General features: G+C 47.3%; 53 protein-coding genes and 2 tRNA genes. 45 read left to right on the top strand and 10 right to left on the bottom strand.

What is annotated here, in order from left to right; translation table 11 throughout:
- The first annotated feature begins 71 nt into the window (after window positions 1-71).
- The 31 genes from pheA to H5336_RS22805 all read left to right on the top strand — a co-directional run bounded on the left by pheA (window position 72) and on the right by H5336_RS22805 (window position 35492).
- Window positions 72-1157 carry a prephenate dehydratase gene (gene pheA / locus H5336_RS02710; RefSeq protein ID WP_185235603.1) on the top strand — a complete coding sequence of 362 codons (1086 nt, stop codon included), beginning with the start codon at window positions 72-74 and terminating at the stop codon, window positions 1155-1157.
- A gap of 26 nt (window positions 1158-1183) precedes the next feature.
- The gene (gene cysC / locus H5336_RS02705) at window positions 1184-1777 is read left to right on the top strand and encodes an adenylyl-sulfate kinase (protein ID WP_185231193.1); all 594 of its coding nucleotides are present in this window, start codon (window positions 1184-1186) and stop codon (window positions 1775-1777) included.
- Window positions 1761-3989 carry a bifunctional prephenate dehydrogenase/3-phosphoshikimate 1-carboxyvinyltransferase gene (locus H5336_RS02700; RefSeq protein WP_185231191.1) on the top strand — a complete coding sequence of 743 codons (2229 nt, stop codon included), beginning with the start codon at window positions 1761-1763 and terminating at the stop codon, window positions 3987-3989. The genes cysC and H5336_RS02700 overlap by 17 nt, the downstream gene beginning before the upstream one ends.
- Before the next feature lie 76 nt (window positions 3990-4065).
- Window positions 4066-4977 carry a sulfate adenylyltransferase subunit CysD gene (cysD, locus tag H5336_RS02695; protein ID WP_185231189.1) on the top strand — a complete coding sequence of 304 codons (912 nt, stop codon included), beginning with the start codon at window positions 4066-4068 and terminating at the stop codon, window positions 4975-4977.
- A 172-nt stretch (window positions 4978-5149) separates the two neighbouring features.
- Window positions 5150-6553 carry a sulfate adenylyltransferase subunit CysN gene (cysN, locus tag H5336_RS02690; protein ID WP_185231187.1) on the top strand — a complete coding sequence of 468 codons (1404 nt, stop codon included), beginning with the start codon at window positions 5150-5152 and terminating at the stop codon, window positions 6551-6553.
- A gap of 320 nt (window positions 6554-6873) precedes the next feature.
- On the top strand, window positions 6874-7233 hold the full coding sequence (locus H5336_RS02685; RefSeq protein ID WP_221627971.1) for a ComEA family DNA-binding protein: 360 nt from the start codon (window positions 6874-6876) through the stop codon (window positions 7231-7233).
- A gap of 661 nt (window positions 7234-7894) precedes the next feature.
- The gene (pyrF, locus tag H5336_RS02680; RefSeq protein WP_185231185.1) at window positions 7895-8596 is read left to right on the top strand and encodes an orotidine-5'-phosphate decarboxylase; all 702 of its coding nucleotides are present in this window, start codon (window positions 7895-7897) and stop codon (window positions 8594-8596) included.
- A 16-nt stretch (window positions 8597-8612) separates the two neighbouring features.
- Window positions 8613-9311 carry a (d)CMP kinase gene (gene cmk, locus H5336_RS02675; RefSeq protein ID WP_185231183.1) on the top strand — a complete coding sequence of 233 codons (699 nt, stop codon included), beginning with the start codon at window positions 8613-8615 and terminating at the stop codon, window positions 9309-9311.
- On the top strand, window positions 9311-9619 hold the full coding sequence (locus tag H5336_RS02670; RefSeq protein WP_185231181.1) for a LapA family protein: 309 nt from the start codon (window positions 9311-9313) through the stop codon (window positions 9617-9619). Before cmk ends, H5336_RS02670 begins: the two co-directional genes overlap by 1 nt.
- Before the next feature lie 3 nt (window positions 9620-9622).
- Entirely contained in the window at window positions 9623-10807 is a 1185-nt protein-coding gene (lapB, locus tag H5336_RS02665; protein WP_185231179.1) for a lipopolysaccharide assembly protein LapB, read from the top strand.
- 119 nt (window positions 10808-10926) lie between these two features.
- Window positions 10927-11070 carry a hypothetical protein gene (locus H5336_RS02660; RefSeq protein ID WP_185231177.1) on the top strand — a complete coding sequence of 48 codons (144 nt, stop codon included), beginning with the start codon at window positions 10927-10929 and terminating at the stop codon, window positions 11068-11070.
- Between the two features lie 159 nt (window positions 11071-11229).
- Complete coding sequence (rpsA, locus tag H5336_RS02655; protein WP_185231175.1) at window positions 11230-12909, top strand: 30S ribosomal protein S1; 1680 nt, start codon at window positions 11230-11232, stop codon at window positions 12907-12909.
- Between the two features lie 1478 nt (window positions 12910-14387).
- The gene (locus H5336_RS02650) at window positions 14388-14678 is read left to right on the top strand and encodes a GIY-YIG nuclease family protein (RefSeq protein WP_185231173.1); all 291 of its coding nucleotides are present in this window, start codon (window positions 14388-14390) and stop codon (window positions 14676-14678) included.
- A gap of 1530 nt (window positions 14679-16208) precedes the next feature.
- Window positions 16209-16505 (top strand): integration host factor subunit beta, encoded by a 297-nt coding sequence (gene ihfB, locus H5336_RS02645; RefSeq protein ID WP_185231171.1) that lies wholly within the window; start codon window positions 16209-16211, stop codon window positions 16503-16505.
- Between the two features lie 279 nt (window positions 16506-16784).
- Complete coding sequence (locus H5336_RS02640) at window positions 16785-18284, top strand: mannose-1-phosphate guanylyltransferase/mannose-6-phosphate isomerase (protein ID WP_246439005.1); 1500 nt, start codon at window positions 16785-16787, stop codon at window positions 18282-18284.
- A 115-nt stretch (window positions 18285-18399) separates the two neighbouring features.
- Complete coding sequence (locus tag H5336_RS02635; protein WP_185231169.1) at window positions 18400-19485, top strand: undecaprenyl/decaprenyl-phosphate alpha-N-acetylglucosaminyl 1-phosphate transferase; 1086 nt, start codon at window positions 18400-18402, stop codon at window positions 19483-19485.
- A 126-nt stretch (window positions 19486-19611) separates the two neighbouring features.
- Window positions 19612-19956 (top strand): MarR family EPS-associated transcriptional regulator, encoded by a 345-nt coding sequence (locus tag H5336_RS02630; protein WP_185231167.1) that lies wholly within the window; start codon window positions 19612-19614, stop codon window positions 19954-19956.
- Between the two features lie 124 nt (window positions 19957-20080).
- On the top strand, window positions 20081-21136 hold the full coding sequence (locus H5336_RS02625) for a Wzz/FepE/Etk N-terminal domain-containing protein (protein WP_221627970.1): 1056 nt from the start codon (window positions 20081-20083) through the stop codon (window positions 21134-21136).
- 16 nt (window positions 21137-21152) lie between these two features.
- On the top strand, window positions 21153-22166 hold the full coding sequence (gene pseB, locus H5336_RS02620) for a UDP-N-acetylglucosamine 4,6-dehydratase (inverting) (RefSeq protein WP_185231165.1): 1014 nt from the start codon (window positions 21153-21155) through the stop codon (window positions 22164-22166).
- A gap of 3 nt (window positions 22167-22169) precedes the next feature.
- Window positions 22170-23336 (top strand): UDP-4-amino-4,6-dideoxy-N-acetyl-beta-L-altrosamine transaminase, encoded by a 1167-nt coding sequence (gene pseC, locus H5336_RS02615; RefSeq protein WP_185231163.1) that lies wholly within the window; start codon window positions 22170-22172, stop codon window positions 23334-23336.
- Window positions 23333-24013 carry a pseudaminic acid cytidylyltransferase gene (pseF, locus tag H5336_RS02610; RefSeq protein ID WP_185231161.1) on the top strand — a complete coding sequence of 227 codons (681 nt, stop codon included), beginning with the start codon at window positions 23333-23335 and terminating at the stop codon, window positions 24011-24013. The genes pseC and pseF overlap by 4 nt, the downstream gene beginning before the upstream one ends.
- 7 nt (window positions 24014-24020) lie before the next feature.
- Complete coding sequence (pseG, locus tag H5336_RS02605; RefSeq protein WP_185231159.1) at window positions 24021-25538, top strand: UDP-2,4-diacetamido-2,4,6-trideoxy-beta-L-altropyranose hydrolase; 1518 nt, start codon at window positions 24021-24023, stop codon at window positions 25536-25538.
- Window positions 25539-25545: 7 nt separating this feature from the next.
- Window positions 25546-26598, top strand: coding sequence for a pseudaminic acid synthase (gene pseI / locus H5336_RS02600; protein WP_185231157.1), 1053 nt, complete (start codon window positions 25546-25548; stop codon window positions 26596-26598).
- A 5-nt stretch (window positions 26599-26603) separates the two neighbouring features.
- Complete coding sequence (locus H5336_RS02595) at window positions 26604-27620, top strand: polysialyltransferase family glycosyltransferase (protein WP_185231155.1); 1017 nt, start codon at window positions 26604-26606, stop codon at window positions 27618-27620.
- Window positions 27604-28455 (top strand): glycosyltransferase, encoded by an 852-nt coding sequence (locus H5336_RS02590; protein ID WP_185231153.1) that lies wholly within the window; start codon window positions 27604-27606, stop codon window positions 28453-28455. The genes H5336_RS02595 and H5336_RS02590 overlap by 17 nt, the downstream gene beginning before the upstream one ends.
- A 22-nt stretch (window positions 28456-28477) precedes the next feature.
- Complete coding sequence (locus H5336_RS02585; RefSeq protein WP_185231151.1) at window positions 28478-29524, top strand: polysialyltransferase family glycosyltransferase; 1047 nt, start codon at window positions 28478-28480, stop codon at window positions 29522-29524.
- A gap of 35 nt (window positions 29525-29559) precedes the next feature.
- A complete protein-coding gene (locus tag H5336_RS02580; RefSeq protein ID WP_185231149.1) occupies window positions 29560-30795 on the top strand; it encodes an oligosaccharide flippase family protein in 1236 nt (411 codons plus the stop codon).
- Window positions 30788-31921: a glycosyltransferase family protein gene (locus tag H5336_RS02575; RefSeq protein ID WP_185231147.1), complete on the top strand. Its 1134-nt coding sequence runs from the start codon at window positions 30788-30790 to the stop codon at window positions 31919-31921. Before H5336_RS02580 ends, H5336_RS02575 begins: the two co-directional genes overlap by 8 nt.
- Window positions 31914-33026: a hypothetical protein gene (locus tag H5336_RS02570; protein WP_185231145.1), complete on the top strand. Its 1113-nt coding sequence runs from the start codon at window positions 31914-31916 to the stop codon at window positions 33024-33026. The genes H5336_RS02575 and H5336_RS02570 overlap by 8 nt, the downstream gene beginning before the upstream one ends.
- 562 nt (window positions 33027-33588) lie before the next feature.
- Window positions 33589-34272 carry an acylneuraminate cytidylyltransferase family protein gene (locus H5336_RS02565; protein ID WP_185231143.1) on the top strand — a complete coding sequence of 228 codons (684 nt, stop codon included), beginning with the start codon at window positions 33589-33591 and terminating at the stop codon, window positions 34270-34272.
- A gap of 200 nt (window positions 34273-34472) precedes the next feature.
- The gene (locus H5336_RS22805) at window positions 34473-35492 is read left to right on the top strand and encodes a transposase (RefSeq protein WP_246439166.1); all 1020 of its coding nucleotides are present in this window, start codon (window positions 34473-34475) and stop codon (window positions 35490-35492) included.
- A gap of 152 nt (window positions 35493-35644) precedes the next feature.
- On the opposite strand, the gene H5336_RS02555 is transcribed toward H5336_RS22805, so the two are convergent.
- Entirely contained in the window at window positions 35645-36079 is a 435-nt protein-coding gene (locus tag H5336_RS02555; protein ID WP_185231141.1) for a hypothetical protein, read from the bottom strand.
- 402 nt (window positions 36080-36481) lie between these two features.
- Here H5336_RS02555 and H5336_RS02550 point away from each other — a divergent pair, with 402 nt between their 5' ends.
- Together H5336_RS02550 and H5336_RS02545 are read left to right on the top strand one after the other, a co-directional pair.
- Complete coding sequence (locus tag H5336_RS02550) at window positions 36482-37621, top strand: hypothetical protein (protein WP_185231138.1); 1140 nt, start codon at window positions 36482-36484, stop codon at window positions 37619-37621.
- Between the two features lie 12 nt (window positions 37622-37633).
- Window positions 37634-38506, top strand: a complete 873-nt coding sequence (locus tag H5336_RS02545; protein WP_185231136.1) for a hypothetical protein — start codon at window positions 37634-37636, stop codon at window positions 38504-38506.
- A 586-nt stretch (window positions 38507-39092) separates the two neighbouring features.
- Here the strand turns inward: H5336_RS02545 and H5336_RS02540 are convergent.
- Complete coding sequence (locus H5336_RS02540; protein WP_185231134.1) at window positions 39093-39293, bottom strand: hypothetical protein; 201 nt, start codon at window positions 39291-39293, stop codon at window positions 39093-39095.
- Window positions 39294-39424: 131 nt separating this feature from the next.
- Window positions 39425-39592, bottom strand: coding sequence for a BrnT family toxin (locus tag H5336_RS22590; RefSeq protein WP_221627969.1), 168 nt, complete (start codon window positions 39590-39592; stop codon window positions 39425-39427).
- Window positions 39593-39747: 155 nt separating this feature from the next.
- Here H5336_RS22590 and H5336_RS02530 point away from each other — a divergent pair, with 155 nt between their 5' ends.
- Together H5336_RS02530 and H5336_RS22585 are read left to right on the top strand one after the other, a co-directional pair.
- Entirely contained in the window at window positions 39748-40110 is a 363-nt protein-coding gene (locus tag H5336_RS02530; RefSeq protein WP_185231132.1) for a hypothetical protein, read from the top strand.
- Window positions 40111-40113: 3 nt separating this feature from the next.
- Window positions 40114-40341: a transposase gene (locus H5336_RS22585; RefSeq protein ID WP_221627968.1), complete on the top strand. Its 228-nt coding sequence runs from the start codon at window positions 40114-40116 to the stop codon at window positions 40339-40341.
- 351 nt (window positions 40342-40692) lie between these two features.
- Here the strand turns inward: H5336_RS22585 and H5336_RS02520 are convergent, their stop codons facing one another.
- Window positions 40693-41679 (bottom strand): Fic family protein, encoded by a 987-nt coding sequence (locus tag H5336_RS02520; RefSeq protein ID WP_185231130.1) that lies wholly within the window; start codon window positions 41677-41679, stop codon window positions 40693-40695.
- Between the two features lie 189 nt (window positions 41680-41868).
- On the opposite strand from H5336_RS02520, the gene H5336_RS02515 reads away from it, so the two are divergent.
- The 6 genes from H5336_RS02515 to H5336_RS02490 all read left to right on the top strand — a co-directional run bounded on the left by H5336_RS02515 (window position 41869) and on the right by H5336_RS02490 (window position 46771).
- On the top strand, window positions 41869-42537 hold the full coding sequence (locus tag H5336_RS02515) for a transposase (RefSeq protein WP_313555900.1): 669 nt from the start codon (window positions 41869-41871) through the stop codon (window positions 42535-42537).
- On the top strand, window positions 42500-42904 hold the full coding sequence (locus tag H5336_RS23580) for a CopG family ribbon-helix-helix protein (protein ID WP_246439004.1): 405 nt from the start codon (window positions 42500-42502) through the stop codon (window positions 42902-42904). Before H5336_RS02515 ends, H5336_RS23580 begins: the two co-directional genes overlap by 38 nt.
- Window positions 42894-43184, top strand: coding sequence for a type II toxin-antitoxin system RelE/ParE family toxin (locus H5336_RS02505; RefSeq protein WP_185231126.1), 291 nt, complete (start codon window positions 42894-42896; stop codon window positions 43182-43184). The genes H5336_RS23580 and H5336_RS02505 overlap by 11 nt, the downstream gene beginning before the upstream one ends.
- Before the next feature lie 580 nt (window positions 43185-43764).
- Window positions 43765-44832, top strand: coding sequence for a Fic family protein (locus H5336_RS02500; protein WP_313555894.1), 1068 nt, complete (start codon window positions 43765-43767; stop codon window positions 44830-44832).
- Window positions 44833-45159: 327 nt separating this feature from the next.
- The gene (locus H5336_RS02495; protein ID WP_185231124.1) at window positions 45160-46494 is read left to right on the top strand and encodes a type II toxin-antitoxin system HipA family toxin; all 1335 of its coding nucleotides are present in this window, start codon (window positions 45160-45162) and stop codon (window positions 46492-46494) included.
- Window positions 46487-46771: a helix-turn-helix transcriptional regulator gene (locus tag H5336_RS02490; protein WP_185231122.1), complete on the top strand. Its 285-nt coding sequence runs from the start codon at window positions 46487-46489 to the stop codon at window positions 46769-46771. Before H5336_RS02495 ends, H5336_RS02490 begins: the two co-directional genes overlap by 8 nt.
- Window positions 46772-46910: 139 nt before the next feature.
- Here the strand turns inward: H5336_RS02490 and H5336_RS02485 are convergent, their stop codons facing one another.
- Both H5336_RS02485 and H5336_RS02480 read right to left on the bottom strand, forming a co-directional pair.
- Window positions 46911-47213: a hypothetical protein gene (locus tag H5336_RS02485; RefSeq protein WP_185231120.1), complete on the bottom strand. Its 303-nt coding sequence runs from the start codon at window positions 47211-47213 to the stop codon at window positions 46911-46913.
- 12 nt (window positions 47214-47225) lie between these two features.
- Entirely contained in the window at window positions 47226-47585 is a 360-nt protein-coding gene (locus H5336_RS02480) for a hypothetical protein (protein ID WP_185231118.1), read from the bottom strand.
- A gap of 229 nt (window positions 47586-47814) precedes the next feature.
- Between H5336_RS02480 and H5336_RS02475 the strand changes: the two genes are divergently transcribed.
- Window positions 47815-48981 carry a nucleotide sugar dehydrogenase gene (locus H5336_RS02475; RefSeq protein WP_185231116.1) on the top strand — a complete coding sequence of 389 codons (1167 nt, stop codon included), beginning with the start codon at window positions 47815-47817 and terminating at the stop codon, window positions 48979-48981.
- 422 nt (window positions 48982-49403) lie between these two features.
- On the opposite strand, the gene H5336_RS02470 is transcribed toward H5336_RS02475, so the two are convergent.
- From H5336_RS02470 to H5336_RS02455, 4 genes are all read right to left on the bottom strand, one after another.
- Window positions 49404-49479: transfer RNA gene (locus H5336_RS02470), tRNA-Asn, on the bottom strand.
- A 107-nt stretch (window positions 49480-49586) separates the two neighbouring features.
- Window positions 49587-49663: transfer RNA gene (locus H5336_RS02465), tRNA-Val, on the bottom strand.
- 62 nt (window positions 49664-49725) lie between these two features.
- Window positions 49726-52248 (bottom strand): SLBB domain-containing protein, encoded by a 2523-nt coding sequence (locus H5336_RS02460; protein WP_185231107.1) that lies wholly within the window; start codon window positions 52246-52248, stop codon window positions 49726-49728.
- Between the two features lie 62 nt (window positions 52249-52310).
- A complete protein-coding gene (locus H5336_RS02455) occupies window positions 52311-53774 on the bottom strand; it encodes a capsule assembly Wzi family protein (protein ID WP_185231105.1) in 1464 nt (487 codons plus the stop codon).
- A gap of 140 nt (window positions 53775-53914) precedes the next feature.
- Between H5336_RS02455 and rfbB the strand changes: the two genes are divergently transcribed.
- The 3 genes from rfbB to infC all read left to right on the top strand — a co-directional run bounded on the left by rfbB (window position 53915) and on the right by infC (window position 57599).
- Window positions 53915-54928 carry a dTDP-glucose 4,6-dehydratase gene (rfbB, locus tag H5336_RS02450; RefSeq protein ID WP_185231104.1) on the top strand — a complete coding sequence of 338 codons (1014 nt, stop codon included), beginning with the start codon at window positions 53915-53917 and terminating at the stop codon, window positions 54926-54928.
- A gap of 146 nt (window positions 54929-55074) precedes the next feature.
- Window positions 55075-56988, top strand: coding sequence for a threonine--tRNA ligase (gene thrS / locus H5336_RS02445; RefSeq protein ID WP_185231102.1), 1914 nt, complete (start codon window positions 55075-55077; stop codon window positions 56986-56988).
- Window positions 56989-57056: 68 nt separating this feature from the next.
- On the top strand, window positions 57057-57599 hold the full coding sequence (gene infC / locus H5336_RS02440; RefSeq protein ID WP_185235597.1) for a translation initiation factor IF-3: 543 nt from the start codon (window positions 57057-57059) through the stop codon (window positions 57597-57599).
- Window positions 57600-57671: the final 72 nt, after the last annotated feature.

Here is a 57671-nt window from a genome sequence, read left to right as displayed (position 1 = left end):
TATGGGTTAACCGGGTTAATAGCTAACAAAATGAGTGACGAGTGAGTAACGAATCGGACCAGAGCGCAGAAATGCAAGAGCTGTTGCTACTGCGCGACAAGATAGACGCGGTTGACGAAAAGATCGGTGAGTTAATCAGCGATCGCGCTCGTTGCGCCCAGGAAGTGGCGGTAATTAAAAAACGTTATTCCGGCGAAGATGTTGCGCATTTCTACCGTCCCGAGCGGGAAGCGCAAGTATTGCGCAAGGCCATGGAACGAAACCAAGGCCCGCTTCACGACGAAGAATACGCGCGTCTGTTTCGCGAAATTATGTCGGCGTGTTTAGCGTTAGAGTGCCCGGTAAAGGTTGCGTATCTTGGCCCAGAAGGAACCTATACCCAGCAGGCTGCGCTCAAACATTTTGGCCATTCTGCCAAAACCGTATCGCTTTCCGCTATCGATGAAGTGTTTCGCGAAGTAGCTTCCGGTGCTGCTCACTACGGCGTTGTACCCGTAGAAAATTCTACCGAAGGTGTGGTTACCCATACGCTCGACAACTTTTTAAACAGTAACGTAAAAATTTGTGGTGATGTGGTTTTACGTATACACCACCATTTTTTAGTGGCCGATGTAACACGGGTAGAGAATATTTCGCGCGTGTACTCCCACGCCCAGTCGTTGTCTCAGTGCCGTAAATGGCTCGACGTACATTTCCCCGGCGCCGAAAGAATTGCCGTTAACAGCAATTCAGAAGCGGCGCGTAGAGTAAAAGGCGAGTGGAATGCTGCTGCCATAGCCGGTGAAATTGCCGCAGATTTATACGACTTAAACAGCTACGCACAAAATATTGAAGACCAGCCCGACAACTCCACACGCTTTCTTATTATTGGTTCCGAGGATGTAGGGCCCAGTGGCGACGACAAAACATCGTTGGTGGTATCCACCCGCAACGAGCCGGGCGCCCTGCACGAGCTGCTCGAGCCGTTCCATCGGCACGGCATAGACCTCACGCGCGTTGAAACGCGCCCATCACCAACAGGCACATGGAATTACGTCTTTTTTATTGATTTCTCAGGCCACGTAACAGACTCAGTGGTTCAGGCGGCGCTTGCCGAAGTAGGGCAAAGAGTGTCAGACCTGAAAATTCTGGGCTCTTACCCTAAGGGCGTTCTTTAGTCGGTTTCCTATAACCGGATAACGTTATGACTGATATCGTTTGGCAAAATCTTGCCGTTACCAAACAAATGCGCGCGGAACTGAACGAACAGAAGCCCTGTTTAATATGGTTTACGGGGCTGAGTGGTTCGGGTAAATCGACTATCGCCAATGGCTTAGAGTGTGCGTTACATAAACGTGGGCAGCGCACTTATTTGCTAGACGGCGATAATGTACGCCATGGTTTAAATAAAGACCTTGGCTTTAGCAACAAAGACAGAGAAGAAAATATACGTCGTATCGGCGAGGCGTCGCGATTATTTGTTGATGCAGGGCTTATTGTATTAAGCGCTTTTATTTCGCCTTTCCGCTCCGACAGACAAATAGCACGCGATTTGTTCCCGCAGGGGGAGTTTGTTGAAATTCACATGTCCGCGCCGCTTAATATCTGTGAAGGTCGCGACCCGAAGGGTTTATATAAGCGTGCGAGAAAAGGTGAAATAAAACACTTTACGGGCATAGATTCACCCTACGAAGCACCACAAGCACCTGAGCTAACGTTAAATACAGAAGAAAAATCCGTTGCCGAATGTGTAGCCGATATTATTGAGTACCTGATTAGCCATGACCGAATTAAATAAAGTCGTAATTGTTGGTTTAGGCCTCATTGGCGGTAGTTTAGCCGCGGCTTTGAAGCAGTCGGGTGCTTGTCAAAAAGTCATTGGCGTTGCTCGCAGAGAGGAAACCTGTGAGCAGGCTATGGCAATGGGCATTGTCGACGAAGCCGTTACCGGCGTAGAGCAAATAGCCGGGCAGTTGGGGCGTAATGATATTATTTTTATTGCCGTGCCAACGCTTACCGTTGCCAAAATTCTGAACGAGCTAAAAGCGTGTGTTGGCCCCGAGGTTATTATTACCGACGGCGCCAGTGTAAAAGGCAGTGTTTTAATCGATGTGCAAAGTATTTACGGTAAATACCCCGCAAATTTTGTATTGGGTCACCCCATTGCCGGGTCGGAACAAAGTGGTGTAGAAGCTTCTAACCCCGACTTGTATCATAATCATCGCGTCATTCTCACGCCGGTACCAGAGAATAATGCCGATGCGGTCAAAGCCGTACGTTTCATGTGGGAACTGGTTGGGGCCGAAGTGCTGGAAATGGGGGTGCAAGACCACGATATTGTCTTGGCGGCTACCAGCCATTTACCCCACGTTATCGCTTTTTCGCTTGTCGATACCCTAGCCCACGACAGTCAAAATGAAAATATTTTTCGTTATGCGGCGGGCGGGTTTAAAGATTTTACGCGTATCGCCTCCAGCGACGCGATTATGTGGCGAGATATAATGCTCGCAAATAAAAAAAGCGTATTAGACGCTATTGATCTGTTTTCTTCCAACTTGGGGCGTTTGCGCGCGGCCATTGAAGAAGAGAATGCAACTGAAATTACCGGTGTTTTTACCCGCGCAAAATTTGCACGGGACCGATTCACCAAAATGCTAGAGCACTCCGCTTACCTTAAAACTATGCAGAACTCCGAAGAAAAAAATATTGTTTACACAGTGGCTCCCGGTGGAACCGTAAAAGGTCGTATTCGTGTCCCCGGCGATAAATCCATTTCCCATCGATCCATTATGTTGGGCTCCCTCGCAGAGGGTACCACCAACATTAAAGGCTTTCTGGAGGGCGAAGATGCACTGGCTACCCTGCAGGCATTCCGTGATATGGGCGTGGTAATCGAAGGCCCAGATAACGGCAGCGTTACCGTGCATGGCGTAGGCTTAAACGGGCTACAAAAGCCAACAGGGCCGCTGTACGTCGGTAACTCGGGCACCTCTATGCGCTTGCTCTCGGGCATACTCGCGGGGCAATCGTTCGACAGCGAGCTAACCGGCGATATTTCGCTAAGCAAGCGGCCGATGAACCGCGTGGCCAAGCCGCTAGGCGAAATGGGAGCCATAATTGGCACAGCCGAAGAAGGTCGTCCACCGTTAAAAATTCACGGCGGCGCAAACCTGAAGGGTATCCAGTACGATATGCCTATGGCCAGCGCACAGGTTAAATCTTGCCTGCTATTAGCAGGGCTGTATGCTCAAGGTGAAACCCGTGTTACCGAGCCGGCGCCCACGCGCGATCATACCGAACGTATGCTTCAGGGGTTTGGTTACGGGGTTGAGCGTCAAGGTAATGCTGTATCAGTGAAACCCGGCGGTAAGCTTACCGGAACCGATATTGATATTCCGGCGGACATTTCCTCGGCCACTTTCTATATGGTGGCCGCCGCTATATCGCCGGGGTCCGATATTACCCTTACCCACGTTGGCGTAAACCCAACGCGTATTGGTGTTATCAATATTCTCAAGCTTATGGGCGCAAACCTGTCGCTGCAGAATGAGCGCGAAGTGGGTGGCGAGCCCGTGGCCGATATCCGCGTGCAATACGCACCACTGAAAGGCATTCAAGTACCAGAAGACCAAGTGCCTCTGGCCATCGACGAATTCCCCGCTCTGTTAATAGCGGCTGCCTGTGCCGAAGGTAAAACCGTGGTTACCGGTGCCGAAGAGTTACGGGTGAAAGAAACCGACCGCATTCAAGCGATGGCCGATGGCTTGGCCAACCTTGGCATTGAGTGTGAATCCACACCCGACGGCATTATTGTTACCGGCGGCCAGCTTACGGGCGGCAAGGTCGAAAGCTTCCATGACCACCGCATTGCCATGTCGTTTACCATTGCTGGCCTGCGCGCTACCGGTGCGATTGAGGTGAACAATTGTGCAAACGTATCCACATCGTTCCCCAACTTTGTGGAGCTGGCGAAAAAGGTGGGAATAAGCTTAGACGTAAAAAGTTATTAAATTTATCGACTAAGCCGCTATAATCGCCGAAATTTTCTGAACACAAACAGATTTGTATTAGTCAGGGCTAATTTTAATGTCTACAGAATACAGCATGACTCACCTCAAGCAGCTTGAGGCAGAGAGCATTCACATCATTCGAGAAGTTGCCGCCGAATTCGATAATCCGGTAATGCTTTACTCCGTGGGTAAAGACTCCGCGGTAATGATGCACCTGGCCATGAAAGCCTTCGCGCCCGGAAAGCCGCCATTCCCCTTAATGCATGTGGATACCACCTGGAAATTTAAGGAAATGATCCAGTTTCGAGAGCAACGCATTAAAGACTTGGGTTGGGACTTAATTGTTCACATAAACCAAGACGGCGTAGACATGGGCGTTGGCCCCTTTACCCACGGCAGTGCAAAGCATACCGATATAATGAAAACCCAGGGGCTTAAGCAGGCACTGGACAAGCACGGTTTTGATGCGGCATTTGGTGGTGCCAGGCGCGACGAAGAAAAGTCTCGCGCAAAAGAGCGAGTGTATTCCTTCCGTGACAAGAACCACCGCTGGGACCCAAAAAGTCAGCGTCCAGAGTTATGGAACTTGTATAACGGCAAGGTCGATAAAGGTGAAAGTATTCGGGTATTCCCGCTGTCTAACTGGACAGAATTGGATATTTGGCAATACATTCATTTAGAAGGCATACCAATCGTACCGCTTTACTTTGCCGCCAAACGCCCAGTCGTAGAAAAAGACGGTGTGCTCATAATGGTAGACGACGAGCGTATGCCAATAGGCGAAAACGATAAAATTGAAGAAAAAATGGTGCGTTTCCGTACACTGGGTTGCTACCCACTTACCGGCGCCGTTGAATCTACAGCAACAACGCTACCGGAAATTATTCAGGAAATGCTGTTGACCAAAACATCGGAGCGCCAGGGCCGGGTCATCGACCACGATTCCTCCGGTTCCATGGAAAAGAAAAAGCAAGAAGGGTATTTTTAATATAAACGCGTAGCGTTGAGCGCCGGCACACCGCTTCTGGAGTCTGAAGCGGTCGCAAGCCCTCTTCTGGAAGACAGAAAACGCCTTTCTAGCAGGGCGCAGCCCGCACCAGAAGCGAAGCGCTCTAGCAGCCGCGTAGCGGCGCACCAAATTTCGGAGAAATTTTTTACCCATGTCCCATCAATCAGATTTAATTGAAACAGATATCGACGCCTACCTCGCGCAACACGAACACAAAGAGTTAATGCGTTTTCTTACCTGTGGCAGCGTGGATGACGGCAAATCAACATTAATTGGCCGTCTGTTGCACGACTCCAAAATGATTTATGAAGATCAGCTGGCAGCCGTTACCTCGGATTCCACGAAGCACGGCACTACTGGAGAGAAGGTAGATTTGGCGTTGTTGGTTGATGGACTGCAAGCCGAGCGTGAGCAAGGTATAACCATTGATGTGGCATACCGTTATTTCTCTACCGCCAAACGCAAATTTATTATTGCCGATACCCCAGGGCACGAGCAGTACACCCGTAACATGGCAACCGGTGCATCCACCTGCGATTTAGCCATTATTCTTATCGACGCCCGTTACGGCGTGCAAACCCAAACACGTCGTCATTCTTATATCGCATCGCTGTTGGGTATTAAGCATGTGGTAGTCGCCATTAATAAAATGGACTTGGTAGATTTCGACCAGAAGAAATTCGAAGAGATTAAAGCGGACTATCTACAGCTTTCAAAATCACTGAATGCGGCAGAACTCCACTTTGTGCCTATGTCGGCCCTAGAGGGCGACAATGTTGTGAATAAAAGTGAGCGCTCGCCTTGGTATAAAGGGCAGTCGCTAATGGAAATTCTTGAAACGGTCGTTATTGCAGAAGATAAAAACACGCAAGAATTTCGTTACCCCGTGCAATACGTTAACCGCCCGAACCTAGACTTTCGAGGTTTCTGTGGAACCGTTGCATCCGGTGTGGTGAAAAAAGGCGATGAAGTAAAAGTGTACCCGTCGGAAAAAACCAGCCGTATAAAATCGATAGTAACCTATGAGCAAGAACTGGAAAAAGCCTTCGTCGGCCAGTCGGTAACACTCACGCTGGAAACTGAAATCGACATTAGCCGTGGCGATATGCTGGTTCACGCAAATACAACCCCTACATTTTCAGACCGTATGCGCGCCCATTTAGTATGGATGTCTGAAACCGCATTAAAGCCCGGTAAGCAGTACTTCTTTAAGTTTGCTGGCAAGGTAACCCCCGGCAACGTGTCCGACATTGAATACCGTATAGACGTCAACACCTTCGACAAGTCCGAAGTAGAGGCAATGGATCTCAACGATATTGCAGTGGTAGATATTCAGCTAGAGCAAAAGGTTGTGGTAGACCCCTACCAACAAAACCGCGCAACCGGTGCCTTCATTATTATTGACCGCCTAAGCAACATAACGGTCGGTGCGGGTATGGTCATAGAAGCCCTGGAAGCCAAACAGCAGAATGCAGCGCAATATTCAGAGTTTGAACTAGAACTAAACACACTAGTCCGCAAACACTTCCCCCACTGGGAAGCAAAAAAGCTGTAAAACCCGCAACCGCAGCGAAGCGCCCCCAACCAAAGGCGCTCCGCTGCAAAACAACTCCCCCCATTTTTTTCAGAAGCGGCAAAGCAGCGCACCAGTAGGCCGAAGGCCGTACCGTTGTGCAGCAACCCCCACCATACCGTTGCAAAACAACCCCCTACCTCCCCTTATCCAGAAAAAACCTACACCCGGCGCCGTTTATTTCCTACAAACTTTATGTGCCAAGTCGGCAAGACAAAAAGCCGTTATTTTTTTAAAGTTCTCTCCGTGGCCAAGGGTCGCAAAATCAAGAATGAATTACTTAACCCATTCAGGAGATCGAAATGACAAATGGAACCGTTGTAAACGCAATTCAAAACCGCATTAGCCATAAGTTGTATAACGCCATGCTGGCTGTGGCCGTTATCTGCTTGCTCGTGGGCGCACCTTTTGGCACCGCGACAGCTGCAAAAGCAGAGGCTAAAAAGCCGGTTGCAGAAATGCCAGCCGCAAAGGTGAATATAAACAAGGCCGATGCCGCCACCATTGCCGAAGTATTGAACGGTGTTGGTTTAACAAAAGCAGAGGCTATAGTGGCTTACCGAAAAGCCAATGGTAAATTCAAGTCTGCCGAAGAGTTAACCGCTGTGAAGGGCATAGGTGAATCTACTATTGCTAAAAACAAAGCTAAGATAGTGCTCTAGCCACCAAGCTTATACTTAAACCTTATGCACCAGTCAGCCGTCGGTGCATCAACTCCCCCCCCCAAAAAACATTGCTCCATTAGCTCGCAAAGTTAACAGCCGCGTTATCATGTTTACCCCTCGCTAGAGCCACGCAGCGCATGCACCACTCGCGTTCAACTCGTGCTCAACCTGACTCATCACAGCAGCGAACCGCTCTAGAGGCCTACCTAGGGTGTAAATACCCAGGCTCCTTGCTTAAACCCACAAATGGATCCCCGTATTCGCGCACGGCTACTCGGGGAGAGAGTAAAATCCTCACACACCTCCCGTTCCGTCACGCTTGCGAATGCCGAAGCTTGGTGTTTCTGAAGCCTTGGTGGGCACCCACAAATGCACACCTGCGTTTGCGGGCATGGCCAAAAATTACGGCCAATTTGCACCCATACAATGCAAGCGTCGACCGTGCATAGGGTTTAGGGTAAGCGTCTAACATTATGCCTATTACGCGTACGCAAGTTAGGGCGGCCAGTATTAAACGGGAGCTTAAGCAGCGGCGGTTGTGGAGCAGCGCAAACGCACCCACAGAAGAACCCCCAAAGTTTTCCTCGAATGTCGTGTTCATTCATCGGCAAATTTTTCGATAGCCATGTAAAATACCGGCAGAATTGGAGATTGTTATATGAAAGATACTGGGCCGCGCCTATTGGTCGCGTTGGACTACAAAGATTCCGCTCAATGCCTGAGCCTTGTTGAGCAGTTAAACCCTGCGGACTGTCGCTTAAAAATCGGTAAGGAACTGTTTACGGCCTGCGGCCCATCAATCGTTGAGTCCGTACAAAAATTGGGCTTTGACGTATTTCTCGACCTTAAATTCCACGATATACCGAATACCGTTGCCGGTGCTGTTTCCTCCGCCGCTGCCTTGGGCGTGTGGATGGTGAATGTTCACGCACTAGGCGGCCAACGTATGATGGAAGCCGCGCGCGAAGCACTCCAACAGAGTCGGCAGGCGCCCCTGCTAATAGCGGTTACCGTACTAACCAGCATGGACGACGCCGATTTGCGCGGTCTAGGCATTGAAGATTCAGCCGAGCAGCTCGTTGCAAGGTTGGCGCAGTTGGCGAAAACCTCGGGCATGGATGGCGTTGTTAGTTCGGCTATGGAAGTGGCGGGTATGAAGCAAGCTTTGGGCAGTGCATTTCTGTCTATAACCCCAGGCATACGCCCGGCGTCAGCAGAAAAGGACGACCAGCGGCGAGTGGTAACGCCCGAGCAAGCAATGGCGAACGGCAGTGACTACATTGTCGTTGGCCGGCCAATTACCCAAGCAGAAAATCCAGCGCAAGCCTGTGCGGCTATAGCCAGCAGTATACGCATTTAAACAGGGGCTAAATGTAATGAACCAGCATATACCGGTTATCACCGTGGATGGCCCCAGTGGCTCGGGCAAGGGCACAATCTGCAAATTGCTTGCAGAAGCCACAGGCTATTCACTGCTAGACAGCGGGGCGCTGTATAGGCTTACCGCACTAGCGTGTATAAAAGCGGGTGTTAATACGGCTGACGAAAGCCAGGTTACGCAGCAAGCCCAGCAGCTACAAATAGAATTCAAAGTAACGCCTGCGCAGGTTTTAGTGTTACTGGCCGGGCAAGACGTAACCCAGGCGATACGCGAAGAAGTAGTCGGCATGACAGCATCCACCGTGGCGGCCTACCCCGCAGTGCGAGAGGCCTTATTGCAGCGCCAGCGAAATTTCCAGCAGGCACCGGGGCTTGTTGCCGATGGTCGCGATATGGGCACCGTAGTATTCCCCGCGGCACCGCTTAAAATATTTCTTACCGCTAGCGCCGAAGAACGTGCACGGCGAAGAGTGAAGCAATTGGAAGAGGCGGGGGTAAAAGGCGTAAACTCAGAAAAAATCCTACAAGACATTCAAGCCCGAGACGAGCGCGACCAAAACCGAAGTGCCGCCCCCTTAATACCCGCAGCAGATGCGCTAGTGTTGGATAGCACTCAAATGTCTATAACCGAAGTGCATAACAGTATAATGGCTGAAGCTAAAAGCCGAAAACTCTTAGCCGCTGGAGAAAACTAATGTTGGCAAAGCTCGCCCGATTAATTCGAAATTTATTCGTAGTTATATGGTTAGTGGTTGTGTTAACCATTGGTGGTTGGGTAGCCTTCTACAACTCCGAATATGTAAGCATAAATTTATTTGGCTTTAACCTACCTGAATTTAGCATTGGCTTCTATCTTTGCATTACCTTTGCTACAGGTGTTGTTATTGGCTGGTTTGGTACCTGGCTTTTAGCTCGCGCCAAACTTTTTTCTCGCCAGCGAGAGCTAGGTAAAGCACGTAAAGAAATGGAAAAGTTACGCACCGCACAAATGCTGGAGCAATAACCCATGACGGGCGGTTTGGTTTTTGGTCTTTTCTTTATCGCGTTGGCCACAGGTTACGGGCTTGCCTACCTGCAATTTCGATTTAAGCATAAATCGCGCACCGGCTCGGGGGGCTTTACCCGCAAACCTTATTATCAAGGCTTAAATCACCTCCTAAACGATGACCCCGATGCCGCCATCGATTCTTTTATATCCGCGCTAGACGTTAACAGTGAAACGTTAGAAACCCACCTAGCGCTCGCCAACCTATTGCGAAAAAAAGGTGAAACCGCCCAGGCTATTCGTATTCACCAAAATTTACTGGCACGGCCTAGCCTGAGTAAACAGCAGGTACATTTAGCACAGCTAGAGTTGGCTATAGATTTTTTACGTTCCGGGTTATTAGACCGAGCCGAAACCCTCTTTAAAGAGCTGGCGGATGTTAGCGGCTTAGACAAAAATATTCGCGAGAAAGCACTATCGTATTTATTGGAAGTGTATCAAGACACCAAAGAATGGCTGCCGGCCATTGACGTAGCCGACCGGTTAACCACGCAAAAATTCAGTACCGCGCCCGACAAATGGCGCGAGACACAAGCACAGTTTAGTTGCGAGCTAGCCGAAGAAGCGTTGAATCAAAATGAACTTACCGAAGCGCGCCGATTGGTGCGCAATGCGTTGCGTTACGACAAAGGCTGCGTAAGGGCTAGCTTGCTGCAAGCAAAAATTGAGCTGCAAGACGATTCCCCAGCCGTTGCATTAGCGGTACTGAGAAAAGTACCCAGGCAAAACCCCAGGTTCGTATCGGAAGCACTGCCGCTTATCTACGACAGCTTTCACAACCTAGATAGCGCTGTTGAAATGACAGCGTTATTTCGCGATATATACAATGAAAACAAAAGTCTGCCCGCGCTTAACTACCTAGCAAAAGCCATTGCCGAAGAGCAGGGCGAAGACGTAGTTGTCGATTTCCTACTTCACGAACTACCTGACTTCCCGCAAATGGAAGCCGCAGGCGAACTGCTAGAAGTGGTATCCAACAACACCTCACAATGGGTAGGCTTCAACTACAACACCATAAAAGGCGTACTCGAAAAGCTCACCCACGACAAACTGCAATACGAATGCTCCGATTGCGGTTTTCGCGGTGAACAACTCCATTGGTTGTGCCCCAAATGCAAAACCTGGAGCACCATCGCAGCGAGATGAAGGGGGAGGGGAGTTGCTTCGCAACGGAGCGCCTTCGGCTTCTGGAGCGGCCTTCGCCCTGCTGGAACGCTTCGCTCTGGTGCGCGGCTTGGCCGCTTCTAGTAAAAGGGAGAGTTACTTTGCGATACGGCGAAGTCTCTCGCCTACCAGAAGCCGCACCAGCAGCGCAGCGCACCGCACCGTTGCGCAGCGACTCCCACAGGGCGCAGCCCGCTTCAGAAGCCGAAGGTGTTCCAGAAGCGAAGCGTACCGTTGCGCAGTGACTCTCCCCCCTAAAACCGCTTGAGATTTGTTCAATAAACTGTTACCGTCGCGCCCCTCGAAATCCGCCATAGATGCTCCGATGCCAGACGTGGAGCGCTTATGGTATTCAAAAACAGACCCGTATACTGGCAATACGGCATTCATATATAGGTAATGGAATGAGCGAAAGCTTTGCAGAACTCTTTGAAGAGAGTTTACAAACCATCGACATGGTGCCCGGCACCATCGTAACTGGCGTAGTAATCGATATTGATCAGGACTGGGTAACAGTTCACGCCGGCCTCAAGTCCGAAGGCGTTATCGCCGCCGAACAATTTTTCAACGAAAAAGGTGAACTTACACTCGTAATTGGTGATGAAGTTCAGGTAGCCCTAGAAACCGTAGAAGACGGTTTCGGTGAAACCCGCCTGTCTCGTGAAAAAGCCAAGCGTGCAGAATCTTGGAAGGTACTGGAAGCTGCTCACGAAAACGAAGAAGTTATTACCGGTATTATTAACGGCAAGGTTAAAGGTGGATTCACCGTAGACGTTGCTGGCATTCGTGCCTTCCTGCCAGGTTCATTGGTAGACGTACGCCCTGTACGCGAAACCACTCACCTGGAAGGTAAAGAGCTAGAATTTAAAGTTATCAAGCTAGACCAAAAGCGCAACAACGTGGTTGTATCTCGTCGTGCGGTTATGGAGCAAGCCAACACAGAAGAGCGTGATGAGCTGCTGGCAACCCTGCAAGAAGGTCAGTCTGTTAAAGGTATCGTTAAGAACCTTACCGATTACGGTGCCTTCGTTGACCTGGGCGGCGTAGACGGCCTGCTACACATCACCGACATGGCCTGGAAGCGTATCAAGCACCCAAGCGAAATTGTTGCCGTTGGTGACGAAATAGACGTTAAAGTGCTTAAGTTTGACCGTGAGCGCAACCGTGTATCTCTGGGCCTTAAGCAATTGGGTGAAGATCCATGGGCAGCAATTACCCAGCGTTACCCAGAAGGCGCCAAAGTTAAAGCCACCATCACCAACCTTACCGACTACGGCTGCTTTGCCGAAATTGAAGAGGGCGTTGAAGGTTTGGTACACGTTTCCGAAATGGATTGGACCAACAAAAACATCCACCCAAGCAAGGTTGTAAACCTGGGCGACGAAGTGGAAGTAATGATTCTGGATATCGACGAAGAGCGTCGTCGTATTTCCTTGGGCATCAAGCAGTGTCAAGAAAACCCATGGGATGCCTTCAGCAACCAGTTTGCCAAAGGCGACAAAATCTCCGGTAAAATCAAGTCCATCACCGACTTCGGTATCTTTATCGGCCTAGACGGCGGCATAGACGGCCTGGTTCACCTGTCCGACATCAGCTGGAACGAAGCTGGCGAAGAAGCTGTACGCAAGTACAAAAAAGGTGACGAGCTAGAAACCGTTGTACTGGCAATAGACCCAGAGCGCGAGCGTATCTCCCTAGGCATTAAGCAGCTAGACGAAGATCCGTTCTCCGTATATGTGGCCACTAACGACAAAGGCACCATCATTAACGGCGTTATTAAGTCTGTAGACGCGAAAGAAGCGATCGTCACCTTGGCCGACGATGTTGAAGCCACACTGAAAGCCTCTGAAATCAGCCGCGACAAGGTAGAAGATGCCCGAAACGTACTGAAAGAAGGCGAAGCAGTTGAAGCCAAAATCACCAACGTTGATCGTAAAAACCGCACTATCATGTTGAGTATCAAGTCCAAAGATACCGACGATGAAAAGCAAGCGATCAAAGAGCACAGCACCAAAGCCGCCGAGCAAGCTGCTCCAGCGACCATTGGTGACCTGATCAAGGCCGAAATGAAAAGTAAGGGCTAAACCGCAAAACGCGTTTTTCCTTTAGTTAAATAAAAACGGTGCTCCCGAAAGGGAGCACCGTTTTTTTATTCCAGGTGAGCAGCGTTTCGCCGTTGTATGGAAATACCCTGCCTAAAAAGTTATCGTACTCGCATCCACGCGCCGCCCCCGTAATCCTCGCGCTACCCACGTCATTCTCGCGCTAAGCGTGTCATCCCCGCGCCGCCCCGTCATCCTCGCGCCGCCCCGTCATCCTCGCGAACGCGGGGATCCATGCTTCAGTGCGGCCCCAACCTTAAAAAATACTGGATCCCCGCATTCACGAGGAAGACGACCAGCAAAAAACGTGGGTACGACAAGCATTCTCCGCACCGCACTCGGCCACCCCCGTCATCCCCGCGCCGCCCCCGTCATCCTCGCGCCGCCCCCGACACCCACGCGCCGCCCCCGTCATCCTCGCGAACGCGGGGATCCATGCTCCAGTGCGGCACCAACCTTAAAAAATACTGGATCCCCGCATTCGCGAGGAAGACGAGCAATAAAAAACGTGGGTACGACAAGCATTCCCCGCGCCGCACCCGGCCACCCCCGCGTTACCCTCGTCATCCCCGCGCCGCTCCCGGCCACCCCCGCGCCGCTCCCGACACCCACGCGCCGCTCCCGACACCCACGCGCCGCTCCCGACACCCACGCGCCGCTCCCGACACCCACGCGCCGCTCCCGACACTCACGCGCCGCCGCCGTCATCCTCGCGAACGCGGGGATCCATGCTCCAGCGTGTCACCAACCTTCGAAAATACTGGATCCCCGCATTCACGAGGAAGACGACCAGCAAAAAACGTGGGTACGACAAGTATTCCCCGCGCCGCACCCGGCCACCCCCGCGTTACCCTCGTCATCCCCGCGCCGCACCCGGCCACCCCCGCGTTACCCTCGTCATCCCCGCGCCGCACCCGGCCACCCCCGCGTTACCCTCGTCATCCCCGCGCCGCACCCGGCCACCCCCGCGTTACCCTCGTCATCCCCGCGCCGCACCCGGCCACCCCCGCGCCGCCCCCATCATCCCCGCGCCACCCCCGCAATCCCGCCATCCACGCGCCACCCCCGCCATCCCCGCGAACGCGGGGACCCATGCTTCAGTGCGGCCCCAACCTTAAAAAATACTGGATCCCCGCATTCACGAGGAAGACGACCAGCAAAAAACGTGGGTACGACAAGTATTCCCCGCGCCGCTCCCGGCCACCCCCGCAATCCACGCAATCCCGCCATCCACGCGCCACCCCCGTCATCCTCGCGAACGCGGGGATCCATGCTCCAGCGTGTCACCAACCTTCGAAAATACTGGATCCCCGCATTCGCGAGGAAGGCGACAAGAAAAAAACGTGGGTACGACAAGTATTGCCATCAGTGAAAATCGATGTAGAGTCTATACCAAAGCCAAGCAGGTCAAAAAAACGCCATGGAACGTAAAATCAATACTAAAAAAGAAAGGATGCATAATGGAAAAACACCCAACCGTCTATATCCTCACCAACAAGCGTCACGGTACGCTCTACGTGGGCGTTTCATCAAACGTGGTTAAGCGAGTATGGCAGCACAAGGAGCACCTGATTCAGGGCTTCACCAAACGGTACGGCCTATCAACACTGGTTTATATTGAGCAATTCGAGGATATGACCGGCGCTATTTCGCGAGAGAAACAATTAAAAAAGTGGAATAGAGCGTGGAAGATAGAATTGATAGAAAGTGAAAATCCCAACTGGCTGGATTTGTACCCAAATTTACTTTAGCGGTTACCCAGTAAAAAAACCAACACCCACTACACGCCCTCCTGACACCTTGCCCGGTTATTCACAATAAATTCCACCGAGGTTATACCGTCGTCCTCGCGAACGCGGGGACCCACGTTTGAGCAGGGCGAATGAACCCGTAAACACTAGATTCCCGCATACGCGAGAACGACATTCCACCGAGGTTATACCGTCGTCCTCGCGAACGCGGGGATCCATGTTTGAGCAGAGCGAATGAGCCCGTAAACACTAGATTCCCGCATGCGCGAGAACGATATTCCACCGAGGTTATACCGTCGTCCTCGCGAACGCGGGGATCCACGTTTGAGCAGAGCGAATGAACCCGTAAACACTAGATTCCCGCATACGCGAGAACGGCATTCCACCGAGGTTATACCGTCGTCCTCGCGAACGCGGGGACCCACGCTTGAGCAGAGCGAATGAACCCGTAAACACTAGATTCCCGCATACGCGAGAACGACATTCCACCGAGGTTATACCGTCGTCCTCGCGAACGCGGGGACCCATGTTTGAGCAGAGCGAATGAACCCGTAAACACTAGATTCCCGCATGCGCGAGAACGACATTCCACCGAAGTTATACCGTCGTCCTCGCGAACGCAGTGACCCATGTTTTAGCAGAGCGAATGAACCCGTAAACACTAGATCCCCGCATGCGCGAGAACGACATTCCACCGGGGTTATACCGTCGTCCTCGCGAACGCGGGGATCCATGTTTGAGCAGAGCGAATGAACCCGTAAACACTACATTCCCGCATACGCGAGAACGATATTCCACCGAGGTTATACCGTCGTCCTCGCGAACGCAGTGACCCACGTTTGAGCAGAGCGAATGAACCCGTAAACACTAGATCCCCGCATGCGCGAGAACGACATTCCACCGAGGTTATACCGTCGTCCTCGCGAACGCGGGGACCCAGTGTTTTCCGGCTCTCGCACCATATTTAAACATGGGGCCCTGCGTTGGGAAGGATGGCCCCGGTTTAAAGTGGAGGAATAACGCTATACGTCTCACCCGCCAACACCTAAGTGCCCATTCTGCTTTTTTACCGGGCACAGTAGTGCACGTACGCGGTGACCCACGCTTGAGCAGAGCGAATGAACCCGTAAACACTAGATTCCCGCATACGCGAGAACGACATTCCACCGAGGTTATACCGTCGTCCTCGCGAACGCGGGGACCCATGTTTGAGCAGAGCGAATGAACCCGTAAACACTAGATTCCCTCATACGCGAGAACGACGATAGTTGGCTGCTGGATTATTGTCAGACAGCAACTCTCCTCCAAAAGGCCAAAGGCCGCACCAGCAGGCTGAAGGCCGAACCGTTGCGAAGCAACTCCCCCCCACCACAACAAAAACTGGCGAATACCCAGTTTTTGTTGTATAAACAATAACTTGCACCCATAATTGTAATAATTGCATGCAGTTATTACCCTAACGCAATGATATAAACCGTATTTTGGATGAATATCAAAGCCAACACATTTAACACAGCTAACCTCTCGCCTATGACCAAGTCAGAGCTGATAGAGCGAATTGCAGAACGCCAAGACCAACTGTCGGCTAAAGACATAGAGTTGGCCGTTAAGCTGATCATCGAATATATGTCCCAATGCCTCGCCAACGGCGATCGCATTGAAATCCGTGGTTTCGGCAGTTTCTCCCTTCATTACCGCGCCCCACGCATTGGCCGCAACCCAAAAACCGGTGAATCTGTAGAGCTGGCAGGTAAATACGTACCCCACTTTAAACCCGGCAAAGAAATGCGCGACCGCGTAAACGAAAGCCTGCAAACCAACCCATAGTTCCAAGCAGGCCCACTAACCCCGCACCCCCGCAAAACAACTCTCTTTTTTCTAGAAGCGGCAAACCCGCGCACCAGCAGGCAAAGCCCGCACCAGAAGCCGAAGGCGCTCCAGAAGCGCACCGCACCGTCGCGTAGCGACTCATTAAAGCCCAATTTTTAAACAATTGTTTAACCCCCACTAAAAAAACCAATAAACAAAGTAAGTAATTACAATTTCCTGCAGCAATTCGGTGGTAACTTCCGATATAATCCGCCCCGTTATGTGAAACAGAACACAATGCTAGGAAGCTTAAAACCGCATATGCCAACCCAGAATGCCCAAACACAGCAAATTGTTCCTGTAATACTCTCTGGTGGTAGCGGCACAAGGCTTTGGCCCAAGTCTAGAAAAGCCTACCCAAAACAACTTCACAGGTTATACGGTGAGTTCACCATGCTTCAGCACACCGTGAAGCGTGTAAGCCAATATGAAGCGCCAATAGTCGTGTGTAATGACGACCAGCGCTTTATGGTGGCAGACCAACTCACCGAAGTGTGTAACAGCAAAGCCCATATTCTATTAGAGCCAGCCGCGCGTAACACCGCACCCGCTATAGCCGCAGCGGCACATTACGCCCTGCAACAATACGAAAACCCCATACTGGTTGTATTAGCGGCAGACCACCTGATAAAAAACATAAACGCATTCCACACCGCGCTAGAACACGCCATTAACGCTGCCCAGCAAAACAAATTGGTAGCCTTTGGCGTAGTGCCCAGCAAGCCCGAAACCGGTTACGGCTACATTCAAGCACAAGGCACTTCTGGCCCCGATGGTTGTGCAATTGCACAGTTTGTAGAAAAGCCCAACCTCGAAACCGCCGAGCAATACCTAGCGGCAGGTAACTACACCTGGAACAGCGGTATGTTTGTGTTTGGCGCCAAAAAATTTTTAGAAGAATTGGCCGCCAGCGGTGGAGCATGGATAAACCACTGCACGCAATCAGTAGAAAAAGCCGACAAAGATTTAGACTTCGTTCGCTTAGAGCAAAAAAACTTTGCCGCCTGCGAAAGTATATCGGTAGATTACGCGGTAATGGAAAAAACCAACAAAGCATGGGTAGTACCGTTGGATGCCGGTTGGAGCGATTTAGGCAGCTGGGAATCCTTATGGGAAGCCAGCGAAAAAGACGACAACGGCAATGCAATATTGGGCGACGCATTTGTAAAGAACTGTAAAAATAGTCTCATTCACTCACAAGAAAAGTTAGTGGCCGCTATAGGCCTTAATAATGTCGCTATAATAGAAAGCGATGATGCCGTACTGGTGGTTAACCGCGAAACCACGCAAGATGTTAAACATGTGGTGGACTGGCTAAAAACACAAAACCGAACAGAATTCTTGCACCATCGCCAAGTGCATCGCCCCTGGGGGGCCTTCGACTCCTTAGGCATGGGCAGCCGCTATCAAGTTAAGCGAATAGAAGTAAAACCCGGTGCGAGTATTTCATTACAAATGCATCACCACAGGGCTGAACATTGGATAGTGGTAGAGGGAACGGCACTGGTTCAAAAGGGCGAAGAAGAAGTACTGCTTACCGAGAATGAATCCATATACATCCCCTTGGGCCAAAAGCACCGCCTACATAACCCCGGCAAAGTAACGCTGCAACTAATAGAAGTGCAAAGCGGCAGCTATTTAGGCGAAGACGACATAGTACGCTTTAGCGACTCCTACGGAAGGGTTGAGCAGGTAGCACCCGCCGAAATGCAAACTAAAAACGAATTAAAAGACTAGTTAAGCGCTCAACTAAAGCTCAGCTAACAGTAACTGAAAGACTAATCCAAAGACTAATCCAAAGACTAATCCAAAGACTAACCGAAAATCTAATAAAGAGTTAAGTGAAGGAAACATGGAAAAAGGCTATATCATCCTAGCAGTGTCCTTTGTGCTCGCTTTTACCATTGTAAAAGTACTAAAGCCTATTGCCCACTGGGCCGAGCTAGTAGACAAACCCGGCGGCAGAAAAGACCACGCAGGCGTAATTCCCTTAGTAGGGGGGCTGGCTATCTATGCCAGTGTGTTGTTAACAACCTTCCTGTTTGTAGAGCAGCCCATATTTATAAGGCTATTCTTATTGGCTGGCGGCTTAATCGTATTTATGGGCATGGTAGACGACCGCTACCAACTCAGCGCCCGCTTTCGCCTAGTAGGCCAATTTTTAGTTTCTTGCATATTTGTGTATGGGTTAGACGTTCAGTTCTACGCCTTTGGCGACCTAATAGGCATTGGCGAATTAAACCCCGGCTGGCTCGGCTACCCATTGGCCGTACTCTCGCTGATGGGCGCGGTAAATGCCATGAACATGCTAGACGGTATGGACGGCCTCGTAGGCTCCATTTCCATGGTGAGCTTTATAGGCTTAGTGGCCTTATTTGGCGCCAGTGGCGATAGCACCTTTCAATACCTGTGTATGACCTTTATTGGCTCCACAGCAGCCTTCCTTATTTTTAACTTATGGGGCATTCCAACCCATAAGGCCATTGGCAAAGTATTTATGGGTGATGCCGGTAGTATGTTCCTAGGGCTTTCACTTGGGGTGCTACTTATATACGGCTCGCAACCACAGGCAGCGAAGGCAGCAGCCTTCTCGCCAGTAGTCGCCTTGTGGTTTGTACTGCTGCCCATGACAGATATGTTCACCATTATGTACCGCCGCGTTAAGCGCGGCCGTTCGCCCATGGCGCCAGACAGAACCCACATACACCACATTATTATGCGGGCGGGTTTTTCGGCTAAGCAAACGCTGTATATTATGCTGCTGGTGCAGGGGGCGTTTGTTGTGGTTGGGGTGAGCTTTTATGTATCCCAATTGCCGGAATGGCTTTCGTTTATAGCGGCTCTTGTGCTTGTTGTGGTTTATCAGTTGTTAATGCAGCGTTCTTGGCGATTTATTCGTTGGAGTAAGCGGCATTTGTTTGCACCAGAAGCAACTTAATGTTTGAAGTAAAAACGGCATCTAGTGCCGTTTTTAATATGCAGTGCGTTCAATGGTTGAACGCACTGCATATTAGGGTGTATATTCCAGAATCCAGAATCCAGAATCCAGAATCCAGATTCGTTTATGACCGAAACACAATTACCCGATGAGCTTCGCTACCAGCTGTTAAAGCAACTGGAGAGGAACCCAGAAATCAGCCAGCGAGAGCTGGCAAAAGCTGTAGGCATTAGCTTGGGTAAAACGAATTATTGTTTAAAGGCATTGGTAGAGGCAGGCTGGGTGAAAGCGGGTAACTTTGCGCGGTCAGAACAGAAGCTCAATTACGTTTATCTGCTAACGCCAAAAGGTTTAAGTGAGAAGGCTGAAGTCACTGTGCGGTTTTTAAAGCGAAAGCAAGTGCAGTATCAGCAGCTGGAGCATGAGATAGCTTCCCTTAAAAAAGAAGCGTTTGCGCAAAGAAAAAACTAACCTAGCAGAGTAAGCTAGATAATCTAGAAAAATAGTGAAGCTTGTTGGGGAGGAGTACTCTCAGTACAAGTTCATTGGTGCAATAAGCAAAGTTGATGTGTAAATAAAAGCAGAAAAAATCGTTATGGCAACAACATCAGAAGATTCGGGTAGTAGTACTGTGGGAATAGAAAAGCGGCTTGGCCGAATAGAGCAGCAGCTAGAGGGGGTTGCTGCAATGGCTGCTGTACAGCGGTCTAATGGTCCTTTTGGCTATCAGTCACAGCTAGATACTGACGAAATTGATTTGCGGGAGCTGTGGAATGTTATTTGGCAGGGCAAATGGGTACTTATTGTTGTTACATTTGTGTTTGCTGTTGCGTCTGTGTTTTATGCCTTATCTCTGCCCAATATATATAAGTCAGAAGCGTTGCTGGCGCCCTCGGAGGAAAGTTCAGGTGGTGGCCTAGCAAGAATGGCCGGGAGTCTAGGTGGCCTGGCTAGTCTCGCTGGAGTAAACCTTGGTGGTGGCGGAAGTGATAAAACGACCATTGCGATAGAGGTGTTAAAGTCCCGAGAATTTATCTCCAAGTTTGTTGAGCGGCATGATCTACTGGTTCCGTTAATGGCCGCTAAGGGATGGGGCCGTGGGGAAGATAAACTAATTATTGATAAAGATATCTATGATGAACGCAATAAAAAATGGACGCGAGAAGCAAAACCTCCGCGAGGAGTAGAACCTTCGCTGTTGGAAGCTTATAAGCAATTTATAAAGCTATTGAATGTCTCTAAGGACGAGAAGACGGGGCTGGTGAGGCTAAGTATAGAACACTACTCTCCATTTTTGGCGAAAGCGTGGGTGGATATGCTGATACTAGATGTTAACGAAGAAATTAAACAAAGAGATGTTTTAGAAGCGAATAAAAGTATTGAATATCTTTCAGATCAGTTGAAAAGAATGTCTATAGCAGATATGAAAGCGGTTTTTTACGAGCTAATTGAGGAGCAAACGAAAACGGTGATGTTTGCCGAGGTGCGAGACGAGTATGTGTTCAAGACGATTGATGGGGCCGTTGCACCAGAATTAAAGAGTTCACCAAACAAACCTCTGGTTTGCGTGCTGGGTACTCTTTTGGGAGGCTTCCTTGCCCTGCTGGTCGTGTTAGTGCGGCATTTTTGGACTAAAGACAAAAACAGATAGTAGAAAAGGTATTTATATGCTTAATCATAAAGCTGTACTTATAACGGGTGGTACAGGATCGTTCGGCAAAAAATTTGTTGAAACTATTCTGAGTCGTTATCCTCAGGTAAAAAAAATAGTTATTTATTCAAGGGATGAGTTGAAACAGTTCGAATTAAGGCTAAAGTATCCAGCTCAATCTTATCCTCAACTTAGGTTTTTTATTGGTGACGTACGGGATAGGGACCGAATGGTTATGGCGTGTGAGGGAGTGGATGTTATTATTCATGCGGCTGCTATTAAGCAGGTGGACACCGCTGAATATAATCCTACCGAATGCATTAGAACCAACGTAGATGGTGCGGAAAATGTAATTCACGCTGCACTACAATGTGGTGTGAAAAATGTTGTTGCCTTATCAACCGATAAAGCGTGCGCACCAATTAACCTGTATGGCGCAACAAAGCTCGTATCCGATAAGTTATTTACTGCCGCAAATAATATTCGAGGCTCAAAGGATATTAAATTTAGTGTGGTGCGGTACGGTAATGTTATGGGGTCAAGGGGGTCAGTAATTCCGTTCTTTCTTGAAAGGAAAAAGGACGGCGTTTTACCGATAACGCACAAAGAAATGACGCGTTTCAATATTTCCCTGCAGGCAGGCGTTGATCTGGTGATGTTTGCGCTGGGAAATCATTTAGGTGGTGAGATATTTGTGCCGAAGATCCCTTCCTACAAAATACTAGATATTGCTGCGGCCGTTGCGTCTGAGTGTGAGCTGAAGGATGTGGGTATTCGCCCGGGTGAAAAACTTCACGAAGAGATGATTACAGATACAGACTCGTTAAATACGATAGACTTGGGTAAATACTACGCAATTCTTCCCTCCGTTTCTTATACGCATACTGAACAAGAGTATATCGAGCATCATGAAGCTCAGAAGGTTCCATTTGGTTTTAAATACAATTCAGGAACTAATACTGATTGGGAAACGGTTGAAAGCCTGCGAGACCTGATAAAACAGCACGTAGACCCTGAATTTGGAATTTAAGTAATGATTCCATACGGTAAGCAGGATATATCACAAGCAGATATCGATGCTGTGGTGGATGTGCTGAAATCAGATTATTTAACTCAAGGCCCAAAGGGACCGTTATTTGAGGAGAGCTTGATAAAGTATACCGGTGCTCAACATGCCTTGGTTGTTAATAGCGCCACATCGGCGCTTCACATCGCCTGTTTAGCATTGGGGCTTGGTAAGGGCGACTGGTTATGGACTTCTCCTATCACTTTTGTTGCCTCGGCTAACTGTGGTTTATATTGCGGTGCTTCCGTAGATTTTGTAGATATCGACAAAAATACCTATAACATGTCGGTGGCAGCACTTAAAGCCAAGCTTGAAAAGGCTAAAGTACAAGGCAACCTGCCTAAAGTAGTGGTGCCGGTGCACCTCTGTGGCCAGCCTTGTGACATGAAAGCTATACATGAATTGTCGCGAGAGTATGGTTTCAGTATCATTGAAGATGCGTCTCACGCTATTGGTGGCAAGTTTTTTGAAGAACCGGTTGGCAACTGCCGTTATTCGGATATTACCGTATTTAGTTTCCACCCTGTCAAAATTGTAACGACTGCTGAAGGTGGGGCTGCCCTTACTAATAGCGATGAATTAGCTGATAAAATGGCGCTTTATCGAAGTCACGGTGTTACTAGATCTCCAGAACTAATGACAGAAGAGCCCCATGGTGTTTGGTACTATCAACAAGTTGAGCTTGGCTTTAACTATCGAATGACAGAGCTGCAGGCTGCTCTTGGTGTGAGCCAGATGCAGCGGCTGGATTCTTTTGTTGCACGTCGCCATCAACTTTCCAAGCGTTATGATACATTGTTGGCTGGCCTCCCTCTGCTTTTACCTCATCAACTAGAGAAATCCTATTCAGGCTTGCACCTATACGTTATTCGTCTAAAACTGGATCAAATAGAGTTGCCGCATAAAGAGGTCTTTTCTCGGTTAAGGGGGCGTGGAATTGGTGTAAACCTGCATTATATTCCTGTGCATACACAACCCTATTACAAAAATATGGGGTTTCAATATGGAGACTATCCAGAAGCAGAGAAATATTACGCTGAAGCGATTTCCTTGCCAATGTTCCATTTAATGAGCGAAGCGCAGCAGGGTGAAGTGGTGGCCGCGTTAACAGATGTTTTAGGGGGAATAAAATGAAGGTCGCCATTATTCCCGCTCGCGGCGGTAGCAAGCGAATCCCACGTAAGAATATCAAGCCATTCTATGGCAAGCCCATGATTGCCTACTCCATTGAAGCAGCAAAAATGTCGGGCTGCTTTGATAGAATTATTGTTTCTACTGATGATGCTGAGATCGCCCACGTTGCAGAAACCTATGGTGCAGAAGTACCATTTGTCAGGCCAGCTTCTATCGCTGACGATCATGCTACGACCATGGATGTAATTGAGCATGCAGTTCAGTATCTTATTGATCACGGTACTCGCCCTGAATATGTTTGTTGTATCTACGCTACAGCCCCATTAATGTTACCTGACTACATAAAGCAGGGTTTGGTTAAATTAAGAGAGTCCGGCGTTGAGTATGTCTTTAGTGCAACGACGTTCCCATTTCCGATTCAACGTGCAATTCACTTGACGGAGCAAGGTGCAGTTAGAATGTTCGATGATGAGTATGCAAATATTAGATCTCAAGATTTAGTTGAAGCCTACCACGATGCAGGGCAGTTTTATTGGGGGAAAACAAAGGCTTTTCTCACTAAAAAAACAATATTCTCTGAGCATTCAGAAGTAGTTCTTTTGCCGAGATGCCGCGTGCAGGATATTGATACGCCAGAAGACTGGGAGTTAGTTGAAGCTCTCTTCTCGGTTTTATAAGCGGCGTATGGATATAGTATTTAGAGTAGACTCATCAATCCATATTGGCTCAGGCCACGTAATGCGTTGCTTGGTGCTAGCTCAAGAGTTAAGGCGGCTGCGGTATTCTATTAGGTTTGTAACTCGGCCGCAAAATGGTGACTCAATCGAGCATATCCGACAGCAAGGATTTGTTGTCATTGAGTTGCCGCAGCCCCAAGAGGAGTTGACGCCACGCACTAGCGCTGATTATTTGGCTTGGTTGCAGGTGCCAGTCAAATCGGATATGGAAGATTTCTGCTCTACTATTAAATGCACAGATTTGGTCGTTGTCGATCATTATGCTTTAGGTAAAGATTGGCAAGAGAGTGTTAAGAAGTATCTTGGCTGTAAGGTCGTTGCAATAGATGATCTCGTTAGGCAGCATTGTGCCGATATTATTGTGGATCAAACTTTGTACCGTAGTCCGGATGAGTATGCTGCTAAGAATAGCGGTAGTATAATTTTAACCGGCACTGATTATGCCTTACTGAATACGCAATTTTCCACGAAAAGAGAGCAGGCTTTAGATGATGAGCTTGACGATATTGCTATTCGTGTTTTAGTTTCGTTGGGCGGTATTGATAAAGACAATGTAACAATCGAAGTGCTCAAAACACTGCTGTTGCTGGGGGCTAAAAAACCGAAAGTCACAGTTTTGCTTAGTGAAAAATCTCCAAGCTATGATAGTGTTAAAAATTTTTGCGTAGAGCAGGCAGGCTGGGCTCACCATATTAGTTTTGTTGAAAACATGGCGGAAATTATGCTTGAGCATACCATATCGATTGGCGCATCAGGTACTACATCTTGGGAGAGGGCATGTTTGGGGGTTCCTAGTATAATAATTCCGTTAGCAGAAAACCAAAGAGTGATTGCGACCAATTTGGTAAAAGCCGGCGCCGCCATTTTGGTTGAACCCGGGAACATTAATGAAAAATTGACTGGTTCATATCAGAAACTACTGAAGCACAGGCTAAAATATCGACGTAAGAATCTTAGTTTGTGCGATGGGCTTGGTGTAAAGCGAGTTGCTAATTCCATCAAGAGTTTGCTCGCCGATAATGCAAGAAAAGTTTTCCTGAGGCGTGCTCAGACAAATGATATTCGTCAGGTTTATGCTTGGCAGTGTAAACCAGAAACTCGAAAATTTGCACTCACAAAAGAAATGCCAGCATGGGAGACTCACCAGAAATGGATGAAGCAAAAGCTTCTATCTAAGAGTGATTATTTTTATATGGTTGTCCTGGCTGGTAGCCAAGAGTCAGTTGGCGTGGTTCGATTGGATAGAGTTAGGCGGGCGGAGTATTTGGTGTCTATTTTTCTATATTCAGAATATTTTGGGCAAGGTATTGCTAAGCAGGCTCTGCGAAATGTTGACGATATACATCAACAAGTAACGCTGCGTGCAACAGTGTTAGAAAATAATATCGCTTCTCAGCGGTTATTTGTTGCCGCTGGTTATCAGCGTGTTTCTGAAGAAAGCTTTATACGATTACCAATTATTTGAGATGACAATGAAACCTTTTATTAGTATTGATGGGCGAAAAATTGGCCCAGAATTTCGTCCATATATTATCGCCGAACTATCCGCGAATCATAATGGTGATATCTCACGTGCTTTCAGGATTATGGAGGAGGCAAAAAAGGCGGGTGCAGATGCGATTAAGCTTCAAACTTATACGCATGACACTATAACAATGGACTGTGATTCTGAGGACTTCCAGATTAGGGGGGGGTTGTGGGATGGCCAAACACTTTATGAATTGTACAAAGGTGCTCATATGCCGTGGGAATGGCATAAACCACTTTTTCAAAAAGCTAAAGAATTAGAGATTACAATCTTTAGCTCACCTTTTGATTTCTCTGCTGTTGATTTATTGGAGGAGCTTGGGGCACCTGCTTACAAAATTGCTTCATTTGAATTGGTTGATATACCGCTGATTGCTAGAGTCGCCAAAGCAGGTAAGCCAATGATTCTGTCTACAGGAATGGCGAATGATGTAGAAATAAAAGAGGCTGTGGATACAGCTAGAGCGAATGGTTGTGAAGAGTTAATTGTACTACATTGCGTAAGTGGATACCCAGCTCCGGCAGAACAATATAATTTATCAACAATAGCAGATATATCGAAGCGATTTGATGTTTTTTCTGGGTTGTCAGATCATACGATTGATAACGCTACAGCTGTTGCTTCCATTGTGTTGGGGGCCTGTGTGGTTGAGAAACATGTAACTTTGGATCGCAACGGCGGTGGCGCCGACGACAGCTTTTCACTTGAACCTGCAGAACTGGCACAATTGTGTAAGGACGCTAGAACAGCGTGGTCAGCTTTAGGTAAAGTAAATTACGAGCGAACTGAAGCTGAAAAAGGAAATATAAAATTTCGCAGGTCATTATATGTTGTGAAGGACGTAAAAGCGGGGGAGCTATTTACAGAAGATAATGTGAAAAGTATACGCCCTGGTTTTGGAATGCCCCCCAAGTTATTATCTAACGTGATGGGGAAAGTCGCGTTACGAGATGTTCTGCGTGGCGAATCTTTAAAAGAGACGATGATTTCTGAGTAATTTAAATGAAGCCAAGTGAGTTAATTGTAGGTTGTGTCTCTTCGTCGTTTCAATTGCTTAATTTTATAACATTTCTGGAGAGTAAAAAAAAATATTTAATAAAATCTCATGTCGTAATAAAGGGTTATTGGGGTGGCGTAACTATCCAGCCTAGTTATATAAGTTATTGCAAAGAACTCGGGGTCGAGATTTTATTCGCCGACGGTAATTCTAAATCTCTTGCAGATGAAGTATGCTCGATTATTTCCAGTGAATCTGCCTGCCTTCATAAAATTTCGGTTGTTTCGGCGAACAGGCTTTTTCCGATGAGCGTGTTAGGGCGGTGCTTCAGGCTAAGAAGTGAAATCCAATTTGTTTTTATTGAGGATGGGATCGGCGCATACGGCGGTTTTCGCCATATTTTCAGTGCAATTTTAAGAGAAAAGGGGAGGTTAAGTAAAAGTGCAATTCTCTTCCCTTTTGCGTATGTAACAAATCAGATCCTTTCATTTTTTTATAATAATAAGCGATTTCTACTCTTTGAAGATAATGACGTGAATGTGTCTGTCGATTACAAGGAGGCCTTTGTTTCTGTAGTTGGAAATTTAGAAAGCGCAAAAAGAAAAAGGGTCACGGTTCCACAGAATTCAATAATATTTTGCTCTCAACCATACGTTGATATGGGGCTACTGTCGGAGCTGGAGTACGCAGGTTTTATTAAAAAAATCAATTTGTATGCTGAGAATAATGCATGCAATTTCATTGTGAAGAGGCACCCGGCGGATAATAAGTTTAATTATGATGGAATGGTCGTGGTAGAAGGCGGGCATAGTTTTGAAGAATTGCTTTTCCAGAATAAAGAAAATATTTATGCTGTGGCGTCGATAAATAGTACGTGCCTTATAACGGCATCTGCGATTTTCGGCATTAAATCTTTATCCATCCAGAATAATTTAGCGGAGCTCCAGTTTGAAAATTTCCCGTGTTTTATGAAAGCTATTTTTAATAGATATGTCGAAATTAAATATGAACGTGATTTGTAAGTCAGAAGCGGAGCCAGCACTAGATTTTCCAAAGTTTAGTGTGTTGATGGCTGTATATATTAATGATGACCCTGCGTATTTCGCTAGAGCTTTAGAGAGTATAGTAAAGCAAACGGTGTGTCCGGATGAGGTAGTAATAATAAAAAATGGCCCTTTAACAGATGAGCATGAAAAATGGCTGGCCTTCTATGGTCGAGGGAACAATATACAGCAAATTTCTTTTTCAGAAAATAGAGGGCTTGCCGTTGCCCTTAATAAAGGGGTCACATACTGTTCTAATGAGTTGATTGCAAGAATGGATGCTGATGATATATCTTGCTCTAATAGATTTGAGCTTCAAATAGAAAAATTCCGTCAAAACCCGGAATTAGATGTTGTTGGTGGGCTGATTTCCGAGTTTTTGTATTCGGAAGATCAGGAGAGTGCTAAACGATATGTTAAGGAATCACACGAGTCTATAGTAGGTTCAAGCAAGTTTTACTGTCCGATGAACCATGTAACAGTGATGTTTAGGCGGTCGGCCGTATTGTTGGCAGGAAATTATCAGGATTTTCGAGGTGTTGAGGATTATCCATTATGGGTTTCAATGATTATGGTCGGGTGTAAGTTCTACAATATACAGGAGGTGTTGGTTAAAGTGCGCGTTGCTGGTTTGAATAATCGAAGGGCTGGATTTGAATATGCCAGAATGGAGTTCAATGTAATGAAATATTTTTATTTGGTGAGATATTATTCCTTGCCCATGTTTTTTTTGATGAGTATTTCTAGGTTTTCCGTTAGAGTTTTTGGGTCGTTTTTCAGGGGGGTAGTCTATAGGCTCACTAGGTCAAAATAATTCGAGTCGATAGCAATAAAGTATGAAACATATATTCCATATACATAGCCAGATAAATGTTTTGATATCGATGCTTATTGTTGAGGTTAAGCAATTAAATGTTGAAGATGTGCTGTTTGTTTGTTTTAGAGGTGTTGAGGCACCGTCAAGTATAAAGTTTACGTGTATTTTATCTAATCAGATATATCTCCATCCTTTTAATAGTCCTCGCAACTTGTACAAGTTGAAATTTTTCGAGAATAGAAAGTATATTAAAGTTGTAGATGATGTTGTCGATAAATTTATAGGAGGAGAAGATTTCATATATTATGCACCGCACTGCCGAAACCCTATATATTCGGTTTTTATAAGTCATGAGAAATGCAGGCAGGTTCACTATATTGAGGATGGGGGGGATGCATATCTCTCAGAAAAAGCTTTGTTAAAAAAGTTTCCCAATAGAATACACTGGTCGCACTATTGCGTTAAATATATATTTAGAGTGTTCCCTTCGTCTATGGTGGAGAGGCTACCGACATACGCCAGCATGTACTCTGATATTGGAATACGTAAATCCATTTGTTATGGATTAGATAAAATCTCTTTTCGAACTAGCCTGTCTCCAAATCGAAAAATTCTTCGGGTACCAGAACGATTTGGGAAGTTGGTCAGCTATAAGGTTAGGGCAAAAAATGTTTTTGTTTTTGATGCATTAGTGGAGCAGAATGTTGTTTCTATTGAGATGTATGCTGAATTTCTAGACTGGTTTCTTTCCGGTAGATACAAGGAAAAGGAAATCGCAATAAAGTTTCACCCTTTTCAGTCGAACGAATTTAAGCGGTTGGTAATGGAAAGGTTTGGGAAGTTTGGTTTGACAGTCGAAATATTGCCCCAGTCAGTTAATATGGAGCTTTTGATTCTTTTTAGTAAGGATCTTGTTGTGTATGGAGTTGGCTCCTCCCTTTTGATGTATGCATTATTGAAAAGCAGGGAAAACACTCACGTGTTGTATCCCTATTTTACGGAGCGGCTTGGAGAGTCCTGCACAAGGAAGCACATGTGGGAGTCAATGTTTCATGAGTATATCTAGGGATGAGCGGCCACTTGATGCTCATAGGGGGCGTTATGTTTGACCGATTATTCAGTAAGAGTTTGTTTTTTTTGTTTTTATCTAAAATGAATTTGTTGGTTGTTCCGCTAATAGTGTATCCGATTTGTATCTCTACAGTCGGGCTAGAAAAATTCGGTTTTATAGTGTTTTGGGTTGGAGTTTCAGCGTTTGCCGCAAAGATAATGAGTTTAAATATGGATAGCTATTCTTCGCGTCAAGTCTTTTTGAGTCAGGGTAGCCCTGAATCACTGAGACTATCTATCTTGATGCCTGTCTATATGAAGCTGTGTTTGTGCTGCGTGGTTTTCCCCTTTTTTGTTGTTGCTTGCGCTTTTAGATCCCAGACGCATATTGAGTTTGTTGCCTCTATGTTTTGTGCATATCCAATGTTAGGCGTCGTTTTTACTCTGAACCACTTTGTAGTTGGTCTCGGGAAATTTGATGTTGTATTGTTCGCCTCCGTATCGGAAAAACTTATTGTTCTTATAGGGGTTTTGTTTTTCCTGTCAAGCGAGAAAGACTATTGGAAGATTCCGTTAATTTATACTGTGGCAACTATTTGTTCTATACTGGTGTATACATTTTCTGTCAAAGTCAGTAGTTATGTGATTTCACGATCTACCTTTAAGGTAAAGAGTAGGGAGTATTTTAAAGTTGCAAGGTGGCTGCTGTTGGGTAAGCTTATGCAGCTTCATACCAATGGTGCAAAGGTGTTGATTGGCTTAATCTTTGGTTATGCCGCTGTTACTATATACGACGTTGCTGAAAAAATTGTGAATCTGTTAAAAATGCCAATGACGTTGCTGGGAGACCTGTTTTTTTCTAATGATGATGATTCTCGTCGCTTTTACAGGGATTTGTTTATTTTTCAGTTGGCGCTATCGGTTTTTATCTGGTTAGGAGTGTTTTTGTTTGGCGAGTTTGCTCTTAGGTATTTTTCTGGTGAACACTATAGCGAACGCATGTTGGTTACCTTAAAGGTGTTATCTCTCATATTATTTTCTATGCCTTTCCTTATAGTTTTCGGCTCTAATTATACCGTTAAGCATTGTGATAAAGCTACTTATGGAAAGTTGCTTGTTCTTTCGAATTCTATTTCGCTCTGCTTTCTGGCGATTTGGGGTGTCTTTTTTTACACTAGTTTTTCTTTGTTTCTTTATTGGGTTGTGAGTTGTGAGCTTATTTTCGGCTTGTTATGCCTGTATCAGTATTATTCTAAAATGGGTGTAGAGGCTCGATCTGATGTTTGAATATTTGAAAGAAATTCGTTCTGCTGATGTTGGTTTGTTTTTGGCGGGGATTAAGACAGATAAAATCGGTCCGCCAATATCTATGAGCAATTTGGCAGATCTGTTATCATTGGAAATGCGTGTTTTTAGAACGAAAAATATTGTATTTAATGCCGGTGGTCTAGAAGGTAAGGTTGGTGGTGTGGCTGAAAGTAATAATATTCTAACGAAAGTGCGTAATTTTGTAAAAAGTATCTATTTTATTAGGCAAGTATACCTACTGTACTGTTTCGTGAAATTTAACCTATGTGTTTATTTGTTTGCGTTTGTAAATAAACAAGCGAAAATCATAATCACTCAACCTTTTCTTTTTTATACTTCAATGTTGGATCGATGTGATCGGCTCGTGTACATACGGCGTGGAAATGGTGATTGGGGGTGTTCTCTTTCTACAATCTATCCTGGAATTGTAAAATACTATCTAGAAAAAATATTTTACAAGTTTGAAAGGTGTTCTTTGGTGTATTTAGTGGATATAGGCACGGTTTCAAGGAAGTATTCCGTGATCCCTAATCATTTTGAATTAAGTGATTTTGGTCTAAAGGAGCATCGCTTAGAAGTCAAGCCTGTTGTTTGTTTTGTGGGAACATGGTGCTCAAGGAAAGGGGGCGATTTAATATTGAAACTTGTTGAGAAGTCGTCGATTTTTTCTAATGAAATTGACATAAATGTATATGGTGCACTCGGCATTGAGAGCCATCTAAATGAAGCGTTAACGAACAGTGAATATATCAGTTACAAAGGCACGGTAGCAAAACCTTATCATAATTTATTTGTTGGGGATGTATTTATCTCTGTCTCTAAAATTGAAGGTCTCCAGCGCTCGATGATTGAGTGTATGCTGTCTGGCTGCTTGGTTGTAGGAATTGAACGTCCTGATACGTTATCAGTAAAAGATTGTTCAGGGGTGTTTCTTGTTCCTGACTCAAAAAATGTGGTAAACGATTTGGATTATACGTTGACGAAAATATCTCAAATGTCCTGTGATCAACGCAAGCAACTAGGAATTGCTAATCGACGGTTCGCTCAAGAAAAATATTCCCCCAAAGAAATTCTAGAGAAATGGCGGAAATTGCTAAGTGAATAGAGGGCATCTTTGTGGTATTGCTATTTTTTTTGTTGTATCGGAAAACTATCAGGTAGTTCAGTTGGTTGGTTTTCTGTTCATGCTCTGCTCAATTTTTGTATCTTTAATGGCCGGTAGTGTGATTGTATCAAAAAGACAGCTCCGGAAAATTTTCCTTTTCCTTATTCCGCTTATATATTGCGTGTTTATATCCTTTCACTGTATTACAGAGCAAGTATCTGTAATGGCTAACGTGATTGTGAAGGTTATTGTTGTTCTATTATTTATGATTTGTAATACACGGAATCATTTAGTTAAGGGTATAGGTTATGCGATTTCAGTGCATGCAGCGATTTTCCTCATCCACTGGTTATGTCTTGTGTTGGGGGCGGGGGAGTTTTTTAATCAAGTAATTCGGCTCGAAACTCAGACAAGTTTTGGCGGTAGTAGCTATATCCCGTATAGAGCGACGGGCTTGTTTGATGAGCCTTCTCTTTTCGGAATGACAATTCTTGCATTGATTTTTACAAGATATATGTTATCGGGAAGATTGCTTTCTATGAAGTGGCCGTTGATTACCTTTTCATTGCCTACAATGTTGGTGGCTGTTAGTTACATATTTAATGAGAATATAAAGAGAAAAGTTGTCTTTAAGGTAATCGTTGTCTTATTTTTGGTTACTTCACTCGCCGGTTTATACAAATTTGCCATCGATCGGGAATCTAACGTTCGCATGAGTCCTGCAGGTCTTAGATATACACATGTTGCATTTCTGTTAAGTTCGCCTAATCTATTGGTTGGAAGCGGTTTTTGTAGCGCATATGGAGTGTTTGATTTAAGCATGTCAAGAGATGAGTTAAGGAACAACTATCTAGGGAATTTCAAGGATGCAGGCCAGGTAATTTATACTCTGGATAGAGTAGGGTTAATAGTGTTTATCGGGTTTTGCGTCTTAGTCGTATTTACTTTAGGCATGAGGAAATCAGTGCTTTTCTTTTTATACTTTGCACTTTCCAAAGTGCCTTTTATCGCAGTACCTTCAATTCTACTATTTGTTAGCATGGGTATGATTTGCGGATTTAGTGAAGATAAGCAGGGCGGTGTGGATGCTAGAAAAATTGGTTAATTTGACCTTTGGATATGGCTTAATTCCGCGTTTTAAGTGGCATGGTTCGAACTATTAGTCATGTTGCTTATGTGGGGGTTAAGGATTTTTTCCGAGTTTATGAGGTGATGCAGGTTAAATGTTTGAGTTTTGTATGGTTGAATGTGTGAGCGCAGAGAAAATTAGATAATACAATATGGTTTTTTGTTCGTCGCTGAAGTCGCGAATTATATTGCAGCCAAAAGAATAATGTTGATAGGGAGTGCCTTTATTCCTAGGGTAGTACCTATTATGCAAACGGGGTTAGAGGTGGTTGGTGTTGAATGCGCGATCTTTTTGCTTAGATTGTAGGGAAAAGTTCGTAGTGAACAGTTCAGGGTGTGTTGCTAGTGATGATCGAGTAGTTATTTGATTTCCTTATGTGGTTTAGGTTTGGTTTGTTAATTGGTTCGTTAAAACGTAGTACGTGTCATAGGCAGTATTATTAAGTAATTTATTTGGAAGCCAAAAAGCCAAGCCGTATTCTTTGTGCTTCTTTGGTTGAGGTGATACAAAACTTTCGTAATTAGTAGAGGAGGGCGAGATGGTCGATTATGATCTTGTTGCAGTGATACCCGCTCGATTAGGGTCAAGCCGAGTAAAGGAAAAGGTGTTTTCTTCAGTTTCCGGAGAAGAAAGCCTATTGGAAAGAAAAATTAGGCAATTACAAAAAGTGCTCCCGAGCGATAGAGTTATTGTTAATACTGAATCGGAAAAAATATCTGAAATTGCGTATAGATGTGGAGTGATGGTTCAAGAAAGAGATTCGTACTTCTCATTGGGACATGAGGCTACATTTTCTGAAGTCATTCAGCATGTGATATCTAATGTTGAAGCGGAGTATATAGCGTGGACGCCATTTGTTGTTCCGTTTTTTAATGAAGATGACTTTAAAGCAAGCTTTTACGAGTTCAGTAATAAAGTTGTTCAGGGTGAGTTTGATAGTCTAGTTAGTGTAGTACAGATGAAAGATTATGTTTGGAGTGAGGTTGGCCCTTTAAACTATGAGGCTAATGAAAACCATACAGTGAGCCAAGATCTTCCCCAGTGGTATAGGGTGACAAATGGAAATTATATGGCGTCCAAAAAGGTTATGCTCAAGTATAAATATTTTCTTGGGGATAAAGTATATCTCGACATCAAGCCTCAGCATTGCAGTATCGATATAGATACTTACGACGACTTGAAAATTGCGCAAGCCTATTACAAGTCGACTAACGATGTTTAATAAAATAGGGTAGCCCTCTGTGTCAGGCTAGTTGTCACCCCTCAAAATTGTTGAAAGAATAAATAGGACACGCACTAACTTGACAGCCCTTCCCACTTCGAGCAAAATACCTAACAATGACCATAAAAAGACAAGATCAAATCTGCCTAGAAGCGACCCCTTTTTATCACTGCTACGTGCGCTGCGTTCGGCGCGCGTATTTGTGTGGGAGTGATTCCGCCACGGGTGAGTGCTTCGATCACCGTAAGCAATGGATAGTGTCTCGGTTAAAATTCCTCTCTTATGTTTACGCCATTGATATTTGCGCCTACGCGGTTATGAGTAACCATTACCACGTGGTGCTGCACGTGGATAAAGCGCGGGCATTGGCGTGGTCACGGGAAGAGGTGGTTGAGCGGTGGTTGCAGTTGTACAAAGGCCATATGCTGGTCGACCGTTGGTTGGCGGAGCCGGGGGCCCTGGATAAGGCGCAGCAGGAGGTGGTTTTCGCGTTAATAGAAAAGTGGCGGGAGCGTTTATACGGTATCGATTGGTTCATGCGCGGTGTAAATGAAACCATTGCCCGCATGGCCAACGAAGAAGAAAATTGCAAGGGTCGGTTTTGGGAGAGTCGATATAAAAGCCAGGCCTTGCTGGATGAGGCTGCCTTGCTCAGTTGTATGGCCTATGTAGACTTAAACCCCATACGCGCGGCAATGGAGCCGGGGCTGGAAGAAAGCGATTTTACCGCCATTCAGCAACGGCTATTTGATTATGTGAATTGTACAAAAACGAAAAACGCGAAAAATGCCCAACCTACACAGAAGCTAAAAGTAAAATCGGTTGTGGAGCAGCGGGTAGAGCAACAATGCACATTAAAAGCCGAGTTAGGGCTGAATGATTTGCCCGAAAGCGCGCTAATGCCCTTTAGCGGTTCTAGCCATACCAAACTCCATGCTGCCTTGCCTTTTACGCGTGAAGAGTATTTTGACTTAGTGGATAAAACCGGCCGTGTACTGCGTGATAACAAGCGCGGCTTTATAGCCGCCCAGGTTCCGCCCATTATCGCGCGCTTGGGCATTAACCCGGATAAATGGATTAACCACATTCAGAACTTTGGTCGTCACTACGGCTGTTGCGCTGGCACGGCAGAAAAAATGGCAGGTTACGCGCAGCTATTTAATCGCCAGTGGGGCAAGGGGGTTGCAAACTCTGGGGTGGTGTACCTGAAGGCGGGTTAGCATTGCGCAGCTTGGTGCGCGCAAGGTGGTCAAGCCTTTGGCGGTTCTTCTGGGTGTTGCTCCCCGCGTTGTTATTGTAAGCGCCAATCGAACCACACCCTAGCTTAATTCAACATTCGAAGATTAGAGTGTATTGAAATTTTGAAAGACCACTATGGGCAGTTAATTGCGGAAATATCAGCATTCGCAGATTCAACTGCAACTAGACAAATACAAATGTCAGTCTCTACGATTCCGGCAACGGCAAATCCACCAGCACTAATTGATTCGACTTCAAGCTTTGGCGCGACAACGCTGATAGTCTTTCCAGCGATTAACTTGTCTTCACCAAGTACAGTGCCTGTAATCACAACAGGGTCAGGCACGCTAGCGGCAAGTGATGGTGATTTTTTTAGGCCAAAGAAACCTGAGCCTTGTTCTTTTATCTTTTCTATCTTGATTAAGACACGCTGTTCAATTTGCCTGTCTGCTGGCCATTCCCAATTTAGTTCTATATCTGCGGACATTGCGCATCCTCCAGTAAGTGATAATACAGTAATGCTGATAAGCTTAATAAGTGCGTGAAGTTTATTCGACAAGGAGTTCATATTTATCTCCACCAATATGTTTGGCCCCGACAATTCCACTCAGTATACGGGTTTTACCGCTATATTTTGATTTCAGCTGTTTGTATAACAATAGGAGGACACGCACTAACTTGAAAGTGCGGTGATTTATGTCCATAGAGTCATGGGCGTTGAAAAGACTGGCAGGTTACGCCCAGTTCCGTAATCGCCTGTGAGGCAGGGGGTGAATATTCTGGAAGCGTGTGCCTGCTCCTTTAATCGGTGCTGTTCAAAATAGGTTAAATGGAGGGTAATGTGACTTGGTCGGGTTGGTGATTTGTTTGGGGGGTATACAATAAGGGGTTGTATTTTTTACTTGTGATGAGTTTGTGCACAGTAATATTTTCACGATTTAAAATAAAAGCTTTACAAGGAGAAGAGCGCATGCTTCATGCAAGCCGTTTTAAGGCGACCGAAGGACAACTGAGTACCATTGTGGGTGGTGCAGGGGGAAAACGGGTTAAGTGTTCCAGCCAAGCTCTGCCGGTGTATAACGATTTGGTTGGCCTTGCCAATGGTGGTAACTATTGGGCCGGGTTGGTGGTTAAGGGTATTAAAGCTCTCACCTCTGGCCGCATGAGCATGGACAACGTGTACGTTCAGAAAGAAACGCAGCTGGCCTATGGGCGGGGTATTTTTTATCTGGTGCTGCCCGGTGTAAGCGCAACATTGGAGGATTGTGCCGATGGCACTTATGAGTTGCGAGGTTTGAAAGCCGATGAAAATTATATGAAGATGCAGGAGGATAAGCAGAAGCCGGGTTTGTGGAGAATTGATAGCAAATCATTCAGAGATCCTGTATTCCAAAGTAATGGCGAGATACAGAGAGAAAAGTTTCGGCCAGTGGTGGTGTCGGACCGAGCTACGGATGACCCTCGCGATATTGCTAAAGCTGCTAGGAATGATTTGGTGAAAGTGGATACTACAATCGAGCGAATGGTGTCTGGTTCGGGTTTTGATTTACACCATACGCCAGGAAATGAAGGCGGTATTGTGGGTTTAAAGGCGGCTCACAAAGCCATTGCTACCGCCCCGGCAAAGGCGATAACCGAGTCGGCCACACTGTTGGCCAACACCATGTACCGGGCGCGTAATATTGAAGGGGTTCTGTGGTTTTCTGACTGGGGCGGCTCGGCTGTGCTTACCCGGGCGATGCAAATTCTGGCCCGTGAGAAGAATGCCGGGTTTAAAAATCATGCGATTTTCTTAAATCGACCAACCTCAAATGCCTCTGAAGCCTTGGCGCTGGCAGAAAAGCTTGAATTTAAGCTGGGCGGGAAAGGAGGAAAAAGTACGGGGCTGCGGCTAAACGAGGTTAAAGGTAATCATTTGCGGGCTGAAATTTCCATTAAAGGTGCCATACAAACGACAAGTTTTGGAGTTTCGGCTGCAGGTGCCAGTTATGGTTTGGCGGGTATTGCTCCAACGGTGGGTGGCATTGTCGGTTTGGTGGGGGCTTTGGCGTTTGTCACATCCACTGTAAGAGTGGGTATGCCAAAACTCTCGGGTAAAAAATATAAGTAAACGGAAAGCCCAATGTTAAATGTTGCACTTAAATTGCGAGAGCCCAAAGGGCTGGTCACGCCCGTGGGGCCGAGTTTTAAATGGGCGCGTACCCTTAAAAGTGAATACGAGGGAACGGAGATTACTTTTAAGGCTCCCCGGCATCGGCCTAAACGCTCTAACGATAAAGGCTATGTGCCCTTACGGCGTTATTCTGAAGATAGGCCCTTACCTTTCCGTAATCACTACAGCGAAGAAGATACCGCTAGGGGGCTACCCGATCACTGGCGGGAGGCGGATTTTTTCTATCACTCCTGGGCCTTTAACGGCCCCTGGTTTACCGGTGCCGTGGGTGAGCTGGACCTTTCCTTTCAGCTCGTGAAAGTGGTGAACTACCCGAAAGATATCTCGCTGTTCCACCCTAGGGCATTGGAGCAGGTAATAGGGGATTACCTTACCAATTTGTACTCGCACCATATCAGCTCTACGCGGGGCGGTATTCAAATATTTCATGCCCCCGTTAATTGGCAGCCGCTCAGCCATTTACCCGTGAATGCCGCGCGAATGGAGGTGGTCTCGGAGGATTTCTCACCCCATCGCACCATTAAACGCATAGTTTTCTTTCCCATTGCCAACGATCTTATGTCGGTACTTATTTTCTGGCCCGGCCGGTTTAAAAACCTCCCCCGCTCAGAGCTGGACAAGCGCGTAAACGAAGCGCCTATGCTGGAGCTTATGGAAAACATTATCGCCAGCGTGCAGCTTACACTCTCCCCCAAAGCCCAGGCCCAGCAGCAAGCGGCGTTAGCGGGCATGAATGATACGTCGCTGGTTAAAGAGTACCCGCCGTTAAAGTGGGATAAGGTCAGCGCAGAAGAGAAGCAGAAAATCCTTGCGGGGGAATAGGGTATAAAAGGCAGTGATTAAAAGGGGTCAGATCCGATTAAGGAAATAAAAGGGGTAAGCTGGATACCCGCCTGCGCGGGTATGACGGGGGAGGAGAGACTAGAAGGGGTCAGATCCGATTAAGTGCCTATCGTCATTCCTGCTGGGAATCGATAAAGCAGCGAAGCTCAGGCAGGAATCCATAGGGCAAGATCTGTGGCAAGTAGGTCTAAGCTGGATACCCGCCTGCGCGGGTATGACGGGGGAGGAGAAGCTAATAGGGCAAGATCTGTGGCATGAAGGTCTAAGCTGGATACCCGCCTGCGCGGGTATGACGGGGAAAACTAAAAGGGGGCAGATCCAAGTCTAATATTACACTGCTTATAAGCAGTCAAACAGGGCGGTGATTTATGTGTTCTGCGTCAACTATCTTGTGCGGCTGAAAAAAATGGTAGGTTACGCGCAGCTATTAAATCGCCAGTGGGGCAAGGGGGTGGCAAACTCTGGGGGGTGTAGCTTAAGGCGGGTTAGCATTACGCAGCTTGGTGCGTGCAAGGTGGTCAAGCCTTTGGCGATTCTCTTGCGGTCGTTTCTGTGTGTTTATGCGTTATTTTACGCCTTCAATAATCGCAATATCTTTTTTAAGTAGGTCATTAACCATAGTGTTCAATTCAATTCCTTTGGCTTGCGCTTTAGCCGAAAAATAATCCAATACATCGTCTTCAAGATATACAGGTAAATGTGTTTTGGCGTTGGGTTTAAAGAATTTGCCTCGTTCGCCTTTAGAAAAATCATATTCTTCACGCATTGTGTTCACCCTTCGTATTGCTGGATCTCGTGTTTGGTGGCGGGTCTGGCGGAAATCAGCCGGATAGTCACCACGTCTTCAGTTTGGTTGGTGTACGTGTGTATCACCACCAAATAATGTTGTCCGTTGGTTTACCCTAATGTCACCCAGCGATCTTCTCCTTCGCTGGAGCCGTCTGAATCGAAGACGGTTAGGGCCATTGGGTCTCTAAATACCCCGGTGGCTTGCTCAAAGGTCACGCCATGCTTGCTGGTGTTGGTTTGGGCTTTGGTTGGATCCCATTCAAAATTATATTGCATATCTACCGCCTCGGCAGCAGTCAGCGTATATTTTTTCCATGTCGGTGTTTCTCGGGGGGCTTACTACATGGTGCCAATGCGTTAGATTATGTCTTCCTTGCAAGCGAAAGAAAAGGCTCTCAGTTTAACAAGAATGAAAAATAAAAGGGGTCAGATTGATTAAGTGCCTATCGTCATTCCTGCTGGGAATCGATAAAGCAGCGAGGCCCAGGCAGGAATCCATAGGGCAAGATCTGTGGCAAGAAGGTCTAAACTGGATACCCGCCTGCGCGGGTATGACGGGGGAAGAGAGACTAAAAGGGGTAAGCTGGATACCCGCCTGCGCGGGTATGACGGGGGAGGAGAGACTAAAAGGGGTAAGCTGGATACCCGCCTGCGCGGGTATGACGGGGGAGGAGAGACTAAAAGGGGTAAGCTGGATACCCGCCTGCGCGGGTATGACGGGGGAGGAGAAGCTAAAAAGGGGCAGAGCCAAGTCCAATATTACACTGCTTATAAGCAGTCAAACTGGGCGGTAATTTATGCCAAGAAAACCACGTGCTTCGGTGGTGGGTGTGCCAGAGCACATCATTCAGCGGGGGAATAACCGGCAGGTCATTTTTACTTGCGATACAGGCATGAAAGCGTATGTTACATGGCTAAAGGGCTACGCTGTGGAGTTTGAAGTTGCAATCCACGCTTGGGTGTTAATGTCTAACCATGTTCATCTTCTTTGCACACCCGGTCAAATACGGCTATTTCTAGCATGATGCAAGCGCTTGGCCGCCGCTATGTTCAGTAATTTAACCGCACGTACCTACCAGCGCTCAGGCGCCTTATGGGAGGGGCATTCTGTTCTTGTTTGGTACAGGAGGCGGTGAGGGCAGGTATGGTGAACGGCCCTAGTGATTACAGTGGGTTAAGCTATCAGAGTAAAGCTTTGGGTGAGGCGACGCCCCTAAAAACGGTGCGCTCATTGCTTTTGGTTCATGGCAAAAAATACATAAACGAGACAAACTAATTACCGTGGTTTGTTTTACTATCGAGTGGTAGGTGAATGATATACAGGCCGTTATAAGTAGTAGCTCTCTCGGAAGGAAGTGAGCCAATGGGCGCGTTTGTTAATGGGAATGTTGCGCTATTAGTTGCTGAGTTGTTTGGTATTGCTTTTCGCAAAACTCAATAAATTCTTCTAAGTGTTCGGGGTTTGGCCAGAGCCCGGTCTTGTTATTGAGTTGTCCGCTTTTTATTTCGTAATCGGCCAGAATTTGAATGTACGCTTGGCGTTGTTCGCTGCTAATAAGCAGCGGCGGCAGCCCACATTTTAATAATGGCAGGTTCGCCAACAGGCGTGCCAAGCGTCCATTGCCGTCAAAAAACGGGTGGATATGTACGAATGCCGCATGAATATGGGCATAGTGCTTTGCCGCGCTGTAAGCACTCAATTGGTCTAAGCTCTCCATGTATTTGATGAGTTCTGCCATTAGATGGGGCGTGTGGGGGGGAAGGGCATACTCAATAAATTCCTGCTTGTTTTCACGGGTAACAACATAGGTTCCATTTGGCTCAATTTTCCAGGCGCCGTAAGGTTTGTATATATCGCTGATATATTCGGTTTGCACCGCTTTGTGTAGTTCAAAAATTAGGTTTTCATTTAGCGCGGTGTTTATTCCTTCATAGAGAATCTGAATGGCTTTTGCGTGGCCAACAATTTCCTGGTGCTCTCGTAGCGGTTTTCCTGAAATTGTGAGCCCTTGTTCAAGTATGAAGTGAGTGTCCCCAAGGCTTAGAGTATTCCCTTCTATTGCAGTAGAGTTGTGAGTCCACAAGTCGCGTAGCTGTTTTAAGAGGGGGGCACGGTTTTTTTCGGGTATGAGAGTAAGAAACGTGGGTTGCTTATCGTATGGGTTGTTATACCGGTAGCGTGTCGAACGCTTTTGCCCGGTTATTAGTATTTGCCCTTCGTCTGCCCAAGTGCTTAACCAACGGCGTAAGGTGCGCTCTGCGCACTCAATGGTGCTAAGTTGTTGAATTTCGCGAAGGCTAATTGGTTTATGTTGTGCTTTTAGAAGTGAGAGGATGTACTTCTGGCTTGCGTTGTCGGCCATTTCAAGGTGCTCGGCGGTTATATACGGCCAATTATATATAATAATGGCCGTATTCTGTAGTTTTCGGCCAGTATTGTTTCAAAAACAAAAAATAATAAGGGTCAGTTCCAAATTAAATGTTATGCCGCTTATAAAAGTCAAGCTGGGCGGTAATTTACGCCAAGAAAACCACGTGCTTCGGTGGTGGGTGTGCCAGAGCACATCATTCAGCGGGGGAATAACCAGCAGGTCATTTTTACTTGCGATACAGGCATGAAAGCGTATGTTGCATGGTTAAAGGACTACGCTGTGGAGTTTGAAGTTGCAATCCACGCTTGGGTGTTAATGTCTAACCATGTTCATCTTCTTTGTACACCCGGTTCAAATACGGCTATTACTAGCATGATGCAAGCGCTTGGCCGCCGCTATGTTCAGTATTTTAACCGTTCCTGTCGGCGCTCCGGCACCTTATGGGAGGGGCGTTTCCGCTCTTGTTTGGTACAGGAAGAAACGTATCTTCTACAGCTTTACCGCTATATTGAGCTGAACCCGGTTAGGGCGGACATGGTGAGCGATCCTGCCGATTACAGTTGGTCAAGCTATCAGAGTAATGCTCTGGGTAAGGGGGCGGCTCTAAAAACTCCGCACCCTCTATATTTGACTCTTGGTAAGAATGCCAAAACGCGACAAGCTAATTACCGTGATTTGTTTCGCTATCAGGTGGAAGGCGAATTGCTGGACGATATACGCAAGGCTGCAAATAAGGGTTTGGTGTTGGGTAATGAGCGTTTTATAGAGCAAGTGGAAGCATTGACCGGAAAGGTATTAAAGGAAGGTAAGCGTGGCAGGCCGTTTGGCTGGAGAAAAACGAAAGGGTGATGTTGGTGTGGTTAATTTGGATCTGACCCTCTTTTTCGAAGTGCGATTCTATTGGCTTTTCTGCCTAGATGCGGTTTTTTGCTTGTGCTACAGTGAGTACACTGTACACATTCAAGGTATTCCCATGTCCACAACCATGACTATTCGCCTGGAACCTGAGTTAAAGCAACGCCTTGACCAACTTGCCGAAGCAACTCACCGCTCCAAGTCCTTCCTAGCTTGTGAAGCTCTCCGCGACTTCATCGAGTTGAACGAGTGGCAGATTCAAGAGATCAAAGATGCCGTTAAAGAAGCCGATGATAGTGATTTTGCGAGCGATAAAGACGTGAACAAAACATTTGCCAAGTGGGACGTTAATGCAGGTTAAATGGTTAAGGACGGCGCTACAGAACCTGGAAAACGAAGCAGACTACATTGCCCAAGAAGATCCCGCAGTGGCCAAGCTCGTTGTTCAGCGGGTCTTCGATGCTGTCAACTTGCTTCCCGACAACCCTGCTATGGGCAACCCTGGACGTATTCATGGCACACGCGAACTCGTTATTCCTGATATTCGCTATATCATTCCCTACCGTGTCAGGCCGCGACTCAACAGCATCGAGATTCTGCGTGTTTTCCATACTTCGCGGCGCCTGCCTAAGCGTTGGTAGATTTAACTTCTTGAAATAAAAGGGTCAGATCCGATTAAGTGCCTATCGTCATTCCTGCTGGGAATCGATAGAGCCGCGAAGGTCTAAGCTGGATACCCGCCTGCGCGGGTATGACGGGGGAAGAGAAGCTAAAAGGGCAAGATCTGTGGCATGAAGGTCTAAGGTGGATACCCGCCTGCGCGGGTATGACGGAGAAAACTAAAAGGGGTAAGCTGGATACCCGCCTGCGCGGGTATGACGGGGGAAGAGAGGCTAATAGGGCAAGATCTGTGGCATGAAGGTCTACGTTGGATACCCGCCTGCGCGGGTATGACGGAGAAAACTAAAAGGGGGCAGTTCCAGTTCCAGAATGAATGTTCGGATCTGGTCCTCGTTATGAGCAAGTTTTTGGGTGTCCTTTTATGTCCCTGTATTAATTGATTTATATGGATAATTACGCCAAATTCGCAAATTAAGTCGCGTCACCGACAGGTCTTCTCAAAATGCTCAAAAATTGAGAAGCTGGTTTTTAATCTTCTCATAATCAGCTATTATTGAGAAGCTAAAGGCAAACCTCCTCAGAAATCGGATATTTTGAATAGTGGCAACCGTCAAGCTAACCAGATTACCCCCAACTCAAGAGCTCGAAACGCCAGCTGTACTGCGTGCACTCGTGGGTGCCCACAGGTACTTAGCTGAACTCAAAGGCGTGGCGAAAGCTATCCCTAACGAGGGCATCCTAATATCGACCCTTTCCCTACAAGAAGCACAAAGCAGCTCTGAAATTGAAAACATTATCACCACGCAAGACGCCTTGTACAAACAAGAGCTTCAAACCAGTGTTTCGGATCCCGCTGCAAAAGAAGTGGCCTATTACGCCGAGGCACTGCGTTCTGGTTTCGGAAAAGTAAAAAAACAAAACGGGCTTACCTTAAACACCATCCTAGAAGTGCAGCAAACTCTCGAGGGCAACAGAGCGGGTTTCAGAAAAACACCCGGAACTGTACTTAAAAATGACCGAACGGGAGACGTTATATTTGAGTCTCCTTCTCCAGAACTAGTACCGCAATATATGTCTGATCTTGAGTTGTTCATTAATTCTGAACAGTCTTTGGACCCCTTAATATGCATGGCGTTGATTCACCACCAATTCGAAACTATTCACCCCTTTTACGATGGTAACGGTCGTACTGGTCGAATTATCAATATCCTTTACCTGGTGCAAACAGGCCTTTTAGATACGCCAATTTTATATTTGAGCCGTTTTATCCATCAGACTAAAGACGATTACTACACAGAACTTCAAAACGCTCGTGACACAAATGAATGGGAACCTTGGCTGCTCTATATACTTAAAGGTGTCAGCTCAACAGCGTTACACACTATAGATCTAGTTCAAAAGATCCAGAAACTGTTAATCGAGTTAAAGCAAGCAATACGCGGAAAGCACAAATTTTACAGCCAAGACCTTATTAATAATTTGTTTCGTCACCCATACACCAAAGTCGCTTTTCTAAAGTATGATCTTGGTGTATCACGTGCCACTGCCACTCGATATCTGGATGCACTTGCAGATGATGGTATCTTACAGAAGCATAAACTGGGTAGAGAGAGCTTCTACACAAACCATTTGCTCATCAACGTCTTGTTCAACACCCCAAGTATATAAGGCTCAGCAAAAGTAATTCACGTCAACTAAAAGGGGGCAGATCCGATTAAGTGCCTATCGTCATTCCTGCTGCGACTCGATAGAGCAGCGAAGCTCAGGCGGGAACCCAAAGGGCAAGATCTGTGGCAAGAAGGTCTAAACTGGATACCCGCCTGCGCGGGTATGACGGGGGAGGAGAAACTAAAAGGGGGCAGATTCAAAATGAATGTTCGGATCCGGTCCTCGTTATGCGCAAGTTTTTGGATGTCCTTTTGTGTCCCATTATGTGTAGTTTAAGGGGGCATATAACACCTTGACCCTTATTATATGCCCCCTTAAACTACGCCTATGAACAATCTCACCGTACAAATTTTTCTTGATCAGCAGTGGCATGATGCCGCTGAAATCAGCTTTTCAGCGGTCGAACAGGGTCACCTTGAGTCTACGCGCCTTGATTATTTGGCTCCCTATGTAATCGAGCAGCTTGGGCAAGCGCAAATTGCTGGTGCAGCAATCAGTTGCCGGTATCCCGTTGACTTTACCAGTTATGACGAGCCGCACTGGCCCGCATTTGTGCTGGATTTGCTACCTGGGGGTGAGGGCCGTCGACGTTGGTCAGAGCGCCTGAACATTGCCAACGGCCTGGGTGCAGAATTTGAGTTCCTCCGGCACGCAGCGGCAAACCCAGTGGGCAACCTTCGAATCAAAGACGCTGCTCTTTCGCACTTTCATCAAAATCAAAACCTTCCTGATGCCGAAGGCCAATGGGTTTCGCAAGAGCAGCATCCCGGCTTTAGTCGCGACGATATTATCTCGAAGCAGGAGCACTTTATCGAGTACGCTTACAATCTGGGTGCTGCAGTGTCCGGTGCAACTGATGTACAAGGCGAAGCCCCTAAATTTCTCTTAGTAGAAGATCTCGCGAGTCGTTGGCATGCCGAGGGTGCTATAGCCGATTCTCAAGTTAAAAAACATTGGATTGTAAAATTTCCTCGCGGAAAAACGCGCGTAGACGTAAAAATATTACAAAACGAAGCAAAGTATTTGGAGGTTGCTAGGCAATTCGGCCTACGGGTAGGTGAGCCGCTGCAACAGCAAGGCAATGCTTTATTTATTCCCCGCTTCGATCGGCGTCAGGCTAAAGCAAAAACTGAGCGTATCGCAATGGAATCACTCTACTCCATTGCGGGGGTTGCTCGCTTCGGCGAAGTAAGCACGCATGAAACACTCTGTGGAGCACTCATGCAGAGCATTGTGCCGCAAGAACGTTTGAATACCGCACTGGAATATATCAAGCGAGATTTACTCAACGTGGTTATGGGTAACACGGATAACCACGGTCGTAATACTGCAGTATTACGCGCCCGCGATGGTGGCACTAGCTTAAGCCCGCTATTCGACTTTGCTCCCATGTATCTCGATCCTGAAGGTATTGCCAGAGTCACCCGTTGGCATAAAAGCCGCGAACACGCGGGTCGTCCTAATTGGGTGAGTGTTGTCGATTTCTTTCAACCTTGGCTGAATACGGCTTCACTCATGGAGCAAGTTGTTGCTATCGAGCCAAGCTTGCGAACACTTACGCACGTTATGCATGCTGAAAAAATTGATGAAGACATTATTGCACGCTGCCAATACGTCATTGAAAATACTCTCGAACAACTAAGGCAATACCGCCATGCCTAGAGCAAAAATTGAAAAACTAGATCCTGTGAGTTTTAACAATAAAAAGTGCGCACTGTTAGAAAAGATACCCAGTGGCGAGTTTAGTATTGGTCAGGCAACACGGCAAATGCGTTTGTTGCTGGGTATGACTCAAGAGGAGTACGGAAAGAAAATTGTTGGACTTTCTCGAAAAGTTGTAAGCGCTATAGAAAACGACCATCACAATCCGGAGCTGGAAACACTAAAAAAAATTGCTAAGCCCTTTGGGTTAAGTATTGGGTTTATGAGGAAACGTTAGCAGGGGTATCCATTGCGATAATTTCTGGAGCGGAATGCCTATGAACTCGGGATATGTTCCAATGGTTTATTGAGTAATCCAAAAACGGTAAGGCCATTGACCATGCAATCAAAGGCTGGTCTGGTTGGGTATCCCAGATTTACTTGGCTGGGTATAGCACTGAATCTTTTTTTAACCAGTTTTTCAGCTTTCCATTTTCGATGTGTGTATTGCAGTGAATATCCCCGTGATTGTAATCGTTAGGGTAGAAAGTTAAGCCACTATTATCGAGAGAATAGTTGTTTATTGCTTGTATGCTGCAACCTTCTGGGGATGAGCGCTTTATTTCGGCAATTAATCGTTCGGCTGCTTCGCTAGAGGTGAGTTCGTCTTTTAGTTCTAATAGCTTATTATTTTTTAAGTGGTAGGTTGCGGTGCCCCAGTTGCTATTGGGGTGGGGCATGGTGGAGCACATTCACATGCGTTCATGGGTAAAGCTAACTAAGTTGGGGGAGCTATAGGTTATATCTACGGTAAAGGTGAGGCCGCCGCCATATTCTGTTTGAACGGCTTTGTGTAATTCAGAAATCAGTTTTTTGTTACGGGTTGCAGTAATTCCTGTATAGAGAATATCGATAGCTTTGGTGTGACCAGCCACCTCCAGATACTCTCGCAGTGGCTTTTTTGAGTTTGTAAGGCCTTGTTTAGGTATGAAGTGAATGTCTCCAAGGTTTCCTGGGTGGGGGTAGTTGGGAGGGGGTAGTTGGGAGGGGCGAGTTGGGAGGGGCGAGGTGGGCGAATGCACGCGTAGGCGGTAGCCTATCTCTGTGGTCAAATTCGAGCTGTTGGTGCTTGGTTAGCAATGGCGGTGCGTGGGAAGGTAACAACCCCTCGGGCACGCTGTCGGCGTACGCGGGTGGCTCTACTCCAGCGGCACTTAGTACTCTCTGTAATTGTGCAGCGTAGCCTCCTGCAAATCTCCAGTGGTGGCTAGCTGTACTTTCTTCACGGTCTTTACGGTATTATGGCGCCCGAAATTTGGATTACTGATTTAAGGACTTCGTATGAAAATTGCGGTAGCGGGAACGGGTTATGTGGGGCTTTCGAATGCGGTGTTGTTAGCACAGCACCACGAAGTGGTGGCGTTAGATTTGGTGCCCGAAAAAATTGAGCTGATCAACAACAAAAAGTCACCCATTGCCGATACCGAAATTGAAGACTTCTTAACCAACAAAGCCCTCAATTTACGCGCAACCTTGGATAAAGACGAAGCCTATGACGGCGCAGATTTCGTTATTATAGCCACCCCAACAGACTACGATGTAGCAACCAATTACTTCAATACGCGTTCTGTGGAAGCGGTTATTCGCGATGTTACTGCTATAAACCCGTCTGCCACTATGGTGATTAAGTCTACGGTTCCTGTTGGTTTTACCCAAAATATAAAGCAAGAACTCGGTACCCAGCAGGTAATGTTTTCACCGGAATTTCTACGTGAAGGTAGGGCGCTGTACGACAATCTTCACCCTTCCCGTATTGTTGTGGGTGAACAGTCTGAAAGAGCGAAAACCTTTGCCGGTTTACTGGCCGAGGGCGCCGTTAAGCGTGATATCAATACGCTGTTTACCGACTCTACCGAAGCCGAGGCTATTAAGCTGTTCTCCAACACCTATTTGGCTATGCGTGTGGCCTATTTTAACGAGTTAGACAGCTACGCCGAAGCCCATGGCCTAGACTCGAAGCAAATTATCGAGGGCGTGTGTTTAGATTCGCGTATTGGCAGCCATTACAATAATCCCTCGTTCGGTTATGGCGGCTATTGCCTACCAAAAGATACCAAGCAGCTTTTGGCCAATTACAACGAAGTGCCTAACAGCCTTATTCGCGCCATTGTGGATGCCAACGGCACCCGCAAAGATTTTATTGCCGATTCCATTATTGCCAAAAAGCCAGAAACGGTAGGTGTTTACCGTTTAATTATGAAGGCCGGTTCCGACAACTTCCGCGCGTCCTCCATTCAAGGTGTAATGAAACGTATTAAAGCGAAGGGTATTCGGGTAATTGTGTATGAGCCTGTTATTGAAGAAGAGGATTTCTTTAATTCGCCCGTAGTTAACGATTTAGCGAAGTTTAAAGCGCAGTGTGATGTGATTGTGGCTAACCGCATGGTAGACGAAATTCGCGATGTGGCCGACAAGGTTTACACGCGGGATTTGTTTAATAGCGATTAGGGTCACAATTAGCGGCACAAAATGTCTTCGCATTTTGCGTGGAGCGCTTTACTTCGCTAGCTTCTGGTGCGGGCTTCGTCCTTCTGGAGCGCCGCTTTGCGGCTTCTGGGGGGAGGGTAAGGCTTTAAAGAAACAGAATCCCCCGTTCCCATCAAACCAAAGCCCCTTAGAAGTGGCGAAGCCACGCACCAGCAGCGAAGCGCTCCAGCAGCCGAAGGCGTTCCAGAAGGGCAAAGCCCGCACCAGCAGCGAAGCAACTCCAATATCTAAAAAACCGCAATCTTTCGATTACGGTTTTTTAGATATTGGCTCCGCCTGCTGGGCTCGAACTAGGTGAATTCACGCTTGATTAACGGTCTCGCCAGAGGCCCAATCATTGGCGAAAAAAAACCGTAATCTTTCGACTACGGTTTTTTAGATATTGGCTCCGCCTGCTGGGCTCGAACCAGCGACCCAATGATTAACAGTCATTTGCTCTACCAACTGAGCTAAGGCGGAATTCTGTTCGGGCTGTGGCCCGAAAGAGCGCGTATGGTACTGATGTGCTCTTTTTGTGTCAACCCTAAATAATCAATTTTAACTCTTTGATTTTATTCGGATTTATTTGGTAGGACCACCCGGATTTGAACCGGGGACCTCTACCATGTCAAGGTAGCGCTCTAACCAACTGAGCTATGGTCCTATTGCTCTCTCTCAAGTGTGGGTGGCTTGAGAGGGCGCGTATTGTAGCGGAAACTACAGTTCTTACAACCCCAAGCCCTGAACAGCGGCAATTGCGATCGCCGATTGGTATAAAATTTGGGTAACGCTAGTCCAAACGGTTAGCTTGTCTACACGGTCGGTGTCGATGGGCACCACAATGGTGTCGCCGGGGTGTAAGGGTTCCCCTTTGGATCTAAACCAAGCCGACCTGCTAGGCAAAAATACGCTGCCGTTGGCTTTTACAACATAGATGCGCTTGTTATCGGCATTCTGGTTAGTACCGCCAGAACGGCCAATATAATCTTTTACCGAAAGCTTATTATCGAAGAAGTGCGATGTCGGGAATTGTACTTCACCCACAACCATAACAGACGGTTTGTAGCGCGGTATGTCGAGCCGGTCGCCGTCTTCTAGTTGAAAGTCGTAGGCTTCTGGTTTAACTAAAATGGCGGGTAAATCGATAACCATACGGCCAACGGCTTCGGTGCCCTCTATGTTGTTTAGGATTTGCGCTGCTTCTTCGGAGCCTTTGTCATCGCGCAGGGCGCTGTCTTGAATGTTGGCTGCGGCTATGTCCGCTTCAATCACTTCTTTCAAGTCTTGCAGCCGTTCTTGCTCTAGTTTTCGTAACTCCAAGCGAGAGAATATGGCGCCTGGGGCATAGGCATGCGGGGTAAGGCCGCCAGCCCGGTACAACACGTCCATTAGGGTTTCGCCCGGCAGAATAGAGTAGGTGCCGGGGTGCAATACTTCGCCGGTAAGCTCTACCAGTTCTTTGTCTTGCCAAAGGGGTATTTGTTTTAAGGTTAGGGTGTCGCCAGCGGAGAGGAGAGGGTTGTCCAACTGCATATTCAGCTCTATATGCATGGCCACCGATTCTCTGGCTTCGTTCATGGAATAGCGTGTTATTTCGCCCGCGCTGCCCATGGCATTTTCTGTCAGCCCACCGGCCAGGTATATGGCGTCATTTACGGTCATTTCATCGCTAAGCGGGAAGTCGCCGGGGAAGCGTACGCTGCCGGTTACTTTCACAATTTGCGTTCGTTCGTTTATGTTGGACTGGGTTGAAAGCCTTGCCAGTAAATCGAATAGCAGTTCGCTGCGGTCAGATTCGTAGTCGAACAGGGTAATGGTATCGCGCGATTCCAGCTTGGGGTTGTGCACGCTATTGGGGGTTGCGAAGGCGAGCCTGGGTGAAAAGGTATGCACCACAATTTTGCGTGTGTCTTTTTGTTCGCGCTGAATAATGGCGATATCAATGTCGGGGTTTGGGAGCAGGTCGTCAACGTCGGTAACAATATCGGTAAAGCGCATGTCTGAGCGCCATGCGAAGCCGCCGGGGCGTTTTACGTGGCCGTCTAGTTTTACAATGTCGCGCATGGTGTCTAGCGTAGAGAAAATCTGAATTACATCGGCATCTTGAATTTTAAATCGATTACCTTTGGCGGTAGACAGGTCTAGGTTAACCAGGGTTTTTTCGCCGCTGTTTTTTAGAATGCGCTCTATGCGCGAAGCGGGCACGAATGCTGTAGGCATTAAGCCACCGGCAAGCTCCAGCGCCTGGGCAACGGTTTTTTCATTTTGTAATTCATAAATGGCGGGGCGCTTTACTTCGCCCGCCACGCCCACGGTTTTACCAATGGGGGGAACAAAAATAACATCGCCGGGTAAAAGCCGGGCATCTTTTGATGTGTCGCCGCTTAGCAGTAAATCATAGAGGTCGAGTTTCGTTATTACCTTGCCGCGGCGTTTTAATTGAATGTTACGCAGAGAACCAATTTTGGTAATGCCGCCCGAAGCAAATATGGCGTTGGTCATGGTCGAGAGGGAACCCACCACATAGGAGCCAGCCACGTTCACATCGCCCATAACAAATACACGAATGGTGCGCAGGCTACCCATGGAAACCGAGCTTTTTACGCCGATCATTTGCTGGCTTACGACGTCATCAATTTTTTGTGAAACATGGGAAAAGCTCATGCCTGCCAGCGTTACGGGGCCAATGTTTGGAAACATAACTTGGCCGTCACGGTTCAGTACAAGGTTGTGTGTAGAGTTTTCTTTGCCGTAGAGCTGAATAGTCAAGCTGTCGCCGGGGCCCATTACATAGTCGGCGGGAATGGGGATGTCGGTAGCAGGCGAAAAGGTGTCGGCGCCAAATTGAAAAATATCGTAGCCGAATAATTCCAGCTTTTCGTGTAGGGCGTCGGTTTCTTTGTCTTCTTCTAGGCTTAGGGTGTCTACCGCCTCGCGGGCGTTTAGCTCTACATCGGATTGGTCGGGGTTGGGGGCGTTGCGATTACCCGAAATAGGTGTTGTTTCTTGTTGTGGTACGTTTGCGTTTTCCAAAGAGCCGAGTATGTCGTCTAAATCTATACCCATGGATTGCGCCAAAGCCTGCTGTTGTGCGGGCGGCATGCGCTTAAACTGCTCTATTTGTGCGGCCGTAGGGGTATAGCCTTGCGCGTGGGAAAGTACGCTTGTGAGGAGAGTAGTTGTCGCGATCACCATCGCAATGGCAGCCAGCAATTTCGAACAAGCGGTGTGGAGCTTTTGGGTTTTCATAAGTGCGCTTTCGGTTCCTGATAAAGAGCGTTTTTATCTGTTAATTGTGCTGAAAAATGAATTTAGAGACTAATGTTAATGTGAATATAGCCGCCGCTGTCAAGCTGATGGTCAGCAAAAGTCAGGGGGGTGCTGAAGTAGTGCAAGCCAAATTCTAATTGTGTGGAATCGGTGATGGGCAAGTTGTATTTAATCGTTGCAAAATCCAACGTTACAGTTGAATTGCCGTATGGGTGCCCCGCCGGTTTTTCTAGCGCAATATTATCATTGTTTAGTTTTGCCTTGCCTAGCCGCCAACTGAATTGGTGGCCTATATCTAAATAGTGGCTTCCGGAAAATGAGCTGGCTTCGGAGGCGGTATCCATTGCGGGGCCCATATTACGTCCGTAACGTCTGTAGCCGTGGAGCTGAGTTGGGTGGTCAAAAATGGAAAGTTCGCCGTTTCGGGTATTTTCTTGTTCGAGTACTAGCCGGTTACTTAACCCCCATTGAGTAAAGCTAAATTCTACACCGGTTAGATTGGCCGTTTCTTGACTGTTGGTCTGCAGGGCGTCACCGGTACGCTTGAGCTGTTGCTGATAAATACCCGCCTGTATACCGGCAATGCCTTTACCTAGGCGCCAGTCGAAGGCTTGAAGGTTGTTGTCGGATACAGCGTCAGCGGGCGGCGGAGTAGCGTTATCGTCTGCTTCTTCGGCAGCGGGGGCAATAGCCTTGCCAGACATCTGAGTGCTACTTACACCCAGCTCGAGGAAGCTAAAAGGTTTAATACTTAAGCGTGCGCCACTTAATCGCGCGTTTTCAACCGCCCGGGTTTCAGTCATTGCGCCTAAAAAAATACTTAAGTCCCAGCCTATTTGCCAGAACTGAGATTGTGTGTGTGCTGAGGTATCTTTGCGTTTTAGGAAAATACCCGGCGTGGGCCGTGCGTTGTTGGACAGTATGAGACTGCTTTGCCACCCTGGGCCCCACCAGCGGTCGATTGCCCCGGCACCTATTACCCAGTTATTCAGAGTGCCAGCAATATAAGAACCGTCATAGCGATAGCGACCAGAATTTTCAACTATTGTGTCGAATACATGTTCGTGCTGAATTTTTAGGGCAAAAGAATTATTACTATAGTCGGTACTTATTCGCGATTGTGAGCCTTCACGGAAAGTGTTGTCAAACCCAGTGAGAGCGCTTGCGGGTGTAGTGCTGGCGCGTAGTTGAATCTGGGTGGTGTTGGTACGCATGGCCTGCTCTAGCGCGTGACGTAGATAACGGTACGACCACAGTTGCTGTTTGCTAAGCTCTCCAACTTTAATGGCGTCTAGCTCGCTTTTAATGCCGCTCCACATAACCGGCCAAGCGGTGAGGGGGAGTGTAAGCTCACCTGAATCGGCGAGTACTTGCAGGTGGTGGCGCGTGCGTTCATCGCCAGCGGGCACCCAGGGCTCTGCCAAAACGCAGCAGCTCGCCGTAAGCAATGCCACGGCCGTCCCCAGCTGTAATAAACTGAAGTTTTTTGATTTAACCTTAAACATGAATCCCCAGAAACATACGAGAAGTGCGCAGCCGTGAGCTGCGCCAAAGAAGCAGCATGTTAAGGGGTTTTTGCCGGCAGTCAATGGCGCTTCGAGAATTCGGTTACAATTTGGGTTTTTAACGTGGGTGTATTTGTAAAATGTTGGCCTCGATGCGGGTTTTGGTGACGGGCGGTGCGGGTTTTATTGGCCGTTATTGTGTGCGCTACCTGCTGAATAATACCAATTGCCATGTGTGTAACCTTGATAGCTTAACCTACGCCGCCGATTTGTCGCGTTTAAGCTCTATTTCGGCCAACCCACGCTACCGGTTTGTACACGCTAGTACCGCCGATGCCAAGTTAGTGGCTGGTGTGCTCGAAGCGTTTCAGCCGCAGGTGGTTATAAACCTGGCGGCAGAAACCCATGTAGACAACAGTATTGCGCAAAGCCGTGCCGCCATTGCATCCAATGTTATGGGCACCCATGTGCTTTTGGACGCCTGCCGGTTGTATTGGCAGGGGTTAAGCCCGACGGCCCAGCGAGCATTTCGTTTTCATCAAGTGTCCACGGATGAGGTGTTTGGTGATTATGCCGATACCGGCGAAGTGGCGAACGAGTTGTCGGCGTATCGCCCCAGTTCCCCGTATTCTGCTTCCAAAGCCGCCGCCGACCATTTAGTGCGGGCTTGGCACCGCACCTATGGTTTGCCCGTGCTACTTTCCACAGCTTCCAATAATTATGGACCAGGGCTGCATGCAGAAAAGCTCATGCCTATGGTAATTAAAAGGGCCATCGTAGGAGAAACCATTGGTTTATACGGCAATGGCCTGCAGGAGCGCGACTGGCTGTATGTGGAAGACCACATTGCCGCGATAATGACTATTATTACGGGCGGCGAGGTGGGCCATACCTACGTGGTGAGCACGGGTAGCCGAGTAACCAATAAAGCCTTGGTGCATAATATTTGCGCACTGCTAGACGAGTTTGTGCCGCGTGATTACCGCTACGCCGAGCTTGTACAAAATGTGCCCGACAGACCGGGCCACGATCAAATTTACGCAACAGATAGCCGTTCTACTCGCCAGTTAGGTTGGCAGCCAGCAACCACTTTGCCGCAGGGTTTACGCAATACAGTGCATACGTACCTGCGCGAAGGGGGCTTATTGGCCTAAAAAAGTGCTTCTGCTACTAGTAGCAAGCAAATGAGTGTTAACAGGCCCTCACAATCTCTATATAATTCGCCGCCTTAATCTACCGGCAGCGTCTGCCGTAAATATTCAAGTGGCCTTTGGTAGAGGTCACCACTGAGGAAACTAAAATGCCTGTTATTACCCTTCCCGATGGATCTCAACGCGAATTCGCTAATCCCGTGTCTGTGCTCGACGTAGCGACCGATATAGGGCCTGGGCTGGCCAAGGCTACCCTGGGTGGAATAGTGGATGGAACCGAAGTCGATGCGTCTTACGCAATAGATACCGATGCCGCGTTGTCGATTATTACCGAAAAATCACCCGAAGGGCTGGGCATTATCCGTCATTCCACCGCGCACCTGTTGGCGCAGGCCGTAAAGGCGCTGTTTCCCGAAGCGCAGGTTACCATTGGGCCGGTTATTGAAAACGGCTTCTACTACGACTTCGCTTATTCGCGCGCGTTTACGCCGGAAGATTTACAGGCGATTGAAAGCAAAATGTCGGAAATGGCCAAAGCCGATTCCCCCATTTCACGCAGGGTGTTGCCCCGCGATGAAGCGGTTAAGCATTTTCGCGGTATGGGCGAGGCGTATAAAGCCGAAATTATTGAAAGCATTCCAGCAAACGAAGATTTGTCGCTGTACAAGCAGGGCGAGTTTGAAGATTTATGCCGTGGCCCCCATGTGCCGTCCACAGGCAAACTGAAGTACTTTAAATTAATGAAAGTGGCTGGCGCCTACTGGCGTGGCGACTCTAACAATGAAATGCTCCAGCGTGTATACGGCACCGCCTGGACCAACAAAAAAGAACTTAAAGCCTATTTATACCGGCTGGAAGAAGCGGAAAAGCGTGACCACCGCAAGCTAGGTAAAAAATATAACCTGTTCCATATGCAGGAAGAAGCACCGGGCATGGTGTTTTGGCACCCCAAAGGGTGGACGGTATACACCGAAATAGAACAATACATGCGCAAGGTACAGCGCGATAATGGCTATCAGGAAATTAAAACGCCTCAGGTAGTGGACCGCACACTGTGGGAGAAGTCTGGCCATTGGGAAAAATTCCGCGAAAGTATGTTTACCGTAGAGTCCGAATCGCGTGACTATGCGGTAAAGCCTATGAACTGCCCCTGCCATATTCAGGTATTCAACCAAGGTTTAAAAAGTTACCGCGACCTGCCCTTAAGGCTGGCGGAATTTGGTTCCTGTCACCGCAATGAAGCCTCGGGCACATTACAGGGTATTATGCGGGTACGCAGTTTTGTCCAAGACGATGCGCATATCTTCTGTGAAGAAGAGGCCGTTCAAGAGGAAGTGTCGGTATTTACCGACCTTCTCTACGAGGTATATAAAGACTTCGGCTTTAACGAGGTGATTATTCGCCTTTCTACCCGCCCGGAGCAGCGCGTAGGTAGTGACGAAGTATGGGACAAAGCTGAAAAAGCCTTGGAAGACGCGCTAGACAACAAAGGCCTGGATTACGAACTTCTGCCAGGAGAGGGCGCCTTCTATGGTCCAAAAATAGAATTCTCCCTTAAAGATTGCATTGGCCGGGTATGGCAATGCGGTACTATTCAGGTAGATTTTTCTATGCCCGGACGATTAGATGCCCAGTATGTGGCGGAAGATGGTTCGCGCAAAGTGCCGGTTATGTTACACCGAGCCATATTGGGCTCATTTGAGCGTTTTATCGGCATTTTGATTGAAAATTACGAAGGTGCTTTTCCCGCGTGGTTGGCGCCGGAACAGGCTGTAATTCTCAATATTACCGACAATCAGGCCGAATATGCTAAAAAAGTCGAGAAATCCTTGCAAAACAATGGTTTCAGGGTAGTTTCTGACTTGAGAAATGAAAAAATCGGCTTTAAAATTCGCGAGCACACCATTCAGAAGGTTCCCTACCTCTTGGTCGTTGGAGATCAAGAAATGGAAAACGGCACCGTCGCGGTAAGAACACGCGAAGGTAAGGACTTGGGAGCATACCCCCTAGATGATTTTGCTACACTCTTGGCAGACGCAGTCGCCAAGCGCGGCAGGCTTTAACTATTAGCCTGAGCAGGTCGTTATTGGGGAGACTGAATTATTTTTAACGTACAGAGGAGAGATAGGCCATTAATAATCGTGATAATGCCAAAGGGCGTTCCAAGAAAGCAACGATAAACGATCAGATCGAAGCGAAGGAAGTACGCCTTATAGGTGCAGACGGGGAACAGGTAGGTATAGTATCAATCAGTGAAGCGCTGGAAGCAGCGCAGGCAGTCACACTGGACTTAGTTGAGATTGCCGCAGATGCCGAGCCGGTAGTTTGCAAAATCATGGATTACGGCAAGCATCTCTTTGAGATTAAAAAGCAAAAAGCCGCCGCCAAGAAAAAGCAGAAGCAGCAGCAAGTAAAAGAAATGAAATTTCGCCCTGGCACAGAAGAGGGCGATTACAATGTAAAGCTGCGCAACGTATCGCGCTTCATAGAGAATGGCGATAAGGCCAAAGTCTCCCTCCGCTACCGCGGCCGGGAAATGGCTCACCAGGAACTCGGCATGGAGATGATGAAACGCATCGAAGTCGACCTGGAAGAAATTGCAACTGTAGAGCAATACCCGAAAATGGAAGGGCGGCAGTTGATAATGGTATTAGCACCCAGAAAGAGAAAGTAAAACTTTCCCTTTCTAGCTGCGGAGCGGCCGCAAGCGGCCTGCTGGAACGATTGCTACGCAATCTCTGGAAAG

The organism is Teredinibacter franksiae (assembly GCF_014218805.1).
Taxonomy (GTDB): Bacteria; Pseudomonadota; Gammaproteobacteria; order Pseudomonadales; family Cellvibrionaceae; genus Teredinibacter; species Teredinibacter franksiae.
This window is presented reverse-complemented; position numbering and strand designations above follow the sequence as displayed.

Coding starts and splice junctions, on each gene's coding strand:
- pseG (WP_185231159.1), top strand. CDS start 24,021: ATGGATATAGTATTTAGAGTAGACTCATCAATCCATATTGGCTCAGGC.
- H5336_RS02455 (WP_185231105.1), bottom strand. CDS start 53,774: ATGTTTAAGGTTAAATCAAAAAACTTCAGTTTATTACAGCTGGGGACG.
- H5336_RS02460 (WP_185231107.1), bottom strand. CDS start 52,248: ATGAAAACCCAAAAGCTCCACACCGCTTGTTCGAAATTGCTGGCTGCC.
- pseI (WP_185231157.1), top strand. CDS start 25,546: ATGAAACCTTTTATTAGTATTGATGGGCGAAAAATTGGCCCAGAATTT.
- H5336_RS02545 (WP_185231136.1), top strand. CDS start 37,634: ATGTTAAATGTTGCACTTAAATTGCGAGAGCCCAAAGGGCTGGTCACG.
- H5336_RS02505 (WP_185231126.1), top strand. CDS start 42,894: ATGCAGGTTAAATGGTTAAGGACGGCGCTACAGAACCTGGAAAACGAA.
- thrS (WP_185231102.1), top strand. CDS start 55,075: ATGCCTGTTATTACCCTTCCCGATGGATCTCAACGCGAATTCGCTAAT.
- lapB (WP_185231179.1), top strand. CDS start 9,623: ATGACGGGCGGTTTGGTTTTTGGTCTTTTCTTTATCGCGTTGGCCACA.
- H5336_RS02685 (WP_221627971.1), top strand. CDS start 6,874: ATGACAAATGGAACCGTTGTAAACGCAATTCAAAACCGCATTAGCCAT.
- H5336_RS02485 (WP_185231120.1), bottom strand. CDS start 47,213: ATGCCCCACCCCAATAGCAACTGGGGCACCGCAACCTACCACTTAAAA.
- pseF (WP_185231161.1), top strand. CDS start 23,333: ATGAAGGTCGCCATTATTCCCGCTCGCGGCGGTAGCAAGCGAATCCCA.
- H5336_RS02490 (WP_185231122.1), top strand. CDS start 46,487: ATGCCTAGAGCAAAAATTGAAAAACTAGATCCTGTGAGTTTTAACAAT.
- H5336_RS02625 (WP_221627970.1), top strand. CDS start 20,081: ATGGCAACAACATCAGAAGATTCGGGTAGTAGTACTGTGGGAATAGAA.
- pseB (WP_185231165.1), top strand. CDS start 21,153: ATGCTTAATCATAAAGCTGTACTTATAACGGGTGGTACAGGATCGTTC.
- H5336_RS02575 (WP_185231147.1), top strand. CDS start 30,788: ATGTTTGAATATTTGAAAGAAATTCGTTCTGCTGATGTTGGTTTGTTT.
- pheA (WP_185235603.1), top strand. CDS start 72: ATGCAAGAGCTGTTGCTACTGCGCGACAAGATAGACGCGGTTGACGAA.
- H5336_RS02640 (WP_246439005.1), top strand. CDS start 16,785: ATGCTAGGAAGCTTAAAACCGCATATGCCAACCCAGAATGCCCAAACA.
- H5336_RS02700 (WP_185231191.1), top strand. CDS start 1,761: ATGACCGAATTAAATAAAGTCGTAATTGTTGGTTTAGGCCTCATTGGC.
- pyrF (WP_185231185.1), top strand. CDS start 7,895: ATGAAAGATACTGGGCCGCGCCTATTGGTCGCGTTGGACTACAAAGAT.
- H5336_RS02595 (WP_185231155.1), top strand. CDS start 26,604: ATGAAGCCAAGTGAGTTAATTGTAGGTTGTGTCTCTTCGTCGTTTCAA.
- H5336_RS02495 (WP_185231124.1), top strand. CDS start 45,160: ATGAACAATCTCACCGTACAAATTTTTCTTGATCAGCAGTGGCATGAT.
- H5336_RS02580 (WP_185231149.1), top strand. CDS start 29,560: ATGTTTGACCGATTATTCAGTAAGAGTTTGTTTTTTTTGTTTTTATCT.
- H5336_RS02635 (WP_185231169.1), top strand. CDS start 18,400: ATGGAAAAAGGCTATATCATCCTAGCAGTGTCCTTTGTGCTCGCTTTT.
- cmk (WP_185231183.1), top strand. CDS start 8,613: ATGAACCAGCATATACCGGTTATCACCGTGGATGGCCCCAGTGGCTCG.
- H5336_RS02540 (WP_185231134.1), bottom strand. CDS start 39,293: ATGCGTGAAGAATATGATTTTTCTAAAGGCGAACGAGGCAAATTCTTT.
- cysN (WP_185231187.1), top strand. CDS start 5,150: ATGTCCCATCAATCAGATTTAATTGAAACAGATATCGACGCCTACCTC.
- H5336_RS02590 (WP_185231153.1), top strand. CDS start 27,604: ATGAACGTGATTTGTAAGTCAGAAGCGGAGCCAGCACTAGATTTTCCA.
- H5336_RS02585 (WP_185231151.1), top strand. CDS start 28,478: ATGAAACATATATTCCATATACATAGCCAGATAAATGTTTTGATATCG.
- H5336_RS02650 (WP_185231173.1), top strand. CDS start 14,388: ATGGAAAAACACCCAACCGTCTATATCCTCACCAACAAGCGTCACGGT.
- H5336_RS02565 (WP_185231143.1), top strand. CDS start 33,589: ATGGTCGATTATGATCTTGTTGCAGTGATACCCGCTCGATTAGGGTCA.
- ihfB (WP_185231171.1), top strand. CDS start 16,209: ATGACCAAGTCAGAGCTGATAGAGCGAATTGCAGAACGCCAAGACCAA.
- H5336_RS22590 (WP_221627969.1), bottom strand. CDS start 39,592: ATGCAATATAATTTTGAATGGGATCCAACCAAAGCCCAAACCAACACC.
- H5336_RS22585 (WP_221627968.1), top strand. CDS start 40,114: ATGCCAAGAAAACCACGTGCTTCGGTGGTGGGTGTGCCAGAGCACATC.
- H5336_RS02550 (WP_185231138.1), top strand. CDS start 36,482: ATGCTTCATGCAAGCCGTTTTAAGGCGACCGAAGGACAACTGAGTACC.
- rpsA (WP_185231175.1), top strand. CDS start 11,230: ATGAGCGAAAGCTTTGCAGAACTCTTTGAAGAGAGTTTACAAACCATC.
- H5336_RS02520 (WP_185231130.1), bottom strand. CDS start 41,679: ATGGCCGACAACGCAAGCCAGAAGTACATCCTCTCACTTCTAAAAGCA.
- rfbB (WP_185231104.1), top strand. CDS start 53,915: ATGTTGGCCTCGATGCGGGTTTTGGTGACGGGCGGTGCGGGTTTTATT.
- H5336_RS02555 (WP_185231141.1), bottom strand. CDS start 36,079: ATGAACTCCTTGTCGAATAAACTTCACGCACTTATTAAGCTTATCAGC.
- H5336_RS02475 (WP_185231116.1), top strand. CDS start 47,815: ATGAAAATTGCGGTAGCGGGAACGGGTTATGTGGGGCTTTCGAATGCG.
- pseC (WP_185231163.1), top strand. CDS start 22,170: ATGATTCCATACGGTAAGCAGGATATATCACAAGCAGATATCGATGCT.
- H5336_RS02630 (WP_185231167.1), top strand. CDS start 19,612: ATGACCGAAACACAATTACCCGATGAGCTTCGCTACCAGCTGTTAAAG.
- cysD (WP_185231189.1), top strand. CDS start 4,066: ATGTCTACAGAATACAGCATGACTCACCTCAAGCAGCTTGAGGCAGAG.
- cysC (WP_185231193.1), top strand. CDS start 1,184: ATGACTGATATCGTTTGGCAAAATCTTGCCGTTACCAAACAAATGCGC.
- H5336_RS02670 (WP_185231181.1), top strand. CDS start 9,311: ATGTTGGCAAAGCTCGCCCGATTAATTCGAAATTTATTCGTAGTTATA.